Annotated in this window: 57 protein-coding genes (1 of these 57 only partly in view); 29 read left to right on the plus strand and 28 right to left on the minus strand. The window is 59.7% G+C overall.

The window, feature by feature from the left end:
* Window positions 1–82: 82 nt before the first annotated feature.
* Both ACA063_RS27350 and ACA063_RS27355 read left to right on the plus strand, forming a co-directional pair.
* Window positions 83–1,489: an adenosylmethionine--8-amino-7-oxononanoate transaminase gene (locus ACA063_RS27350; RefSeq protein ID WP_497664048.1), complete on the plus strand. Its 1,407-nt coding sequence runs from the start codon at window positions 83–85 to the stop codon at window positions 1,487–1,489.
* Window positions 1,490–1,666: 177 nt separating this feature from the next.
* Entirely contained in the window at window positions 1,667–2,386 is a 720-nt protein-coding gene (locus ACA063_RS27355; protein WP_497664049.1) for a 16S rRNA (uracil(1498)-N(3))-methyltransferase, read from the plus strand.
* Between the two features lie 114 nt (window positions 2,387–2,500).
* Here ACA063_RS27355 and trhA read toward each other — a convergent pair whose 3' ends face one another.
* Window positions 2,501–3,118, minus strand: coding sequence for a PAQR family membrane homeostasis protein TrhA (trhA, locus tag ACA063_RS27360; protein WP_497664050.1), 618 nt, complete (start codon window positions 3,116–3,118; stop codon window positions 2,501–2,503).
* 300 nt (window positions 3,119–3,418) lie between these two features.
* Between trhA and ACA063_RS27365 the strand changes: the two genes are divergently transcribed.
* The gene (locus tag ACA063_RS27365) at window positions 3,419–4,333 is read left to right on the plus strand and encodes a LysR family transcriptional regulator (RefSeq protein WP_194691044.1); all 915 of its coding nucleotides are present in this window, start codon (window positions 3,419–3,421) and stop codon (window positions 4,331–4,333) included.
* A 137-nt stretch (window positions 4,334–4,470) separates the two neighbouring features.
* Here ACA063_RS27365 and madM read toward each other — a convergent pair whose 3' ends face one another.
* The 15 genes from madM to pilG all read right to left on the minus strand — a co-directional run bounded on the left by madM (window position 4,471) and on the right by pilG (window position 22,048).
* Entirely contained in the window at window positions 4,471–5,235 is a 765-nt protein-coding gene (gene madM, locus ACA063_RS27370) for a malonate transporter subunit MadM (RefSeq protein ID WP_497664051.1), read from the minus strand.
* Between the two features lies 1 nt (window position 5,236).
* Complete coding sequence (gene madL, locus ACA063_RS27375; protein ID WP_497664052.1) at window positions 5,237–5,653, minus strand: malonate transporter subunit MadL; 417 nt, start codon at window positions 5,651–5,653, stop codon at window positions 5,237–5,239.
* Window positions 5,654–5,717: 64 nt separating this feature from the next.
* Window positions 5,718–6,629, minus strand: coding sequence for a malonate decarboxylase subunit epsilon (gene mdcH / locus ACA063_RS27380; protein WP_497664053.1), 912 nt, complete (start codon window positions 6,627–6,629; stop codon window positions 5,718–5,720).
* A complete protein-coding gene (locus tag ACA063_RS27385) occupies window positions 6,626–7,246 on the minus strand; it encodes a malonate decarboxylase holo-ACP synthase (protein WP_497664054.1) in 621 nt (206 codons plus the stop codon). Before ACA063_RS27385 ends, mdcH begins: the two co-directional genes overlap by 4 nt.
* Window positions 7,240–8,043 carry a biotin-independent malonate decarboxylase subunit gamma gene (gene mdcE, locus ACA063_RS27390; RefSeq protein ID WP_497664055.1) on the minus strand — a complete coding sequence of 268 codons (804 nt, stop codon included), beginning with the start codon at window positions 8,041–8,043 and terminating at the stop codon, window positions 7,240–7,242. Before mdcE ends, ACA063_RS27385 begins: the two co-directional genes overlap by 7 nt.
* Window positions 8,040–8,891 (minus strand): biotin-independent malonate decarboxylase subunit beta, encoded by an 852-nt coding sequence (locus ACA063_RS27395; protein WP_497664056.1) that lies wholly within the window; start codon window positions 8,889–8,891, stop codon window positions 8,040–8,042. Before ACA063_RS27395 ends, mdcE begins: the two co-directional genes overlap by 4 nt.
* The gene (locus ACA063_RS27400; protein WP_497664057.1) at window positions 8,884–9,183 is read right to left on the minus strand and encodes a malonate decarboxylase subunit delta; all 300 of its coding nucleotides are present in this window, start codon (window positions 9,181–9,183) and stop codon (window positions 8,884–8,886) included. Before ACA063_RS27400 ends, ACA063_RS27395 begins: the two co-directional genes overlap by 8 nt.
* On the minus strand, window positions 9,183–10,058 hold the full coding sequence (locus ACA063_RS27405) for a triphosphoribosyl-dephospho-CoA synthase (RefSeq protein WP_497664058.1): 876 nt from the start codon (window positions 10,056–10,058) through the stop codon (window positions 9,183–9,185). The genes ACA063_RS27400 and ACA063_RS27405 overlap by 1 nt, the downstream gene beginning before the upstream one ends.
* On the minus strand, window positions 10,058–11,728 hold the full coding sequence (gene mdcA, locus ACA063_RS27410) for a malonate decarboxylase subunit alpha (protein WP_497664059.1): 1,671 nt from the start codon (window positions 11,726–11,728) through the stop codon (window positions 10,058–10,060). Before mdcA ends, ACA063_RS27405 begins: the two co-directional genes overlap by 1 nt.
* A gap of 331 nt (window positions 11,729–12,059) precedes the next feature.
* A complete protein-coding gene (locus ACA063_RS27415; protein ID WP_497664060.1) occupies window positions 12,060–12,515 on the minus strand; it encodes a chemotaxis protein CheW in 456 nt (151 codons plus the stop codon).
* Complete coding sequence (locus ACA063_RS27420) at window positions 12,508–18,405, minus strand: Hpt domain-containing protein (protein ID WP_497664061.1); 5,898 nt, start codon at window positions 18,403–18,405, stop codon at window positions 12,508–12,510. The genes ACA063_RS27415 and ACA063_RS27420 overlap by 8 nt, the downstream gene beginning before the upstream one ends.
* Before the next feature lie 52 nt (window positions 18,406–18,457).
* Entirely contained in the window at window positions 18,458–20,518 is a 2,061-nt protein-coding gene (locus ACA063_RS27425) for a methyl-accepting chemotaxis protein (protein ID WP_497664062.1), read from the minus strand.
* 158 nt (window positions 20,519–20,676) lie between these two features.
* Window positions 20,677–21,210: a chemotaxis protein CheW gene (locus tag ACA063_RS27430; protein ID WP_497664063.1), complete on the minus strand. Its 534-nt coding sequence runs from the start codon at window positions 21,208–21,210 to the stop codon at window positions 20,677–20,679.
* A 10-nt stretch (window positions 21,211–21,220) separates the two neighbouring features.
* A complete protein-coding gene (gene pilH, locus ACA063_RS27435; RefSeq protein ID WP_162439346.1) occupies window positions 21,221–21,586 on the minus strand; it encodes a twitching motility response regulator PilH in 366 nt (121 codons plus the stop codon).
* Window positions 21,587–21,643: 57 nt separating this feature from the next.
* The gene (pilG, locus tag ACA063_RS27440) at window positions 21,644–22,048 is read right to left on the minus strand and encodes a twitching motility response regulator PilG (RefSeq protein WP_027926573.1); all 405 of its coding nucleotides are present in this window, start codon (window positions 22,046–22,048) and stop codon (window positions 21,644–21,646) included.
* Window positions 22,049–22,283: 235 nt separating this feature from the next.
* On the opposite strand from pilG, the gene gshB reads away from it, so the two are divergent.
* From gshB to ACA063_RS27475, 7 genes are all read left to right on the plus strand, one after another.
* A complete protein-coding gene (gene gshB, locus ACA063_RS27445) occupies window positions 22,284–23,237 on the plus strand; it encodes a glutathione synthase (RefSeq protein WP_162439347.1) in 954 nt (317 codons plus the stop codon).
* A gap of 77 nt (window positions 23,238–23,314) precedes the next feature.
* Window positions 23,315–24,214 carry an energy transducer TonB gene (locus ACA063_RS27450; protein ID WP_162439348.1) on the plus strand — a complete coding sequence of 300 codons (900 nt, stop codon included), beginning with the start codon at window positions 23,315–23,317 and terminating at the stop codon, window positions 24,212–24,214.
* A 219-nt stretch (window positions 24,215–24,433) separates the two neighbouring features.
* Window positions 24,434–25,006: a YqgE/AlgH family protein gene (locus tag ACA063_RS27455; protein ID WP_497664064.1), complete on the plus strand. Its 573-nt coding sequence runs from the start codon at window positions 24,434–24,436 to the stop codon at window positions 25,004–25,006.
* Window positions 25,006–25,443, plus strand: coding sequence for a Holliday junction resolvase RuvX (gene ruvX / locus ACA063_RS27460; RefSeq protein WP_090178626.1), 438 nt, complete (start codon window positions 25,006–25,008; stop codon window positions 25,441–25,443). The genes ACA063_RS27455 and ruvX overlap by 1 nt, the downstream gene beginning before the upstream one ends.
* A 98-nt stretch (window positions 25,444–25,541) precedes the next feature.
* On the plus strand, window positions 25,542–26,048 hold the full coding sequence (gene pyrR, locus ACA063_RS27465; RefSeq protein WP_194691031.1) for a bifunctional pyr operon transcriptional regulator/uracil phosphoribosyltransferase PyrR: 507 nt from the start codon (window positions 25,542–25,544) through the stop codon (window positions 26,046–26,048).
* Window positions 26,049–26,075: 27 nt separating this feature from the next.
* Window positions 26,076–27,080: an aspartate carbamoyltransferase catalytic subunit gene (locus ACA063_RS27470; RefSeq protein ID WP_150711287.1), complete on the plus strand. Its 1,005-nt coding sequence runs from the start codon at window positions 26,076–26,078 to the stop codon at window positions 27,078–27,080.
* Window positions 27,077–28,348 (plus strand): dihydroorotase, encoded by a 1,272-nt coding sequence (locus ACA063_RS27475; protein WP_497664065.1) that lies wholly within the window; start codon window positions 27,077–27,079, stop codon window positions 28,346–28,348. The genes ACA063_RS27470 and ACA063_RS27475 overlap by 4 nt, the downstream gene beginning before the upstream one ends.
* Window positions 28,349–28,440: 92 nt before the next feature.
* Here ACA063_RS27475 and ACA063_RS27480 read toward each other — a convergent pair whose 3' ends face one another.
* Window positions 28,441–28,872, minus strand: coding sequence for an NINE protein (locus ACA063_RS27480; protein ID WP_497664066.1), 432 nt, complete (start codon window positions 28,870–28,872; stop codon window positions 28,441–28,443).
* A 249-nt stretch (window positions 28,873–29,121) separates the two neighbouring features.
* Between ACA063_RS27480 and ACA063_RS27485 the strand changes: the two genes are divergently transcribed.
* Window positions 29,122–29,739 (plus strand): C40 family peptidase, encoded by a 618-nt coding sequence (locus ACA063_RS27485; protein WP_497664067.1) that lies wholly within the window; start codon window positions 29,122–29,124, stop codon window positions 29,737–29,739.
* Between the two features lie 127 nt (window positions 29,740–29,866).
* Here ACA063_RS27485 and ACA063_RS27490 read toward each other — a convergent pair whose 3' ends face one another.
* Window positions 29,867–30,901 carry a type IV pilus twitching motility protein PilT gene (locus tag ACA063_RS27490; protein ID WP_162439354.1) on the minus strand — a complete coding sequence of 345 codons (1,035 nt, stop codon included), beginning with the start codon at window positions 30,899–30,901 and terminating at the stop codon, window positions 29,867–29,869.
* 56 nt (window positions 30,902–30,957) lie between these two features.
* Here ACA063_RS27490 and ACA063_RS27495 point away from each other — a divergent pair, with 56 nt between their 5' ends.
* From ACA063_RS27495 to ACA063_RS27540, 10 genes are all read left to right on the plus strand, one after another.
* Window positions 30,958–31,665: a YggS family pyridoxal phosphate-dependent enzyme gene (locus tag ACA063_RS27495; protein ID WP_497664068.1), complete on the plus strand. Its 708-nt coding sequence runs from the start codon at window positions 30,958–30,960 to the stop codon at window positions 31,663–31,665.
* 24 nt (window positions 31,666–31,689) lie between these two features.
* Window positions 31,690–32,508, plus strand: a complete 819-nt coding sequence (gene proC, locus ACA063_RS27500) for a pyrroline-5-carboxylate reductase (RefSeq protein ID WP_497664069.1) — start codon at window positions 31,690–31,692, stop codon at window positions 32,506–32,508.
* Window positions 32,509–32,518: 10 nt separating this feature from the next.
* A complete protein-coding gene (locus tag ACA063_RS27505; RefSeq protein ID WP_497664070.1) occupies window positions 32,519–33,109 on the plus strand; it encodes a YggT family protein in 591 nt (196 codons plus the stop codon).
* A 270-nt stretch (window positions 33,110–33,379) separates the two neighbouring features.
* Window positions 33,380–34,519: a homoserine O-succinyltransferase MetX gene (metX, locus tag ACA063_RS27510; protein ID WP_497664071.1), complete on the plus strand. Its 1,140-nt coding sequence runs from the start codon at window positions 33,380–33,382 to the stop codon at window positions 34,517–34,519.
* 7 nt (window positions 34,520–34,526) lie between these two features.
* Window positions 34,527–35,147, plus strand: a complete 621-nt coding sequence (gene metW / locus ACA063_RS27515; RefSeq protein WP_045059822.1) for a methionine biosynthesis protein MetW — start codon at window positions 34,527–34,529, stop codon at window positions 35,145–35,147.
* 26 nt (window positions 35,148–35,173) lie between these two features.
* Window positions 35,174–35,608, plus strand: a complete 435-nt coding sequence (locus ACA063_RS27520; protein WP_497664072.1) for a DUF4426 domain-containing protein — start codon at window positions 35,174–35,176, stop codon at window positions 35,606–35,608.
* The gene (rdgB, locus tag ACA063_RS27525) at window positions 35,605–36,201 is read left to right on the plus strand and encodes an RdgB/HAM1 family non-canonical purine NTP pyrophosphatase (protein WP_497664073.1); all 597 of its coding nucleotides are present in this window, start codon (window positions 35,605–35,607) and stop codon (window positions 36,199–36,201) included. The genes ACA063_RS27520 and rdgB overlap by 4 nt, the downstream gene beginning before the upstream one ends.
* Window positions 36,198–37,403 carry a radical SAM family heme chaperone HemW gene (gene hemW / locus ACA063_RS27530; RefSeq protein WP_497664074.1) on the plus strand — a complete coding sequence of 402 codons (1,206 nt, stop codon included), beginning with the start codon at window positions 36,198–36,200 and terminating at the stop codon, window positions 37,401–37,403. The genes rdgB and hemW overlap by 4 nt, the downstream gene beginning before the upstream one ends.
* Before the next feature lie 22 nt (window positions 37,404–37,425).
* Window positions 37,426–37,749, plus strand: a complete 324-nt coding sequence (locus ACA063_RS27535) for a DUF3392 domain-containing protein (RefSeq protein WP_162439361.1) — start codon at window positions 37,426–37,428, stop codon at window positions 37,747–37,749.
* Window positions 37,750–37,838: 89 nt separating this feature from the next.
* Window positions 37,839–38,645 (plus strand): pentapeptide repeat-containing protein, encoded by an 807-nt coding sequence (locus ACA063_RS27540; protein WP_497664075.1) that lies wholly within the window; start codon window positions 37,839–37,841, stop codon window positions 38,643–38,645.
* 201 nt (window positions 38,646–38,846) lie between these two features.
* Here ACA063_RS27540 and trmB read toward each other — a convergent pair whose 3' ends face one another.
* From trmB to ACA063_RS27560, 4 genes are all read right to left on the minus strand, one after another.
* A complete protein-coding gene (gene trmB / locus ACA063_RS27545) occupies window positions 38,847–39,572 on the minus strand; it encodes a tRNA (guanosine(46)-N7)-methyltransferase TrmB (protein WP_497664076.1) in 726 nt (241 codons plus the stop codon).
* A gap of 9 nt (window positions 39,573–39,581) precedes the next feature.
* Complete coding sequence (locus ACA063_RS27550; RefSeq protein ID WP_162439363.1) at window positions 39,582–40,376, minus strand: thiazole synthase; 795 nt, start codon at window positions 40,374–40,376, stop codon at window positions 39,582–39,584.
* Between the two features lie 60 nt (window positions 40,377–40,436).
* Complete coding sequence (gene thiS, locus ACA063_RS27555; RefSeq protein ID WP_497664077.1) at window positions 40,437–40,637, minus strand: sulfur carrier protein ThiS; 201 nt, start codon at window positions 40,635–40,637, stop codon at window positions 40,437–40,439.
* Between the two features lie 215 nt (window positions 40,638–40,852).
* On the minus strand, window positions 40,853–41,224 hold the full coding sequence (locus tag ACA063_RS27560) for a DUF423 domain-containing protein (protein WP_162439365.1): 372 nt from the start codon (window positions 41,222–41,224) through the stop codon (window positions 40,853–40,855).
* 74 nt (window positions 41,225–41,298) lie between these two features.
* On the opposite strand from ACA063_RS27560, the gene mtgA reads away from it, so the two are divergent.
* Window positions 41,299–42,021 carry a monofunctional biosynthetic peptidoglycan transglycosylase gene (gene mtgA, locus ACA063_RS27565; protein WP_497664078.1) on the plus strand — a complete coding sequence of 241 codons (723 nt, stop codon included), beginning with the start codon at window positions 41,299–41,301 and terminating at the stop codon, window positions 42,019–42,021.
* 180 nt (window positions 42,022–42,201) lie between these two features.
* On the opposite strand, the gene rpoH is transcribed toward mtgA, so the two are convergent.
* From rpoH to ftsY, 4 genes are all read right to left on the minus strand, one after another.
* Window positions 42,202–43,056: an RNA polymerase sigma factor RpoH gene (rpoH, locus tag ACA063_RS27570; RefSeq protein ID WP_007897890.1), complete on the minus strand. Its 855-nt coding sequence runs from the start codon at window positions 43,054–43,056 to the stop codon at window positions 42,202–42,204.
* A gap of 112 nt (window positions 43,057–43,168) precedes the next feature.
* On the minus strand, window positions 43,169–44,194 hold the full coding sequence (gene ftsX, locus ACA063_RS27575) for a permease-like cell division protein FtsX (RefSeq protein ID WP_497664079.1): 1,026 nt from the start codon (window positions 44,192–44,194) through the stop codon (window positions 43,169–43,171).
* The gene (gene ftsE / locus ACA063_RS27580; RefSeq protein WP_095164552.1) at window positions 44,191–44,862 is read right to left on the minus strand and encodes a cell division ATP-binding protein FtsE; all 672 of its coding nucleotides are present in this window, start codon (window positions 44,860–44,862) and stop codon (window positions 44,191–44,193) included. Before ftsE ends, ftsX begins: the two co-directional genes overlap by 4 nt.
* Window positions 44,859–46,379, minus strand: a complete 1,521-nt coding sequence (gene ftsY / locus ACA063_RS27585; RefSeq protein WP_497664080.1) for a signal recognition particle-docking protein FtsY — start codon at window positions 46,377–46,379, stop codon at window positions 44,859–44,861. Before ftsY ends, ftsE begins: the two co-directional genes overlap by 4 nt.
* Before the next feature lie 344 nt (window positions 46,380–46,723).
* Here ftsY and ACA063_RS27590 point away from each other — a divergent pair, with 344 nt between their 5' ends.
* The 4 genes from ACA063_RS27590 to ACA063_RS27605 all read left to right on the plus strand — a co-directional run bounded on the left by ACA063_RS27590 (window position 46,724) and on the right by ACA063_RS27605 (window position 51,226).
* Window positions 46,724–48,079 (plus strand): M16 family metallopeptidase, encoded by a 1,356-nt coding sequence (locus tag ACA063_RS27590; protein ID WP_497664081.1) that lies wholly within the window; start codon window positions 46,724–46,726, stop codon window positions 48,077–48,079.
* Window positions 48,072–49,562: a M16 family metallopeptidase gene (locus tag ACA063_RS27595; RefSeq protein ID WP_497664082.1), complete on the plus strand. Its 1,491-nt coding sequence runs from the start codon at window positions 48,072–48,074 to the stop codon at window positions 49,560–49,562. Before ACA063_RS27590 ends, ACA063_RS27595 begins: the two co-directional genes overlap by 8 nt.
* Window positions 49,562–50,173: a 16S rRNA (guanine(966)-N(2))-methyltransferase RsmD gene (rsmD, locus tag ACA063_RS27600; protein WP_162439371.1), complete on the plus strand. Its 612-nt coding sequence runs from the start codon at window positions 49,562–49,564 to the stop codon at window positions 50,171–50,173. The genes ACA063_RS27595 and rsmD overlap by 1 nt, the downstream gene beginning before the upstream one ends.
* Window positions 50,174–50,236: 63 nt before the next feature.
* Window positions 50,237–51,226, plus strand: coding sequence for a hydrolase (locus ACA063_RS27605; protein WP_497664083.1), 990 nt, complete (start codon window positions 50,237–50,239; stop codon window positions 51,224–51,226).
* Window positions 51,227–51,322: 96 nt separating this feature from the next.
* Here ACA063_RS27605 and ACA063_RS27610 read toward each other — a convergent pair whose 3' ends face one another.
* Together ACA063_RS27610 and ACA063_RS27615 are read right to left on the minus strand one after the other, a co-directional pair.
* A complete protein-coding gene (locus tag ACA063_RS27610) occupies window positions 51,323–52,177 on the minus strand; it encodes a sulfurtransferase (protein WP_497664084.1) in 855 nt (284 codons plus the stop codon).
* A gap of 15 nt (window positions 52,178–52,192) precedes the next feature.
* Window positions 52,193–52,882, minus strand: a complete 690-nt coding sequence (locus ACA063_RS27615) for a TetR/AcrR family transcriptional regulator (protein WP_497664085.1) — start codon at window positions 52,880–52,882, stop codon at window positions 52,193–52,195.
* Window positions 52,883–53,031: 149 nt separating this feature from the next.
* Between ACA063_RS27615 and ACA063_RS27620 the strand changes: the two genes are divergently transcribed.
* The 3 genes from ACA063_RS27620 to ACA063_RS27630 form a co-directional block, all read left to right on the plus strand.
* Window positions 53,032–54,462, plus strand: a complete 1,431-nt coding sequence (locus tag ACA063_RS27620) for a coniferyl aldehyde dehydrogenase (protein ID WP_497664086.1) — start codon at window positions 53,032–53,034, stop codon at window positions 54,460–54,462.
* A 28-nt stretch (window positions 54,463–54,490) separates the two neighbouring features.
* On the plus strand, window positions 54,491–55,036 hold the full coding sequence (locus ACA063_RS27625; protein ID WP_497664087.1) for a twin-arginine translocation pathway signal protein: 546 nt from the start codon (window positions 54,491–54,493) through the stop codon (window positions 55,034–55,036).
* Window positions 55,037–55,205: 169 nt separating this feature from the next.
* Window positions 55,206–56,083 carry the 5' portion of a GMC family oxidoreductase gene (locus tag ACA063_RS27630; RefSeq protein ID WP_497664088.1) on the plus strand. Its footprint extends 718 nt past the window's final position, so the window shows 878 of its 1,596 coding nt (coding positions 1–878); the start codon lies at window positions 55,206–55,208; the stop codon falls past the right edge of the window.

Consider the following 56,083-nt stretch of genomic DNA (forward strand, 5'->3'; position numbering starts at 1 on the left):
GGTTGTTCCGATGCCGCGCATTGCATAGGCTTGCGCGATTGTATTTCCGCGCATGTCGCAGGAAGCCTCGAGGAGACTGAACATGGGCCTGAATAATCAGTGGATGCAGCGCGATCTAGCGGTTTTGTGGCATCCCTGCACCCAGATGAAAGACCACGAACAACTGCCGCTGATCCCGATCAAGCGCGGTGAAGGCGTGTGGCTTGAGGACTTCGAAGGTAAACGCTACCTCGACGCCGTCAGTTCCTGGTGGGTCAACGTGTTCGGCCATGCCAACCCACGGATCAATCAACGCATCAAGGATCAGGTTGATCAACTGGAGCACGTGATCCTCGCCGGTTTCAGCCATCAGCCAGTGATCGAGCTGTCCGAGCGCCTGGTGAAGATGACGCCGGAAGGCCTGACCCGATGCTTCTACGCCGATAATGGTTCGTCCTGCATCGAAGTTGCGCTGAAGATGAGCTTTCACTACTGGCTCAATCGCGGCCAGCCGAACAAGAAGCGCTTTGTCACCCTGACCAACAGCTACCACGGCGAAACCATGGCGGCGATGTCGGTGGGCGACGTGCCGCTGTTCACCGAAACCTACAAGGCGTTGTTGCTCGACACCATCAAAGTGCCAAGCCCTGATTGCTACCTGCGTCCGGAAGGCATGAGCTGGGAAGAGCACTCGCGCAACCTGTTTGTCGCCATGGAACAGACCCTCGCGGACAACCACGACACCGTCGCTGCCGTGATCGTCGAGCCTTTGATCCAGGGCGCTGGCGGCATGCGCATGTACCACCCGGTGTACCTCAAGCTGCTGCGGGAAGCCTGCGACCGTTATGGCGTGCACCTGATCCACGACGAAATCGCCGTCGGCTTTGGCCGCACAGGCACGATGTTCGCGTGTGAACAGGCCGGCATCCGTCCTGATTTCCTGTGCCTGTCCAAAGCCCTGACCGGCGGCTACCTGCCACTGGCCGCGTGCGTGACCACCGAAGACGTCTACAGTGCTTTCTACGACGACTACCCGACCCTGCGCGCGTTCCTGCATTCCCACAGCTACACCGGCAATCCCCTGGCATGCGCCGCGGCATTGGCGACGCTGGATATTTTCGAAGAAGACAACGTCATCGAAAACAACAAGGCGCTGGCGCAGCGCATGGCCTCCTCCACCGCGCATTTGGTCGATCACCCCAATGTCTCGGAAGTGCGCCAGACCGGCATGGTGCTGGCCATCGAGATGGTCAAGGACAAGGCCACCAAGGAAGCCTATCCATGGCAGGAACGTCGCGGTTTGAAGGTGTTCCAGCATGCCCTGGAGCGTGGCGCCCTGTTGCGTCCGTTGGGCAGCGTGGTGTATTTCCTGCCGCCGTATGTCATTACGCCAGAGCAGATCGACTTTCTGGCCGAAGTGGCCAGCGAAGGCATCGATATCGCAACGCGTGACAGCGTCAGCGTGTCGGTGCCGAAAGACTTCCATCCGGGTTTCCGTGATCCGGGCTGAAAATCACAGCCCCCCCTGTGGCGAGGGAGCTTGCTCCCGCTGGGCTGCGAAGCGCCCCCCTTCTCTATCTGAAAAGAAGAGGACTGCTGCGCAGTCCAGCGGGAGTAAACTCCCTCGCCACAAAAGCCAGCCACATTTGCGACTCGTTGCAACTTACAGAATCAGTAGAGAACCAGCATGAGACTGTCCCGCTTCTTTATCGACGCCCCCCTGAGCATCGGCGAGCACGAATTGCCCGAGGCCCAGGCGCACTACATAAGCCGTGTGCTGCGCATGGCCGAAGGCGATGCGTTGCAGCTGTTCGACGGCTCGGGGGATGAGTTTCGCGCTCGGCTGGTCGACGTTGGCAAGAAGCGCGTCGTGGTGCAGATCGATGAAAGTTTCCCAGGGCAGATCGAGTCGCCGCTGCAGATCCATCTCGGCCAGGGTTTGTCCCGTGGCGAGCGGATGGACTGGGCGATTCAGAAAGCCACTGAACTGGGCGTGACCGAAATCACCCCGATCTTCAGCGACCGCTGCGAAGTTCGATTGAAAGATGAACGCGCCGACAAACGCCTCATGCATTGGCGCCAGGTGGCAATCAGCGCCTGTGAGCAATGTGGGCGTTCGCGGGTGCCGGTGATTCATCCACCGCTGCTGCTGGCGGATTGGCTGAAGCAAGCCGAGGCCGAATTGAAGCTGGTGCTGCACCCGGTAGCCGAGCCGTTGGTCAGTCATGCCAAGCCTGCGACGCTGGCGTTCCTGATTGGCCCTGAAGGCGGGTTGTCGGATGCCGAGGTTGAACAGGCCAAGGGATCTGGCTTCCATGCTGCCCGACTAGGTCCGCGCGTGTTGCGAACCGAGACCGCGCCGGTTGTCGCATTAGCGGTTGCCCAACAGCTTTGGGGTGATTTCTAGGCGGCCATCGCTAGCAGGCTAGCTCCCACACTGAGTTTTGAGTGTTCACCCGTTTCATGTTCACTAGAGATCTCCTGTGGGAGCTAGCCTGCTAGCGATTGGCCTCAACGCGGTCTACAAGACATAAAAGAATATCGCCACAAAATGCAGCAAACTTCCGGCGATCACAAACAGATGCCAGATCCCGTGCGCATGCCGCAGCCGATGATCAAGCGCGAAAAAGACAATTCCCACGGTGTACAAAACCCCGCCCGTCGCCAACCAGGCAAACCCGACGCCACCCAGCGCCGCCATCAGCGGCTTGACCGCCACCAGCACGATCCAGCCCATCACCGCGTAAATCACGATAGACAGAATCCGTGCTTCGGATCGCGGCTTGATCTCTTGCAGGATGCCGATCAGCGCCAGCCCCCAGACAATCCCGAACAACGTCCAGCCCCACGGCCCGCGCAAGGTAACCAGGCAGAACGGCGTATAGCTGCCGGCAATCAACAGGTAGATCGAAAAGTGATCGACCTTCTGCATGATCGCTTTCTTGCGCCCGCGCACGCTGTGGTAAACCGTCGAGGCGCTGTACAGCACCAGCAACGTGAACCCGTAGATCGCCACACTGACAATCTTCCACGGACTGCCGTCCAGGCTGGCAATGACCAGCATCCACACCACACCCACAAACGCCGCGACCGCCCCGACCAGATGCGTCCAGGCGTTCAATTTTTCCCCGTGATACATCTATTGCTCACCTCGTCATTCGTTGCTGCACAGCGCAAGGCTCAGGCCTCAAGCGTAAAAGCGCAATGTTTCAGAACAAATCGACCTCTGCAGGATCTGCGTTGACGCCGTGCATGACTTGCATAGGGTTATGTAGGAGCTGTCGAGCGAAGCGAGGCTGCGATCTTTTGATCTTTCTTTTAAAAACCAAAAATCAAAAGATCGCAGCCTCGCTTCGCTCGACAGCTCCTACAGTTCCTACTGCTCCTACAAAAGCTCGCATGCGTGCACAATCGAGCCATTCGAATAAGAGTCCACATCATGCTGATTGACGAAGAGTTGACCCTGAAAAAACTCGAGGTGTTCCTGGCCTTCATGCGTACCGGCAACCTGGCGAGAGCCGCTGCCGAACTGCAGACCAGCAACGTCAGCGTGCACCGCGCCATTCATTCCCTCGAAAGCGCCCTGCGTTGCCCGTTGTTCAAGCACGAAGGCCGCAACCTCACGCCACTTGAGAGCGCGTATGTGCTGGAGGAGCGGGCGCAGAAACTGATTCAGGATGTCGTGGAAAGCGTGCGCCTCACCCGCGAGGCCGCCGGTTTCTCTGCCGAACGCTTCAAGTTGGGCTCACTGTATTCGCTAACGGTGAAGACCGTGCCACAGCTGATCATGGGCCTGAAAATTCGCCGCAGCGAACTCAACATCGACCTGATTCTCGGCTCCAACTTCGACCTGCTGTACAAGCTCAAGAACATGGAAGTCGATGCGATTCTCGTGTCTTTGGATGACAGCATCAATGACCCGGACTGCGAGCATATTCCGCTGTTTTCCGACGATATCTTCCTGGCCACGCCGGCCGATTCGAAGTTTGCCAACAGGGCTGAAGTCGACCTTGCCGAAGTGCGCGATGAAACCTTCATCACCCTGACCCAAGGCTTCGCCACCCACCAGGATGGCAAGCGGGTATTCGAGCAGGCGGGGTTCGAGCCAAAGGTGGCGATGCAGGTCAACGACATCTTTACCCTGTTGAGCATGGTCAGCTCCGGCGTGGGTTATGCGTTGCTGCCAGGGAGAATTGCGGCGGTGTATGAGAACCGGGTGAAGCTGATTCCGCTGCAGGAAAAGTATCGGCTGCAGCAGCACATTGGCGTGGTGTTCCTGAAGGCCAAGGAGCGGGACCCGAATTTGCTGGCGCTGTTGGCGGAGTGTCGGATGTATGCCAATCGGCAGGCTTGAAAACGCGTCGCCCCCAATCGCCAGCAGGCTGGCTCCCACAGTGGGAATGCATATCCCTGGGGGAGTGCATACCCTTTCCCCCTGTGGGAGCTAGCCTGCTAGCGATGGCGTCAGCCCAGGCAACTCAGAATCTGCAGTCAGCCCACAATCCCGCGAACTATGAAGTACAACAACGAAGGCCCCAGCAAACACCCAAGCCCGGTATGAAAAGTCGCGGTCAATGCGCCATAGGGCACCAGCCGCCGATCCGTCGCCGCCAGCCCGGCAGTCACACCGCTGACAGTGCCGGCCAACCCGCCAAATACCATCGCCGAACGCGGGTTATCCAACCCCATCCAGCGCGCCGCCATCGGCGTGCCGACCATCACCAGAATCGCCTTGATCAACCCGGTGGCAATCGACAACGCGACCACGTCCGAACTCGCACCAATCGCTGCGCCAGTCACCGGCCCGACGATGTAGGTCACCGCACCCGCGCCGATGGTGGTCATGCTCACGGCGTCCCGATAACCGAACGCCCAGGCAATACTCGCGCCGACAACGAACGGCAGAATCGTGCCCAGCAACAACGCAATCACACCAATCAGCCCGGCCTTTTTCGCTTCAGTCGCCTGCACTTCAAACGCCGTGGCAACAATGGCGAAGTCACGCAGCATCGCGCCGCCCATCAAGCCGATACCGGAAAACAAGGTCAGGTCCGCGAGGCCTTTTTGCCCACCGGTCATGGTGCCGCCCACCCAGGCCAACACCAGACCGATGACGATGGCAATGGCCGAACCGTGAATCCGTCCGAACGTCAGTCGTTTGGACAAGACCACCGACACCCACATGATCACGCCGACAAAGGCGAACGCAGTGACCAGACCGTTATGCTCAAGACCTTTTTCAACGAGATCCCACATATCAGCGTCCTCCTACAGGTGTGCCGACCGGGGTTATTTCCGCCGGCTCATCGGGCAAGGGTTCTCCCTTGTGGGTCCGGCTGATCAAGGCAATGGTGCAGCCACAAAGCACCACCGAACCGATCGCTGCCAGCACTGCCACCGGGCCACCATGCAGCGCGGTGACGACGTTCTGTTGCGCCGCCATCGCGACCACGACAGGGATGTACATGGCGCCCCAGAAGCCGACGCCCATCTCGCAATCCTTGGTCATGCCGCCGCGTTTTTGCATCCACAACCGGGCGCAGATCAACAGGATCATCGCGATCCCCACGCCGCCCACATTGGACTTCACGCCCAGCAACACGCCGAGCATGTCACCCATGATCACGCCTGCCAGCGTACAAATCGCCAGCAGCGCCACACCGTAGATAATCATTGTTGTAGTCCTCAAAGTGCATCGTCGAATGTTGTTTTTGTTGTTCGAAGCCTGAGTCGCAGATCTAGTGTTGGCGGCTTCCCTCCTCACGCAAAAGCGCCTGTAAGGTGTCGAGCCGCGCGCCGTCGAAAGCGATGACGGTGCCCTGCTCGAATACCCGACGCGCCAGTCCGGTCAGCACCGCGCCGGGCGGGAGTTCGATCTGCAGACGAACGCCACGCTCGTAGGCGCTTTGCACCGTGCCGCGCCAATCGACGACGCGGCACATGTTGAAAGCCAAGTCGTCGCGCAAGGCATCGGTGTTGATGATCGGCCGGGCGCGACTACCACTCAGGTAGCCCGACGCCGGCGTTTTCATCGGCACCTTGGCGAACGCTTCCGCCAGGGTTTTGGCCGGGCCTTCCAGCAACGGGCAGTGCGAAGGAACGCTGACTGCGAGGCGTTTGGCCAAGCCTGCGCCTTGATCTTTGGCCAGCGTCGCGACTGCCTTCATCGCGCCATCGCTGCCGGCAATGACCACCTGGTTATCGGAATTGATGTTGGCCAGGTAGACCGGTGTATCGACGCTATGAACCTGCGCCAGCAAACTTTCCACTGTGGTCAGATCAAGGCCGATGATCGCGGTCATCCCGTAGCCCTGCGGATAAGCCTGCTGCATCAGCTCACCGCGCAGGCTGACCAAGTGCAGTGCATCACTGAAGCTCAAGGCACCGGCCACCACGGCGGCTGGATAAGCACCGATGGACAGGCCGGCCACGTAATCCGCTTTCATTGCTAACTGGCGCGACGCAGCCACGCCGGCGATCAGCAGGCAAAGCTGCACAGACCTCGTCGATTGCAGTGCCTCAGCGCAATCCAGCAACAAGGCATCTTCACCCAGCGTTTCACTCGCCTCGCTCACCGTTTCCTGGGGTAAACGATGGAGCATGCCCGGCTGCTGCGCGCCTTGCCCCGGGAACACCAGCAAACTGCTCACGCTGCTTGCTCTTGTGGGTTCCAGGGATCATCGACCAGACAGGCGCCGACGGCACTTTTGAGCAGGACTTTTCGCGAAGAACTTGCCCACTCGCGCAATGCGACGGCACCTAAAGGCGTCTGCAACTGCATGTCCGCCGGGCATGCAGCAACATCGAGCAGTTTCACCAGTTCCTGCGCTTGCAACCGATGCAACGGTTGCGGCGTACGCAGGATCAAGTCCAGGTCACTCTGCGGGTGCAAGGCCTCGATCCCGCTGGCCAATTCGAACCCGGCACTGCCGCTGACACCCCAGACCCAACCGCAATCGTCGAGCATCGGTCGCAGTTGATCGAGGGCGCGTACTGCCGGCAGATCCCGTTCGATCAAGACGTGACACAGCGCTTCCGGCTTGACGCAACGCTCAATCCCGTCGACCCGCATGACCGTTGCAAAGCGCTGCTCACGCAAACGCCCACGCACCCCGACTGCGATTTCGCCCGCCGTGCACAAAGCCCGTCGAACCACCACCGGCTGCGCTGCGTTGATCGAATCGATCACCCAGGCAGGCGCGTCCTCAGGCAACTGCGCCAGGGTCATCCCCCAGAGCAGGTCATGGGCCAGGATCGCGCTCACCACTGTGCTCTCAACAGTTGGCGAACCTGGCTCGAGGCGGCACGATTGCTCGCGCCCAAACGGCTGCTGAGATCGCGACCACTGACAGCGACATCAGCAATCGCCTGGCTCAGGCATTCAGTCACGCGGGCCAGATCGGCGGCGGTGGGCTGTTCGATGTGCTCCACCGACAAGGTTTCCCAGAGCAGTCCGAGGCTGGCATAGCTGTCGATGTCATAGGCCATCGGCGGCACACTGGCGGCCAGGGCTTCAAGTTCTTCGACGCTGCGCAACGTCACGCGCGCGGCCGATGCCTTGCCCATGGCATGCACCATCACCCCCGGGTCCCGCAGTGCGATCAGTCGATTGGCCTGGTAACCGTGAGCCAGAAACGCTCCCGACATCGCCTTGCCCACCAACAATCCGATGACCGCATGGCCAGCCAATCGAGCGCGGGCGTAACTGTCCGCCGCGCCCGCCAATGCCTGGTGAATGCCGAGCGCTTCTTCGCGCCGGCCGTAGGCCTGACTGGGCACATCGACGATAGCGATCACCGCGCGTTTGTGCGGTTTGTACTGATCGGCCGCGATGATTTCATCCACAGCCTTGGCCAGACCCCACCCTTCCAGCAGGCCGACTTCACCATTGCGGGCGCGCACAAAACGGTTGTCGGGATCGGCCACAACGGCAATGAACCGCACGGTCTGATCACCCAGCACGCCATCGGCGACCTTCAGCGAGGCCGGCAAACCTTCGACCGGTTTCGCGCCGGCACTCAAGGCATCGAACCAGTGCAACCCGCGCAGGGAATACGAACTCATGAGTGCTCTCCTTGATACAGATCGCGAACCGTCGCCGGCTCGATTTGCGGTACGGCGTCCAGACGGGCCAGGCGTTGCAGATACCGTTCGGCCTGATGGCTGCGCGGTTGTGCCGGCAGCCCTTGCTTGAGCAATTCACTGACGTGTTGCTGGATCTGCTCGACGTCGTCGGCAACGTAGCGGTCTACCAGACCGCTGGCGAAACGTTGCTCGCCTCCGGTCAGGCTCCAGATGAAAGGACGATCACGGGAGTCATATTCCTCAAGCCCCGCTTCCTGTTCGATCACTTGCGGGCCGTTCAAGCCAAGCCGTGCTTCGCGCGTCACCACCAGATAGCTGCAGAGACCGGCAGCAATCGACATCCCGCCAAAGCACCCGACGCTACCCGCCACGACGCCGACAACAGGCTGGTACTGCTGTAGATCGACAATGGCCGCGTGAATATCGGCAATCGCTGCCAGACCGAGGTTGGCTTCCTGCAAACGCACGCCACCGGTTTCCAGCAGCAATACGGCACGGGTCGACGTGCCTTTGCGGTTGTCTTCGGCCGCCAATTCCAGCGCGCCGGCAATCTTGGCCCCGCCGACTTCCCCCAGGCTGCCACCCTGAAATGCGCCTTCGATGGCGGCAATGACCACCGGCAATCCGTCGATGCTGCCTTTGACGATAACCACGCCGTCATCGGCTTGTGGCACCACGCCCTGGCGCGACAACCACGGCGACATGACACGTTGAAAGGGGTCAAGCAATTCGCGAAAAGTGCCGGCATCGAGCAAGGCTTTCGCCCGTTGCCGCGCGCCGAGTTCGACGAAGCTGTGTTTGTGGGCAAGCACTGCGATGTCAGTCATGGCCGATCTCCTCAAAGCCTTGCTCCAGACGCAGGCGCACCACGCCTGGGGTCGCGCCGAAATCGTGGATATCGATGTCCATCGCCGGGGGTGTCTGACCTTCAAACATCCGTGCAAACAGGTGCTGCCAGCGTTGCTCGCTACCGTTGACCGAGGTCTGCACCTGGATCGTCAACTTGCCTGCCTGACCGGGCTCGATCAGCACTTCCAGATCGCCGGAGCCGACACAACCCACCAGCGTGCGGCCACGGGGTGGCTGACCGGCGGGGAATTCAAACGATAAGGTTTCCATCAGGACGCTCCCTGGATACTGCCGTCGCCGGACTCGATGCGGTCAAGAAACAGGCTGGCGGCGAGCAGGTCCGCGGCACCGCCGGGCGAGGCATTCAATGCGATAAGTTGTTGGTCGAGTTCATGCAGATGACGGCGACCGGCGAGGCTGGCGCTGCCACCTTTGTCCAGCACCGCCTGGGCACCAGCCTGCATGGCGTGCAAGCCCTGCTCACCGGCGCGGTACAGCACGCAGGTATCGGACAGTTGGGTCATGATCGCCAGCAACGCATCGAGGCGGGCATTCTGTTCGCCGGCGCCGGCGGCACGACTGCGTTTGAGTTGTGGCAACGCGCGGTGAATCACGGCCGGGAAACCCAGCTGCGCCTCTTCACGGGCTCCGCGTGCGCCGTATCGTAGGGCGACCTGGGCGCCATGACTCAGGGCGCGCGGCGCATAACAGTCATCAAGCAGGGCTAATCGCGCCGCTCGCAGGGCCACGCTATGCGGGGCATTGGCTTCAGGGGCCAGGGCTGTGGCCGTGACCAAAAGACCCAAGGCCCAAATCGCGCCACGATGGGTATTCACACCGGCCGTGGTGGTGAGCATGGCGTGCTCCCCTTCCCGGCCAATGCGCCCGACGGCTTCGCGCAGTTGCACATTCACTTCGCCGAACGCGATGGCCGCTCCAGCCATTTCCTTGAACGCCGGCCACAACGACAGCGCCGAGGCATGCATTAGTCCGAGGTGCAAATCGGTGTGAGCGCCATTGCCGCGACGGTCGACCAGTGCCGGTTTCGGCGACAGATCCGCTTCATCGATCAGCGCGTCCACCGCAAGATCCGCCAGCCGATCGGCCAGGGTTAAAGGTTTGGGTTGCAGGTTGAATGCGTGCATTACCAGCTCCTGAACTTGGCGGGCGGGTTGTAGAGGCCACCGGACCATTCCACCAGGTCCGCCACGCTTTTCGCCGCCAGCAATTGGCGAGTGGCATCGGTGCGGCGGATGCCGAGATCCTCGGGCAAAGCGATCAAGCCTTCGCGGCGCATACGGGCGGTGTCTTTGGGATTGTGGCGCAGCCCGATGGTGGTGACTCCGGCGACGGCGGCGATCATCGCCTGACGCTCTTCGAGCGAGCGCGCCTTGTACAAATAGGCGATGCCTTCTTCGGTCAGCAGGTGCGTGACGTCGTCGCCGTAGATCATGATCGGCGCCAACGGCATGCCGCTTTTGCGCGCGACTTCCACAGCGTCCAGGGTTTCGACAAAGGTCGGTTTTCCGCCCTCCTGGAAGGTCTCGACCATTTGCACCACAAGTTTTTTGCCGCGTTCGAGCAGGGCTTCGGGCGCGTCTTCGTGGCGCATGTCGAGCCACGCCGGTGTGCCATGGCGACGACCGCGCGGGTCGTGGCCCATGTTTGGCGCACCACCGAAGCCCGCCAGTCGCCCACGGGTCACGGTGGATGAATGACCGTCGCCATCCACTTGCAAGGTCGCGCCGATGAACAGGTCCACGGCGTACTGCCCGGCCAGTTGGCAAAACATCCGGTTGGATCGCAGGGAACCGTCGCGGCCAGTGAAGAACACGTCTGGCCGGGCGGCGATGTAGTTCTCCATCCCCAGTTCGGTGCCGAAGCAATGCACGCTTTCGACCCAGCCGCTTTCGATCGCCGGTATCAGGGTGGGATGGGGATTGAGGGTCCAGTTGCGGCAGATCTTGCCCTTCAGGCCAAGGGACTCGCCGTAGGTCGGCAGGATCAATTCGATGGCGGCGGTGTTGAAGCCGATGCCATGGTTGAGCGACTGGACATTGTGTTTTTCGTAGATCCCGCGGATTGCCATCATCGCCATCAGCACATGCACGGGCTTGATGTGGCGTGGGTCACGAGTGAAGAGAGGTTCGATGTAGAAAGGCTTGTCCGCCACCACCACGAAATCCACCCAGGACGCAGGGATGTCGACACGGGGCAGTTCGCTGACATCGTCCACCAGTTGATTGACCTGAACGATCACGATGCCGTCGCTGAACGCGGCCGGTTCGATCAGCGCCGGGGTGTCTTCGGTGCTGGGGCCGGTATAGATATTGCCGGCGCGGTCGGCCATGAAGCCAGCCGAGAGCACGACGTTGGGGATCAGGTCCACCACCAGCCGTGCATAAAGCTCGATGTAGGTGTGGATTGCGCCGATTTCCAGCAATCCGTCTTCCAGCAACTGGCTGATGCGCAGGCTTTGAGTGCCGGCAAACGAGAAGTCGAGCTTGCGGGCAATGCCGCGCTCGAACAGGTCCAGATGCTCGGAACGCCCGACGCTGGGCATGATCATGTGCAAGTCGTGCAGTTTCGCGGGATCAGCCTTGGCCAGGGAGCGGGAAAGGAAATCCGCCTGCTTCTGGTTATTGCCCTCGAGCACCACACGGTCGCCAGGCAGGATCAACGCCTCGAGCGCCGCAACGATCTTGTCGGCGGGAAGGACCACACCGTCGGCCAGATCCTTGACCAACTCCAGACGCCGCTGCTTCTCGCTGCGCCGCCGCGTCCATCGCGAGTCGGGGGATATTGTTGTTGTCATGACCACTCCACGGGTTCGCTATCGTGGAGGTCACCTTAGGAGTGTTGGGATGGAGCATCAATCAAGCGCAGTGGCGGATAGTTACGGTCAGAGTAATGATTTGAATCCATGTTGCCAGTTCAGTACCCATCGCAGGCCATCTCGCCCTCGATGAGGCCGGAATTACCAACACAGGCATTGGGATTAGATGAGCACTGTGGCGAGGGAGCTTGCTCCCGCTCGGCTGCGCAGCAGTCGTATGGACATGAGGGCCGCTACGCGACCAAGCGGGAGCAAGCTCCCTCGCCACAGGAAGTTGAGTTGCATTGGAGATTTTCGGCGGTGGCAGCAGTCACGCAAGACCGACACTTTCCAACAAGCGCTCCAACGCCAACAAATCCGGCACCTTCGCCACCTGATCCCCCACTTGTACCGCCGCCTGCTCAAGCGCGCACAACGGCACATCCACATAGCTCAGCTGACTGTCCAGCTTGCACGACCTGGGAATTCCTTGCACCAGCAGCGCGATGAACCGCAGCTCCGGCCGGCCGCCCAGTGCATTGAGAATGACGATCCGCGCACGGTCTCCGATAACGATTTTGCCGCCACACGCCGATTCGAAACAGAGCAATGGAATGTGCCGATCCCGCCACGTCACGCGCCCCAAGTACCACGGTGGTGTATCCAGATCGAAAGCACCGGGCTGATAGTCGATCAGCTCGGCGACCGCGACGTTGGGCAGGATCAGGTTGCGATCTGCCAGGGGCAGCAGCAGTCCGGTGAGGTTGCTGGTGCGGTGTTCAAGCATGGGGTTTGCTCCACAAGGCGATGCTGTCGAGCAACACCGATTCCTGATACGGCTTGCCCAGGTAGTCATTGACGCCGATCGCCATGGCACGGTCGCGGTGTTTCTGGCCGGTGCGGGAGGTGATCATGATGATGGGAAGGTGCTGTAAACGTTCGTCGGCACGCACCTGTGCGGCCACTTCGAAGCCGTCCATGCGTGGCATTTCGATGTCCAGCAGCATCAGGTCAGGCAGGTGTTCTTCGAGCAGGAGCATGGCGTCGACGCCATCCTTGGCGGTCAGCACGTTCATGCCGTGGCGTTCGAGCAGACGACTTGTCACCTTGCGCACCGTGACCGAGTCATCGACCACCAGCACCAGCAATGGCTTGTGCGGTTCGACTTCCGCATCGTCAGTGGCCTGCGGGACACGGGCCTGCATGGCGCGCAGCGGCGCCAGCAGATCAAGAATCAGCACCACCCGGCCATCACCCAGAATGGTCGCCCCCGACAAGCCTTTCACGGCCGCAAATTGCGGACCGAGACTTTTGACCACGATCTCACGAGTCCCGGCCATGGCATCGACCTGCACAGCGATGTGCCGCTCGTTGCACTGCACCAGCAACACCGGTAATGGCAGGCTCTGGCCCAACAGTTTCGGACGAGAACTGGTTTTGAGAAGCTCACCCAGGTAGCACAATTCATAGTGCTGTCCGGCGTATTTATAAGTCGGCGGATCCAGCCGGTAATGCCCTTCGAGTTCGTTGGGCAGCACGCGAACAATGCCGTCGATGGTGTTCAGCGGGATCGCGTATTGATCCTCACCGCACTGCACCATCAATGCCCGGTTGACCGACACCGTGAATGGCAGGCGGATCCGAAAATGCACGCCCTGCCCCGGCCTGGAGTCGATGCTCATACTGCCGCCCAGCTGCCGCACCTCTTCATGCACCACGTCCATGCCCACGCCACGCCCGGAAATCTGGGTGATTTTCTCCGCCGTCGAGAACCCCGGTTGCAGGATGAATTGCAGCACGTCGCGATCACTGATATCGCTGTCGGGGGCCAGCAAACCACGCTTGATCGCTTTGCGGCGCACGGCGTCCAGCGGCACGCCAGCGCCGTCGTCGCGGATGTCGAAAATGATGTCGCCACCCTCTCGCGACAGGTCCAGGGTGATCATGCCTTGAGCCGGCTTACCCGCCGCAATGCGTGCCTCGGTGGATTCCAGCCCATGGTCCACCGCGTTGCGCAGCATGTGCTCCAAGGGGGCCGCCATGCGTTCGAGCACATTGCGGTCCATCTCGCCTTCAGCGTTGCCGACGATGAATTCCACGTCCTTGCCCAACTCACTGGAGACCTGGCGGACGATGCGTTTCAACCGCGGCAACATGCGTTCGAACGGCACCATGCGCGTACGCATCAGGCCTTCCTGCAACTCGGTATTGATGCGGCCCTGCTGTTGAAGCAGGTTCTCCGCGTCCTGATTGCGCCGGTCGAGTGTTTCCTTGAGATCGAGCAAGTCGGAGGCGGACTCGAACAACGCGCGTGACAGTTGCTGCAATTGCGAATGGCGATCCATTTCCAGCGGATCGAATTCCTCGTAACCCAGGCGTTCGGCTTCGACCTGCTGCCGGCTGAGAATGCGCCCCTGGGTTTCCGTATCGAGCCGACGCAGTTGATCGCGCATCCGTTCGATGGTGGTTTCCATCTCGCTCAGGGCCACGCGGGCATCGTTGACCTGTTGCTCGATGCGGCCACGGAATATCGACGTTTCACCCGCCAGGTTGACCAGATCGTCGAGCAGTTCCGCCGAGACCTTGACCATGTCCGCGCCGATATCGGGCTGCAAGATCGGCGGCTCGGGCTTGAGCGCGGCGGGTGCGACCACCGCGATGTCGGGCACTGCCGGATGACTGAAATTCCTGATCGCATCGATCAGCCGGTCGGCCGGCGGCAAGGGTTGGCCAGCGCGGGCCGCGTCGAGCATTTGGGCCAGTCGGTCATGGCTGCTTTGCAACAGGGCGAACAATGCCGCGGTCGGTTGCAACACACCCGCGAACAAGCCCTCGTAAAGGGTTTCCAGCTCATGGGCCAGGTCGCCTATCGGTGCGATTTCCACCATCCTTGCCCCGCCCTTCAGGGTGTGCAAATCCCGTAGCAGGGTTTCCACTTCCTGACGGTTCGACGGTTCAGCCTGCCAGCGCACCAAGGCAGCGCCGGAGTTTTCGATGATGTCGAAACCTTCTTCCAGGAAGATATCGAGCAACTCCGGATCATGGCCCGGCGAATCGCTGACCGCTGTTGTTTGCGCGACCTCCGCACTGACAACGTTGTGCTGGCGGTACTCACGAATGGTCTCGATCAGCTCATCCGGGTCGTCCAATGGCGTGTGACCGTGCAGCTGCTCGAGCAACTGTGCGAGGCGATCATGGCTTTGCTCAAGCAACTGCGCCAAGACGTCGTTGTGGCTGTAACGGCGGTCTGCCAACCCTTGGTAAAGGCCTTCCAGCTCATGGGCCAGATCGCCCACCGGTTCGATGCCGGCCATACGCGCACCGCCTTCGAGGGTGTGCAGATCACGCTGCAGGGACAGCAGCGGCGCGGCGTTGTCCGGATCACTCAACCAGCGTTGCAAGGCCTGGCCGGCGCTCTCGAGAATATCGACCGCTTCCTCAAGAAAGATCGACACGATCGCATCGTCGCGCTCGGCAGGAGATTCGGTCTTCGCCAGTTCGGCGGTGGCACTGCCCAGCTCACGGATGCTCAGGGTACGGCTGCCATCGCTGCGAATCAGGCCCATTGCCGAGGGATCAAGACTCTCGTCAAGCAAGTCACGCAAGGCTCGCACCCGCTCCGGTTGCGGGCTGACTTCCTGGCCCGCCGCCAGTTCGTCGAGCATGTTGATCAACGCTTCATGGGCACTTTGTGCCTCGTGAAAAAACCGGTCGCTGACCGCCAGGCTGCTTTCTTCCACCGCGCCATACAGATCGAGCAAGGCTTCGCAGAGCTCATCCACCGGGTGCAGATCGGCCAGGTGCGCGCCTTCGCCAAGGGTGGTCAGTTCATCCAGCAGCGCAGTGAGTTCCTGGCGCTCGCCGGGGTGTTGCTGCCAGCGTTGCAACAGGCTTTCGGCATCCAGCAGGATGTCCATGCCCTGGGCGAGGAAGTTGTTGATCAGTTGCGGATCGCGCTTGATGCGCATCCGGGTATGCGGTGCGTTCAAGAGGGTTTCCAGACGCTCGGCCAACAGCGCCTGGGTTCTTTCGATCAAGGTACGCGCACCGGGAATGTCAGCCAGTGGATCGATTTTCAGCTGGCGCAATCCAAGCCGGAACAAGCCTTCGGCCTCCAGCAACAACTCGACTTCGTCCAGGTCCAGCGCTAACAGATGCGCCTTGTACTCGCGGGCCAGTTGATCCAGCGGCGCCGCCAGTTCGGCAATCGGCACAACGCCGGCCATCGAGGCGCTGCCCTTGAGGGTATGCAAGGCGCGCTGCAAGTCGTCGCTGGCCTGCAACGGCACATGCTCGGCGGCTTGTTCGAGGAATCGGTTGAGGCTGGCCAAATGGGTTTCGGCTTCGTTGCGAAAGATCTCCAACAGCAGGGGATCGAGCGCGGCGACGTCTTGTACGTCCTCGTCCAGCAGCGGCTCAACGCCCTTGGCCAAGGCATGCGCACGGGCGGCCAGCTGGTCGACATCGTTGCGTTGTCGCTGGGTGTTGCTCGCAAATTCAGCCACCAGTTCAGGCAGCAGATGCAGCACATCCTCCAGTAGCTTCTGCACCGCAGGCCCTGGTTTGACGCTGTGTTCGAGCACGCGATTGAGCAGGTTCTCCACCGCCCAGGCCAGCTCGCCCAAGACCAATGCCCGGACCATACGGCCACTGCCTTTCAAGGTGTGAAAGGCCCGGCGCAATTCACTCAGGGCCGATGTGTTCTCGGGTGCGGCGGTCCAGCGCGGCAAGTATTCGCGAAGGGTATCCAGAACTTCTTCACCTTCTTCGAGAAACACTTCACGCAATTCATCGTCCACCGGCTCTTCGTCTGCGGGCGGCGGGAGCAGACTGCCCGGGGTGTTCAGGGCAGGCGGATTCACGACGGAAACGGGACTGGCCAATACATCGGCCAGGGTCTGGACCACTTCTGGATCTTCCAGCGCCTGCTGTTCCTGGATCACCTGCGCTTCACTCGGGCTCAGCACATCTTCCAGCACCGGCACATGCCGCTCGTTGGGGAAGAAGCCAAGGGCAGCCAAGCCTTTTTGCGCAACGTCGAGAAGATGCTCCCCCGGCGCCTCGGGGTCATCACTGAGACGCTCCAGGTAGTATTCGATGCTGGTGATAACGTCGGCGAGGCTGTCCAGTTCCTGCCAGCCGGGCTGGTCCGGGTCCAGCAACAAGTGCTCGCGGATGAAGTGATTGCAGGACTCGATCAGGCTGGCCGCGCGACTCAATGGAATCATCGCCAGCGCCCCACGGACCTGTGTCAGCAAGGCCGGCAAGGGCTGCAAATGCTGACGGTCCCAGTCGGCGTCGATGTAGTCGACGATCATGTCCTTGGCCTGTTGCAGGCAGATGCGCGCCTCCCTGATGACGATCTGGTGGATCTGGGTCAGGTCGGTGGTTGGCAGGCGGCTGTCTTCCTGGCTTTCCGGCTCAACGGTGCCGACCATGCCGGACAGGTTGGCTTCGACGTAGAGCAAGGCACCGGCGACGTCCATGAGAACGGCATCGCTGGGTTCGCGCTGGCCTTGAACGAGGCTCAGTACCACCGCCAGTTGATCGATGATGACCTTGCGCGGCTGACCAAATCCCAGCACCGCCAGGGTGTCGGCGATTTGTCGCAGGGGCGACAGCAGGCTTTCGAGGTCCGAGGTGTGCTGGCGGTCGCTGCGGACGAACAGGTCCAGGCGCTCTTTCACCCGCACCAGCTCTTCGCAGAGCGCCGCCAGCACCGAGCGCATGGCATCGCGGTCGGGGCCGGCCAACCGGGCGCGTTCTTCGTCGACCATTGCACTGTCAGGCAATGCGTCGTCCAGTGAGTAGCGATCTTTCATGGTCAGCATCTGCCCGGTGGGGTGGTCGGCTTTGGCAATGTAGAACAGCAAACTCTTGAGCAACTCTGGAGGCGCTGGTTGGTTGATGCCGCGCATGCCCTGTTCGAGCAGGCGCTTGAGTTCTTTGTCCGCGTCCTTGAACAGGCTGCGCAATGCCGGACTGTTAGCGATCGCACCGCCGCGCATGCCTTCGACCAACGCCGAAGCCACTTGCCACAAAGGGCTCAACGGCGCATCGCCACAGATGCCTTCGAGGCGCGCGAAGACCTTGGCCAGGTAGCCAAGGTGAGTATCGTCCTCCTGCTCGCGCAGTAAACCGACCAGCGCCATCTGCAGCATCTGCCGCAACTTGCGTAACACGTTGGGTAATTCCGCCGGCTCCAGAAGCGCGAGTTCTTCCTCGTCCAGCGCGGGCAAGTCCGGCAGTTGCGGGCTGAACAGACTGGTTTCTGACAGCAGGCTCTCGCCACGCGCGCTACGCAAATCATTGATCAGCGGCAGCACCACCAGCGGCAGGTCCCGCCGTGCGCCTTGTACCCGATCGAGGTAGATGGGCAACTGCCCGAGGGCTTGCAACAGCAGGTGGATCGCTTCATCACGATGGCTGACGCGGTTCTGCAACAGAGCCAGGGTCAGCTGTTCCATCTCTTCGGCGAGCAACGCCGCGCCGTAGAATTCGACCATCTGCAGCACGCCATGGACCTGATGGATGCACGCCAGGCATTCACCGAGCGCAGGCGTTGTCTGCTCCTCGTCGATGGCCATGCTTTCCAGGTGAAGAGCCGCCTGCCTCAGCGTTTCGGCAATCTCACCCTTGACCCACTCGAGGGCCACATAGTCGTGCCGATCACCCATAACCACTCCGCTCACTGCCCCTCTCAAAAAAAAGCATACGCCCGTTGGCGCTTCACACTTTATCCGCTGCTTGCGACTTGGCCGCCGGCAAGGTGAAACCGGACACCGAACGCCGCAGCTGACTGGCCATTTTCGCCAGGTTGCCGATGCTCTCGGCGGTAGCAGTGGAACCTGACGAGGTCTGCGAGGTGATTTGCTGGATCACGTTCATCGTCAGGGAAATCTGTCCGGCCGAAGACGTCTGCTGCTGGGCGGCGTTGGAAATACTCTGGATCAGCGCCGCGAGGGTTTTCGAAACGCCTTCGATTTCTTCCAGGGCCACTCCGGCATCGTGCGCCAGGCGTGCTCCGCGCACCACTTCGGTGGTGGTCTGCTCCATGGAAATAACCGCTTCGTTGGTGTCGGTCTGAATCGCCCGCACCAGGGTTTCGATCTGCCGTGTCGCGGCGGATGAACGCTCGGCGAGACGCTGCACTTCATCGGCGACCACCGCAAAACCGCGCCCGGCGTCACCGGCCATCGAGGCCTGGATGGCTGCGTTCAGGGCGAGGATGTTGGTCTGGTCGGCAATGTCATCGATCAGGCTGACGATATCGCCGATTTCCTGAGAGGACTCGCCCAGGCGCTTGATGCGTTTGGCGGTGTCCTGAATTTGTTCACGGATGTTGTCCATGCCGTGGATGGTGTTGTGCACCACCTCGTTGCCCTTGTTGGCGATTTCCACCGAACGCTCGGCCACCGCCGAAGATTCCGCGGCGTTGGCTGATACTTGATCGATGGATTGCGCCATGTCATTGATGGCCGTGGACGCTTCGGAAATCTGTTGGGCCTGATGCTCCGAAGCCTGCGCCAGATGCATCGCGGTGGCCTGGGTTTCCTGCACGGCAGCAGCGACCTGGCCGGCCGTCAGGTTGATGGTGGCGACCAGGTCCCGCAGTTGGTCCACGGAATAGTTGATCGAGTCGGCGATGGAGCCGGTGAAGTCTTCCGTCACCGAGGCGGTCACCGTCAGGTCTCCGTCGGCCAGGTCTTCGATTTCATCTAGCAGGCGCATGATCGCATTCTGGTTGCGCTCGTTCTTCTCGGCCGTTTCCCGCAGCTGACGATTGGTTTCACGCACCATCACCATGCCAATCAGGATGATCGACGCCAGTGCCAGCAGCCCCAGCACGTAGCCACCAATGGTGTCGGTAGTGCGCCCGCCGGCCAGGTTCTCAAACCCGGTGGCCAGGTGCGAGGCTTCGTCGAGCAAGGTTTGCGACAGGCTGAAAATGTTGGTGGCGGACTCACGGACCTTGAACAGCTCCGGTGAGGTCTCGAGGATTTCATCGACAGAGCCCGAGACAAATTCAAACAGCTCGGAAATCTCGACCAGACGCGCTCGCGCATCGCGGTCTTCGACCTGGCTGACTTTCAGCGCCGGATTGCCCTGCAGCATGCCATTGAGCACTTGGCCGAATCGCGCCGCGTCACGACCGAAAATGTCTGCGGCTTGCTGCGAACTTTCATCGCCGGCCAGTACGGTATTCACCGCGCCCAAAATACGCTCGGCCAGCAGCGATTGACGTTGAGCCATCGCGACCTGGGCGGCCGGTGCACCGCGCTGCAGCAGAATCTCGACGACTTTTTCGTATTCGACCTGCAATTGCGGCACGGTTTCGGCCAGTGTCGCCGCAACTTGATGCAGCGACAGTACGGTCTGTTCGCTGGAGAGAATGGTGTCGGTGTTTTTCAGCAGGCGCTCCCAATCCAGCTGCACGGCGCGCATTTCCGGGCGCACGGTGGACGGCGCCGGCGGCAGTCCGGTGGAGGGATCGCCTTTTTTCAGGTAACTCCAGCGCTGGGCGAAGTCATTGCGTGCATCGCTGAGCAGCTTGAACGCGGCGGACTTGCCGGCGGCGGCTTCGGTGGCGTTTTTGGCAATGCGCTGAGACAGCACGCGCAGTTCACCGGCGTGGCCGATGTACTGTTTGTCGTACGTGGCTTGGGTGTTGAGGTAAGCAAAGTTGGCGAAGAGCAGCATGATGAAAATGATCAGCGCGATGAACAGCACGATGATCTGCGAGCGGCTGCGCGACCCTTCCATTGACCTGCCTGTTTTTGCTTTTGTCATCGGTCCTCGCCTGTTAAACCACACCCTTGAAGCCTGCAGAGGACTCTGTGGGAGCTAGCCTGCTAGCGATAGCATCAACTCGATTCTAAGTGAGACCGAGCCGCCAGCATCGCGGGAAAGTGGAATCGTCGCACCACCAGCGCCCAAAGAGTCAGTGTTTACAGCGCTACGTTCATGAAACCTTGCGACTGCACCAGCGCAAACGGGCTGAATACTTGCCAGCTCTGCTCGCGCTGAAACCGGCCTTTGATGAACGGTGCGATCGGTCCGTTGATGAAACCTGTCGGCTCCAGACTGTCCTCGGCAAAGTGCTGCAACCCGAAGACTTCATCAACCATCAACCCCGCAAACACATCGCTGTGCTCGATCACCAACACCCGTCGTTGCTTGCGCACCGCCGACAACTCATCACCGAAGAAACCGCACACATCCATGACCGGCAGCAATCGGCCGCGCAGGTTAGCGACACCCTTGACCCAAGGTTTAACCCCCGGCAACTGAGTGAGCCGCGGCTCGTGCAGGACCTCGCTGACTTCCCTCATGGGCGCGACATACCAGTGCTCGCCCAAGCGGAAGCCGATACCGCTCCAGCTGTCCTGCCGGGTTGGCTGGGACGGCAAGTCCGCCACCAGCAGCCGACAACGCTGATCGATCTGCAGCAGCAATTCGAAGGCAGTCAGTGATTCGGTCATGGCGGTCAGATCAACCGGCCAGCACGCTGTTCAGGGTTTTGATCAGGGTGTCTTCGTCGACCGGTTTGGTCAGGTAATCCTTGGCGCCCTGGCGTGTGCCCCAGACTTTGTCGGTTTCCTGATCCTTGGTAGTGATGATGATGACCGGGATGTGCCCGGTTTCCGGATCCTTGGTCAGCTGACGGGTCGCCTGGAAACCGTTGAGGCCGGGCATGACGATGTCCATCAGCACGGCGTCGGGTTTTTCCTGACGAGCCAGGGCTACGCCGTCGGCGCCGTTCTCGGCTTTCAACACTTCATGACCGTGCTTTTCCAGCATGCCGGTCAGTTTGTACATTTCGGTCGGCGAATCATCGACGATCAGAATACGTGCCATGGTTTTCCCCATTCTTGTCGACGCCAGGCCCGTTGGCCGAGCGTCACTGTGCGTGTCCTACTGCGGCAAAACGGCGGCGAAGCCCGGTACATGGGCCTGGATCGCGTTAAGCAGTTCTTCCTTGCTGAAAGGCTTGGTCAGAAACTGGTCGGAGCCGACGATGCGCCCCTTTGCCTTGTCAAACAGGCCGTCCTTCGACGACAGCATAATCACTGGCGTGGACTTGAACGCACTGTTGTTCTTGATTAAAGCGCAGGTCTGATAACCATCCAGACGCGGCATCATGATGTCGACAAAGATGATGCCAGGATGGTTGTCGGCAATCTTGGCGAGCGCATCGAAACCGTCGATGGCCGTGATGACCTCGCAGCCCACGTTTTTCAGCAACGTTTCGGCGGTGCGGCGAATCGTCTTCGAATCGTCGATCACCATGACCTTCAAGGCGCTGGAATGCTGATCCATAGTTGCTCTACCGTCGCCTTTGCGAATCAAATTGTCCGTTTCCGGTCCACCGGAGGCTCGAAACCCTTGATACTCAAGGGCCAGTACTGCTTGGCAGTCTTTTTAGCACAGTCTCCAATACCAATCTATCGGCCAGCCTGCGCAGTGGTTTTTCCTTGACCGGGAACACACTCAGCGCCACTCTGACGCCACTTTTATACGGTCCTTTGGCCCCCCAAATTTCGAGGAAAAACCCATGAGCGTTCGCGTCGGGATTGTCATGGATCCTATTGCCGGCATTTCCTATAAGAAGGATAGCTCGCTGGCCATGCTGCTGGCCGCACAGAAGCGCGGCTGGGAACTGTTCTATATGGAACAGCGCGATTTGTATCAGGCAGAAGGCGAAGCGCGGGCGCGGATGCGGCCTCTGAAAGTCTTCGCCAACCCTGAAAAGTGGTTCGAGCTGGAAGCCGAGACTGACGCGCTGCTGAGCGATCTGGATGTGATCCTGATGCGCAAGGATCCACCGTTCGACATGGAGTTCGTGTACTCCACGTACTTGCTCGAACAAGCCGAGCGCGCAGGCGTGCTGGTGGTCAACAAGCCGCAGAGCCTGCGTGACTGCAACGAAAAGCTGTTCGCCACGCTGTTCCCGCAGTGCACACCGCCGACCGTCGTCAGCCGTCGCGCCGATGTGTTGCGTGAATTCGCCGCCAAGCACGGCGATGTGATCCTCAAGCCGCTGGACGGTATGGGCGGCACCTCGATCTTCCGTCACCGCGCCGGTGATCCAAACCTCTCGGTGATCCTGGAAACCCTGACGGCACTGGGCACCCAGCAGATCATGGGCCAGGCTTACCTGCCGGCAATCAAGGATGGCGACAAGCGCATTCTGATGATCGACGGCGAGCCGGTTGATTATTGCCTGGCGCGTATCCCGGCAGCCGGCGAAACCCGTGGCAACCTGGCCGCTGGTGGTCGTGGTGAAGCCCGCCCGCTGAGTGAAAAAGACCGCTGGATCGCTGCGCAAGTCGGTCCGACCCTGCGGGAAAAAGGCCTGCTGTTCGTCGGCCTCGACGTGATCGGCGAACACCTCACCGAAATCAATGTCACCAGTCCGACCTGCATTCGCGAGATCGACAATGCATTTGGCACCGATATCGGCGGCCTGCTGATGGATGCCATCGATCAGAAGCTCAAGGCTCGTTGATATAGAACAGCCAGGAAATCACCAACATTGCGTTATCATGCGCGGCCTGTGAAAAACGCGATGTTGGTTTTCTAGTTATGACTCTTCCGTCCGATCTGCCCGCCGAGCTCGCCCACCGTGGTGTGCGCCCGGCCGATCGCCTCGGATTTACCCTGTTTCTCGCGGCGCTGATTCACCTGGCCTTGCTATTGGGCGTCGGGTTCACAATGGTCGAACCCAAGCAGATCAGCAAAACCCTGGAAATCACCCTCGCCACCTTCAAAAGCGAAAAGAAGCCTGAGAAAGCCGATTTCCTCGCGCAGGATAATCAGCAAGGCAGCGGCACCCTGGACAAGAAGGCCATCCCCAAGACCACTGAGGTCGCGCCATTCCAGGACAATAAAGTGCAGAAAGTCACGCCTCCGCCGGCCGCCCAGCCTGAAGCCCAGGAAGCGCCGCCCAAGGCTGCCGTGACAACCGTTGCACCGAAACCGAAAAAAGCCCCGACCAAAACCGAAGCCCCGAAGACAGACACCAAACCCAAGGTGGCTGCGCCGACATTCGACACTGAGCAACTGTCCAGCGACATTGCCAGCCTGGAAGCGGAACTGGCCAACGAACAACAGCTGTACGCCAAGCGGCCACGTATCCATCGCTTGAGCGCCGCCTCGACCATGCGCGACAAAGGTGCCTGGTATAAGGACGAATGGCGCAAGAAGGTCGAGCGTATCGGCAACCTCAATTACCCGGACGAAGCACGCCGAAAGCAGATCTACGGCAATTTGCGCCTGATGGTCTCGATCAACCGCGATGGCTCGCTGTATGAAGTGCTGGTGCTGGAATCCTCCGGGCAACCGTTGCTGGATCAGGCAGCCCAGCGCATCGTGCGGCTGGCAGCGCCGTTTTCGCCGTTCAGCGGAGATTTGTCGGACATCGACCGGCTGGAGATCATTCGGACGTGGAAGTTTGCACGCGGGGACAGACTGTCCAGCAATTAGAGAACGGCACGCTCTCTGTAGCAGCTGGCGAAGCCTGCGTTCGAGGACGTAGTCCTCGCAAACCCGCAAACACGGTAATTCTGAATAATCGACGTAGGCCCATTTACGACCGCTTCGCAGTCGAACGCAGGCTTCGCCAGCTGCTACAAGGGTTCGCGAGAGCATTTCCTGTGCATCCCCAGCTTGTCAGTTCGCCCCTCCAACGCCACACTAGCGCTCATGAAAAACGTCAGCCCCAGCTACCTCAAGCATCACTTCCTGATCGCCATGCCTCACATGGCCGACCCGAACTTTGCCCATACCTTGACCTACATCGTCGAGCACACGGCCAGTGGTGCCATGGGGCTGGTGGTCAACCGCCCGCAAGACCTGAATCTGGCGGAGATTCTCGAGCAATTGCGCCCAGACATCGAGCCGCCAGCGCTCTGCCGCCACGTACCGATCTTCATGGGCGGCCCGGTGCAAACCGATCGTGGATTCGTTCTGCACCCTTCAGGACAGAGCTATCAGGCGACCGTTGATCTGGAAGGCGATCTGTCCCTGTCGACCTCCCAGGACGTGCTGTTCGCCATCGCCGACGGTGTCGGCCCTGCGAAAAGTGTAATCGCCTTGGGTTACGCAGGCTGGGAAGCCGGGCAGCTTGAGGCCGAACTGGCCGACAACGCCTGGCTGACCTGCCCGTTCAATGCCGACATTCTGTTCAACACCAGCAGCGAACTGCGCCTTGAAGCAGCGGCCAGGGACCTGGGCATTAATCTCAGTTTGCTGACCAGCCAGGCGGGGCACGCCTGATGGCCCTGCGGTTGATTCTGGGTTTCGACTACGGCACCAAACAGATCGGCGTTGCGGTCGGCCAGGTGATTACCGGCCAGGCGCGCGAGCTGTGTACCCTCAAGGCGCAAAACGGTATTCCCGACTGGAATCAGGTCGAAGCCCTGATCAAGGAATGGAAGCCTGACGCTGTGGTGGTCGGCCTGCCATTGAACATGGACGGCACGCCGAGCGACATGTGCTTGCGTGCGGAGAAATTCGCCCGCCGCCTGAACGGCCGCTACAACCTGCCCTTTTATACCCACGATGAACGCCTGACGACTTTTGAAGCCAAGGGCGAACGGCGTGATCGCGGCGGACAAAAAGGCAGTTACCGCGACAACCCGGTCGACGCCATCGCCGCCGCCCTGCTGCTGCAAGGCTGGCTCGACGAAAACAGCGCCCTGTTCGAATCCTGATCTCATCCAATCCTGAAGAGCCGTTAGCCCGTCTCTCTTAGCTACAACCCGAGCCATGACATGACGCACACCCGGCTCGGGCCCAAGAAGGAGCAACCATGAGCCTGCCCAATCCCGCCGAACTGATCAGCCAGATGGCGATCCGTCTGAAGGCGCACCTGGAACACCGCGGCATCAGCGAACCACGTTACATCGGCATTCGCACGGGCGGCATCTGGGTCGCTCAGGCGCTGCTTGAAGAACTGGGCAGCGATTCGCCCCTTGGCACCCTGGATGTTTCCTTCTACCGCGATGACTTCAGCCAGAACGGCCTGCATCCGCAAGTACGACCGTCCGCGCTGCCCTTCGAGATCGAAGGCCAGGACCTGGTGCTGATCGACGACGTGCTGATGAGTGGCCGGACCATCCGCGCCGCGATGAACGAACTGTTCGACTACGGCCGTCCAGCCAGTGTGACCCTGGTTTGCCTGCTGGACCTGGACGCCGGCGAGCTGCCGATCCGCCCGAATGTGGTCGGCGCGACGTTGTCGCTGGCCGCCCACGAACGGGTGAAGCTGTCCGGCCCATCGCCGCTCGTGCTTGAACTGCAAGACCTCGCCCTTTAATTCGCCCTATTGAGAGTCCCCCTCGCGATGACGCCTCTAGACACCAAGCGCCCGCTGCAGCTCAATGATCAGGGCCAGCTGCGCCACTTCCTCTCGCTCGACGGTTTGCGCCGCGAGCTGCTGACGGAAATCCTCGACACCGCCGACTCGTTCCTTGAAGTCGGCGCCCGGGCGGTGAAGAAAGTCCCGTTGCTACGCGGCAAAACCGTCTGCAATGTGTTCTTCGAGAACTCTACCCGCACCCGCACCACCTTCGAACTGGCCGCTCAGCGGCTGTCGGCGGACGTGATCACCCTGAACGTGTCCACATCGTCGGCGAGCAAGGGCGAAACCCTGCTGGATACCCTGCGCAACCTGGAGGCCATGGCCGCCGACATGTTCGTCGTGCGTCACGGTGATTCCGGCGCGGCGCACTTCATCGCCGAGCATGTCTGCCCGCAAGTGGCGATCATCAACGGCGGCGACGGCCGTCACGCCCATCCGACCCAGGGCATGCTGGACATGCTGACGATCCGCCGACACAAGGGCGGTTTCGAAAATCTCTCGGTAGCCATCGTCGGCGACATCCTGCACTCGCGGGTGGCGCGCTCGAACATGCTGGCGCTGAAAACCCTGGGTTGCCCGGACATCCGCGTAATTGCACCGAAAACCCTGCTGCCGATCGGCGTCGAGCAATACGGCGTGAAGGTCTACACCGACATGACAGAAGGGCTCAAAGACGTCGATGTGGTGATCATGCTGCGCCTGCAGCGCGAACGCATGACCGGTGGCTTGCTGCCAAGCGAAGGTGAGTTCTACCGCTTGTTCGGCCTGACCACCGCACGTCTGGCCGGGGCCAAACCGGATTGCATCGTCATGCACCCGGGACCGATCAACCGCGGGGTGGAAATCGAGTCAGCGGTGGCCGATGGTCCGCACTCGGTGATTCTCAACCAGGTGACCTACGGGATCGCCATTCGTATGGCCGTGTTGTCGATGGCCATGAGCGGGCAGACAGCCCAGCGCCAATTCGAGCAGGAGAACGCCCAGTGAAGCTCAGCATTCTCGGCGCACGCGTGATCGATCCAGTCAGTGGTCTGGATCAAGTGACTGATATCCACGTTGAAGCCTGCAAAATCGTCGCCATTGGCGCCGCGCCTGCCGGTTTTGTCGCGGTCGACACCATTGATGCAAAAGGCCTGGTGGCCGCCCCAGGTCTGGTCGACCTGAACGTTGCCCTGCGCGAACCGGGCTATAGCCGCAAAGGTTCGATTGTCAGCGAAACCCGCGCCGCCGCAGCCGGCGGCGTGACCAGCCTGTGCTGCCCACCAAAAACCAAACCGGTACTGGACACCTCGGCAGTCGCCGAACTGATCCTCGACCGCGCTCGCGAAGCTGGCAACGCCAAAGTCTTTCCGATTGGCGCCCTGAGCAAAGGCCTTGAGGGCGAACAGCTTGCCGAGCTCGTGGCACTGCGCGATGCCGGTTGCGTCGCCTTCGGCAACGGCCTGGACAGCTTCCGCAACACCCGCACCCTGTGCCGGGCGCTGGAATACGCGGCGACATTCGACCTGACGGTGATTTTCAACTCTCAGGACCATGACCTGGCTGAAGGCGGCCTGGCTCATGAAGGTCCGACTGCCAGCTTCCTCGGCTTGCCGGGTATTCCGGAAACCGCTGAGACCGTGGCCCTGGCCCGGGACCTTCTGCTGGTCGAGCAAAGCGGCGTGCGCGCGCACTTCAGCCAGCTCACCAGCGCTCGCGGCGTGGCCCTGATCGCTCAAGCCCAGGCTCGCGGGCTGCCGGTGACTGCTGATGTGGCCTTGTACCAGTTGATCCTGACCGATGAAGCGCTGATAGATTTCAGCAGCCTCTATCACGTTCAGCCGCCGCTGCGCACACGCGCCGACCGTGATGGCCTGCGTGAAGCGGTGAAGTCGGGGGTGATTTCGGCCATTTCCAGCCATCACCAGCCCCACGAGCGAGACGCCAAACTGGCACCGTTCGGCGCCACCGAGCCGGGTATCAGCAGTGTTGAATTGCTGCTGCCGCTGGCAATGACGCTGGTTGAGGATGGTTTGCTGGATCTGCCGACGCTGCTGGCGCGCCTGAGCGCCGGGCCAGCCGAGGCATTGCGTTTGCCTGCGGGCAAGTTGGTGGTAGGCGGGGCGGCAGACATCGTGCTGTTCGACCCGGCGGCCTCGACCGTTGCGGGCGAGACCTGGCTGTCCAAGGGCGATAACTGCCCGTTCATTGGGCACAGCTTGCCGAGTGTGGTGCGTTACACCCTGGTGGATGGGCGAATCAGCCACCAGGCTTGATACCGAGGTGCCCCAATCGCTAGCAGGCTAGCTCCCACACAGGATCTGTGAACAACACAAATCCCTGTGGGAGCCAGCCTGCTGGCGATGGCTTACTGGAAAGTGCCGCGATTCTGCGCGTTACGCACCGACACCTGATCGTTCAGGGTCCAGAAGTCATACAAAACCCCCAGGAAGAACAACCCGCCCGTCACCAGGTACAGCAGCCCGCTGATCCACTTCCCCTGATACATCCGGTGCACACCGAACACGCCCAGGAACGTAAGCAGAATCCACGCCACGTTGTATTCGATTGGCCCAGCGGTGAAACGCAGGTCTGCCTCACGATCCATGGCCGGAATCAGAAACAAATCGATGAGCCAGCCGATACCCAGCAAACCGAAAGTAAAAAACCAGATCGTCCCGGTCACCGGCTTGCCGTAATAGAAGCGGTGAGCACCGGTGAAACCCAAAATCCACAGCAGGTATCCGATCACTTTGCTGTGGGTGTCTTGATGTGGAACGGGGTGTTGATAGGTGTTCATGAATGACCTCGAATCACACGATAGATAAATATTCTTTAAATCTTTGTGACTTTTTTACAGGTGGCCGACGTATGGCAAGTGATACCTTCACTCCCGCCAAAGCCTTATAACATCAGACCTCTGTCCGACAATCGCGTCAATTTGCCGCTTATTTGGTTCCGTTGCCCACAGGTTGAATCGACCAACGGGCCAAAAAAGGACAAAAAAGCTGTTATAAAGTTGCGCGTTCACCTATATGAGCCTTGCCTAATGCGTCCATTTTTCAAGACATGGCTAACCATTTGCCTGCTAATGCCACTGGCCGCCCACGCCACCAATCGTGAGCAACGTCTTCCAAACGTTAATGGTTACACCCCGAAATCCCATGTTTCTGCTCCTTCGAGCAAAAACAAGAAAACCGCCAACCGCGCACCGCAACTGACCAGCAAAAGCAGCCTGGTTCCGCCGATGGCGAGCAAGGAAAGCAGCAATGTGCTGAGCCGTGCCGTCAACGTCCTCGGTACACCTTATCGTTGGGGCGGCAGCAGCCCAAGTAAAGGGTTCGATTGCAGCGGTCTGGTGAAATACGCATTTAACGATGCCACTTTTGACCTGCCACGCACTTCAAACGCCATGGCCAGTGGACATGGCGAGAAAGTCGATCGCAAGGATCTGAAGCCGGGCGACCTGATTTTCTTCAACATCAAGAGTCGTCGGGTCAATCACGTTGCTATTTACCTCGGCAACGACCGCTTCATCCACGCACCTCGTCGTGGCAAGTCGGTGAGCATCGATACGCTGAACAAACCGTATTGGGAAAAACATTACGTAGTTGCCAAGCGGGTTCTGCCGAAAGAGAAAAGCAGTCTTCAGGTGGTTCAGCGCTGATCCGAAGGCGGGTATTTGTGGCGAGGGGATTTATCCCCGTTGGATTGCGAAGCAATCCTATTTTTTGGGTCGCTTCGCAACCCTACGGGGATAAATCCCCTCGCCACAGGTTAAACCACTCAATCGGTCAGAAGTTATCCGGCGACCGCGCCTTCTCCCGCGCATGCTCGCGACTGATCAAACCCTTGGTCACCAACTCCTTCAAGCACATGTCCAGCGTCTGCATCCCCAGATTCCCGCCGGTCTGAATCGATGAGTACATCTGCGCCACCTTGTCTTCGCGGATCAGGTTACGGATCGCCGATGTTCCCAACATGATTTCATGCGCTGCGATCCGCCCGCCACCCATCTTCTTGACCAATGTCTGCGACACCACCGCCAGCAATGATTCGGACAGCATGGACCGCACCATCGACTTCTCATCCCCCGGAAACACGTCCACCACGCGATCGATGGTTTTCGCCGCCGACGTCGTGTGCAGCGTGCCAAAGACCAGGTGACCGGTCTCGGCGGCGGTCAGCGCCAGGCGAATGGTTTCCAGGTCGCGCATTTCGCCCACCAGAATCACATCCGGGTCTTCGCGCAGTGCCGAACGCAGGGCGGTAGCGAAACTGCGGGTATCACGATGGACTTCACGCTGATTGATCAGGCATTTGCGTGATTCATGGACGAATTCGATAGGGTCTTCGATGGTGAGGATGTGGTGGTGGCGATGATTGTTCAGGTGATCGATCATTGCCGCCAGGGTCGTGGACTTGCCGGAGCCTGTCGGGCCGGTCACCAGCACCAGGCCACGGGGCGCCTCGGTGATCTTGCGAAACACCTCGCCCATGCCCAGGTCTTCCATACTCAACACCTTGGACGGAATGGTCCGGAACACGGCGCCTGCACCGCGATTCTGGTTGAAGGCATTGACCCGGAAGCGTGCGACGCCGGGTGCTTCGAAGGAAAAGTCGGTTTCCAGATGCTTCTCGAAGTCCACGCGCTGGGTGTCGTTCATGATCGCGTAGATCAGCTCCTGCACTTGCTTGTGGTCCAGCGCAGGCAAATTGATGCGCCGCACATCGCCGTCGACGCGGATCATCGGCGGCAGCCCGGCAGACAGGTGCAAGTCGGACGCGCCCTGTTTCGCGCTGAAGGCCAGCAGCTCAGTGATATCCATAGCGCTCCTCAATTCCAGTAGAATGCCGCCAAACCTCAGACCCTGGCGCCTCTTGAATGTCCACGATAGCAGACAACATCGCTCAGGTTAGTTCACGCATCCACGCTGCTGCCCAGGCCGCGCAACGCGATGAGTACAGCGTTCAGCTGCTGGCCGTGAGCAAGACCAAGCCCGCCGAAGCCCTGCGCGAAGCGTATGCCGCCGGGCTCCGCGACTTTGGCGAGAACTACTTGCAGGAAGCCTTGGGCAAACAGCTCGAATTGGCCGACCTGCCCTTGATCTGGCACTTCATCGGCCCCATTCAATCGAACAAGACTCGCGCTATCGCCGAGCACTTCGCCTGGGTGCACTCTGTGGATCGTTTGAAAATCGCACAACGCTTGTCCGAACAACGTCCTGCCGATTTGCCCCCACTCAATATCTGCATTCAGGTCAACGTCAGCGGTGAAGCCAGCAAGTCCGGCTGCACACCGGAAGACCTTCCGGCCCTGGCCAAGGCCATCAGCGAGCTGCCACGGATTACGTTGCGCGGGTTGATGGCGATTCCCGAACCAACTGAAGACCGCGCCGCCCAGGATGCAGCTTTTGCTGCCGTGCGGGACCTGAACAAAAGCCTGCAAGACAGCCTGGGCTTGCCGCTCGAAACGCTGTCCATGGGCATGAGCCATGACCTCGAGTCCGCCGTTACCATGGGCGCCACCTGGGTTCGCATCGGTACAGCCCTGTTTGGCGCTCGCGACTATAGCCAGCCACAACGTGGTTGATTCCCCTCTATATAAGGACCTGACATGAGCAAGACTCGTATTGCCTTTATCGGTGCCGGAAACATGGCCGCCAGCCTGATCGGCGGCCTGCGTGCCAAAGGTCTGGATGCCACGCAGATCCGCGCCAGCGATCCGGGCGCCGAAACCCGCGCTCGTGTGAACGCCGAGCACGGCATTGAAGTATTCGCGGACAACGCTGAAGCCATTCAAGGCGCGGACGTCGTCGTACTGGCGGTCAAACCCCAGGCGATGAAGGCCGTGTGCGAGGCTATTCGTCCGAGCCTCAAGCCCAATCAACTGGTGGTCTCGATTGCTGCCGGCATCACCTGCGCCAGCATGAACAACTGGCTTGGCGACCAACCAATCGTGCGTTGCATGCCCAACACCCCGGCGCTGTTGCGCCAGGGCGTGAGTGGTTTGTTCGCCACCGAGCAAGTCACTGCCGAGCAACGCGAGCAAGCGCAAGAACTGCTCTCTGCCGTCGGCATTGCCCTGTGGCTGAACGAAGAGCAGCAGCTGGACGCGGTAACCGCGGTGTCCGGTTCCGGCCCGGCTTACTTCTTCCTGCTGATAGAAGCCATGACCGCCGCAGGCGTGAAGCTCGGCCTGCCTGCTGAAATCGCCGCGCAACTGACCCTGCAGACTGCGTTGGGCGCTGCTCACATGGCCGTCGCCAGCGATGTCGATGCTGCTGAATTGCGTCGTCGCGTAACGTCGCCTGCGGGCACCACCGAAGCCGCCATCAAATCGTTCCAGGCCGGCGGTTTCGAAGCCCTGGTGGAAAAAGCACTTGGCGCCGCTGCGCACCGCTCGGCCGAGATGGCCGAACAATTGGGTCAATAAGGAGCCTTACATGATTGGATTGAACACTGCAGCGGTCTACGTGCTGCAAACCCTCGGCAGCCTGTACCTGCTGATCGTGCTGTTGCGCTTCGTGCTGCAGCTGGTGCGTGCGAACTTCTACAACCCGCTCTGCCAATTCGCGGTGAAGGCCACCCAGCCGCTGCTCAAGCCGCTGCGCCGGATCATCCCGAGCATGTTCGGGCTGGACATGTCTTCTCTGGTGTTGGCGATCCTGGTGCAACTGGCACTGATGGCCCTGACGCTGCTGCTGACCTACGGCACCACCGGCAACCCGCTGCAACTGGTGATCTGGTCGCTGATCGGCGTCACCGCGCTGTTCCTGAAGATTTTCTTCTTCGCCCTGATCATCAGCGTGATCCTGTCCTGGGTCGCACCTGGCAGCCATAACCCTGGCGCCGAACTGGTGAATCAGATCTGCGAGCCGGCTCTGGCGCCATTCCGCAAGATCCTGCCGAGCCTGGGTGGCCTGGATATCTCGCCGATCCTGGCATTCATGGTGCTCAAGCTGATCGACATGCTGGTGATCAACAACCTCGCCGCCATGACGATGATGCCGGAAATCCTGCGCCTGCTGATGTAACACGCAGGCTCACCGAGGCATATTCATCGCGAGCAGGCTCACTCCCACAGGGGAATGCATTCCAAAGTGGAGTCAGGCTGCTTCCACAGGGGAATGCATTCCAATGTGGAGTCAGGCTGCTTCCACAGGGGAATACATCCCAATGTGGGAGTGAGCCTGCTCGCGATGGCTGCGCCTCGGTCTGACTGAATGAAATCAGGCCCGCCCTTTGCTTGCCGCTAACCCCACCGGTCTTTAGACTTACGCCTCATTTCAACGAGAGCAGGGTCGATGCCAACTGCCTTTCCCCCCGATTCTGTTGGTCTGGTGACGCCGCAAGTGGCGCACTTCAGCGAAGCCCTGGCCCTGGCCTGTGGCCGTTCGCTCCCGGCTTATGACCTGATCTACGAAACCTATGGCACGCTGAACGCAACAGCGAGCAACGCCGTGCTGATCTGTCATGCCTTGTCTGGCCACCATCACGCTGCCGGCTTCCACAGCCCTGACGACCGCAAACCCGGTTGGTGGGACAGCTGCATCGGCCCCGGCAAGCCGATCGACACCAATAAGTTCTTCGTGGTCAGCCTCAACAACCTTGGCGGTTGCAATGGCTCTACCGGCCCGAGCAGCATCAACCCGGACACCGGCAAACCGTTCGGTGCCGATTTCCCGGTACTGACCGTGGAAGACTGGGTGCACAGCCAGGCACGCCTGGCGGACCGGATCGGCATCGGCCAATGGGCAGCCGTGATCGGTGGCAGCCTGGGCGGTATGCAGGCGATGCAATGGAGCATCACCTATCCCGATCGCATTCGGCACTGCCTGGCCATCGCCTCGGCACCCAAGCTGTCGGCGCAGAACATCGCCTTCAACGAGGTTGCCCGCCAGGCGATCCTCACCGACCCCGAGTTCCACGGCGGTTCGTTCCAGGAAGCGGGTGTCATCCCCAAGCGTGGCTTGATGCTGGCGCGCATGGTCGGACACATCACCTACCTGTCCGATGACTCCATGGGCGAAAAATTCGGCCGGGGCCTGAAGAGCGAAAAGCTCAACTACGACTTCCACAGCGTCGAGTTCCAGGTCGAAAGCTACCTGCGTTATCAGGGTGAAGAGTTCTCCGGGCGTTTCGACGCCAACACCTACCTGCTGATGACCAAGGCCCTGGACTACTTCGATCCGGCCGCGAACTTTGATGATGACCTGGCGAAAACCTTCGCCAATGCGCAGGCCAAGTTCTGCGTGATGTCATTCACCACCGACTGGCGTTTCTCCCCTGCCCGCTCGCGGGAACTGGTGGACGCACTGATGGCGGCCAAGAAAGACGTGTGCTACCTCGAGATCGACGCTCCGCAAGGCCATGACGCCTTCCTGATTCCGATCCCGCGTTACTTGCAGGCGTTCAGCAACTACATGAATCGAATCAAATTGTGAGAAAGCCATGAGAGCCGATCTGGAAATCATCCAGGAATGGATTCCCGCCGGCAGCCGCGTGCTCGACCTCGGCTGCGGTGATGGCGAATTGCTGACCTGGCTGCGCGACAACAAGCAAGTCACCGGCTATGGCCTGGAAAACGACCCGGACAACATTGCCGAGTGCGTGGCCAAAGGCATCAATGTCATCGAGCAGGACCTGGACAAGGGCCTGGGCAACTTTGCCAGCAACAGCTTCGATATCGTGGTCATGACGCAGGCGCTGCAAGCGGTGCATTACCCGGACCGGATCCTCGACGAAATGCTGCGCGTGGGTCGCCAGTGCATCATCACCTTCCCGAACTTTGGCCACTGGCGCTGCCGCTGGTACCTGGCCAGCAAGGGCCGGATGCCGGTTTCCGATTTCCTGCCGTACACCTGGTACAACACGCCAAACATCCATTTCTGCACCTTCGGTGACTTTGAAGAGCTGTGTCGCGAACGTGAAGCCAAGGTCATTGATCGACTTGCCGTGGATCAACAGCATCGCCACGGGTGGGCCAGTAAGCTATGGCCTAATCTATTAGGTGAAATCGGTATCTACCGCGTCAGCAGCCCGGGGCTGCAAGACCACAAGATCGCGGTCTGAAACACGACATTTCCAGGAGAACGAACATGGGTCGTCTAGCGCTGTTTTTACTTACTGCCTGCCTGAGCGTGACTGCCATGGCCGCCGACGTCATCAAGGGCGATCGCCAGGAAACATTTGGCGACGTGACGGTGCACTACAACACCTTCAATTCCACCTTCCTGACGCCGGACATCGCCAAAGCGGCCGAGCTGGTGCGCAGCAAGAACCAGGGTGTGATCAACGTGTCGGTGATCAAGGACGGCAAGCCGCTGATCGCCCAGGTCAACGGGACGGTCAAAGACCTCACCAGCCAAAGCGTTCCGCTGAAATTCAAGCAGATTACCGAGCAGGGTGCGGTCTACTACATCGCGCAATACCCGGTGGATCAGCAGGAAATTCGCACTTTCGAAATCAAGGTGCAGAACGGCGATAAAATCAACACCATCAATTTCAACCAAGAGCTTTTCCCCGGCGAATGATGAACTTCCCGCAACTCGTATTGGCCAGCCACAACGCCGGCAAACTCAAGGAACTCCAGGCCATGCTCGGCGAGTCGGTGCAATTGCGCTCGATTGGCGAGTTCAGCACTGTCGAGCCTGACGAAACCGGCCTGTCTTTCGTCGAGAACGCCATTCTCAAGGCCCGCAATGCCGCGCGCATCTCCGGTCTGCCGTCGCTGGCCGATGATTCGGGCCTGGCGGTGGATTTCCTTGGCGGTGCGCCAGGCATCTATTCGGCTCGTTACGCTGATGGCCAGGGCGATGCGGCGAACAACGCCAAGCTGCTCGACGCCATGAAAGACGTGCCTGACGCCGAACGCGGTGCGCAATTCGTCTGCGTGCTGGCGTTGGTGCGCCACGCCGATGATCCACTGCCGATCCTCTGCGAAGGCCTGTGGCATGGCCGTATCCTGCGCGCCGCCAGCGGTGAGCACGGGTTTGGCTATGACCCGCTGTTCTGGGTGCCATCGCGCGACTGCTCCAGCGCCGAGTTAAGCCCGAGCGAAAAGAACCTCATCAGCCACCGCGCCCGTGCAATGGATCTGCTGCGCCAGCGTCTAGGCCTGATATGACCCTTGAATCATCCGCGTCGCCGCTGATCTTCGGCGGCGCCGCACAATCGCCTCGGGCTGCACTCCCCGTGCTGCCGCCCCTGGCGCTGTACATCCACATCCCGTGGTGTGTGCGTAAATGCCCTTACTGCGACTTCAACTCCCACACGGCCAGCCCTGTGCTGCCGGAGCAGGAATACGTCGACGCACTGCTGGCCGACCTCGACCAGGACCTGCACGCCGTCTATGGCCGTGAACTGAGTTCGATCTTCTTCGGTGGCGGCACGCCGAGCCTGTTCAGCGCTGAGGCGTTGGGCCGTTTGCTCCAAGGTGTCGAGCAACGGATTCCGTTTGCCAGTGACATTGAAATCACGCTGGAAGCCAATCCCGGCACGTTCGAGCAGGACAAGTTCGTGGCGTATCGGGCTCTCGGCATCAATCGCCTGTCGATCGGCATCCAAAGCTTTCAGGAAGAAAAACTCAAGGCTCTGGGGCGGATTCACAATGGTGATGAAGCGGTACGAGCCGCTGGCATGGCGCGTCAGGCCGGGTTCGACAACTTCAACCTTGACTTGATGCACGGGCTGCCCGATCAGTCCCTGGACGATGCACTGGCCGACTTGCGTACCGCCATTGCCTTGAAACCCACGCACCTGTCCTGGTATCAGCTGACCCTGGAACCCAATACGGTGTTCTGGAACCAGCCGCCGACGCTGCCGGAAGACGACACGCTGTGGGACATCCAGGAAGCCGGTCAGGCACTGTTGGCCGAGCACGGTTACGCGCAATACGAAGTCTCGGCGTATGCGCAGCCTGGTCGTGCAGCGCGGCATAACCTCAATTACTGGAGTTTTGGCGACTTCATCGGCATCGGTGCCGGCGCCCATGGCAAGCTCAGCCATCCGGACGGACGCATCGTTCGCACCTGGAAGACCCGCTTGCCGAAGGACTACCTCAACCCCACCAAAAGCTTCAAGGCAGGGGAAAAGGCGCTGACCAATGACGAGCTGCCATTCGAATTCCTGATGAATGCCTTGCGCCTCACCGAAGGCGTGGAATCGAGGCTGTATCCGGAACGTACGGGCTTGTCCGCGGAAAGCCTTGCCGAAGGCCGGCTCGAGGCAGAACAAAGTGGCTTGTTGCAGGTCGAACCGTCACGCCTGGCGGCCACCGAGCGCGGCCAGCTCTTTCTCAATGACCTGCTGCAGAAATTTCTGACCTGATTTCAGACTTAAGGGAAAACGAATGGATTTGATACTCGACCTGCTTGCCACGGTGTCTCGCTGGAGCCGTAGCAACCTCTCGGAAATCGCCCTGGCGCTGGTGGGCTGTTTGCTGGTGTTGTTTGGTGCGGATTTCAAAGGTTGGGTTGAACAACGCCTGGGCAGCGTCGCCGGCGCCTTGCGCGTGCCGATGATGGCCTTGCTGTGCATGGTCGGCAGCGGCGCGGCGTTGATCTATGCCACGCCGTGGATCGTCAAAGGCCTCAGCCAGTTCAACAACTACAGCCTGGCACCGGTATTGGTGGTGGTGCTGGTGTTAATCGGTGTGGTCGCCGACCGGCGCTGATTTTTAAATAAACAATCAGAAGCCCTTACAGGCGAACAAAAAATAAGAAATAAAACCTCATTCCAATGACCTAAATGGAATCAGCATCAATGCGTACCCCCTTGATGATTTTTGTCATTTTCTCCGCGGTAATTATATTTGCCACAGGAAAATGGCCTTATCTATCAGCGACCATATTGCCAAATACAACATGGGGCCTATATTCCAAAAATTTTTTCGAAAATATTTTAATTGGCGCCCATGGAACAATTATCGACTTATTCTTGGTTGGTATCGTTCTATACTGGTTTGAGAAAAGATCCGAAATTCGCGAAAAAGCCGCCAAGGAAGAATCAGAAAAATTTAGCGCAATCATCAGACACAAAGAAACTCTGTCTGACTTACGGTTTTATAAGGGTAGCGATGCTGCTCATCGAACCTTGAGCACAATCAAACGTTTGATGGCGTTGAATGTTTACGACTTCGCATGCCCCGAAGCAAACTTACAACACACTAACATTAAAGATGTTCACTTTAAAAATACAAATATGCACGCAATAAATTTTTCTCATGCAACACTATCCAAAGTGACTATGACAGATTGTATTTGTGATGCAGGAATTTTTATCAACTCACGCCTACAACAAGTAACATTAGGTAAGTCGAGCTTTAACCGAGCAAAATTTAGTGGTGCTAATTTATCCGGGACTGACTTTTCAGGATGTTCAATGCAACGCGCAGACTTCACAGATGCAAATCTACGCAGCGCCATCTTTCGCGGAGTTGATTGCAAAGGGATTAACTTCACGAATGCAGACCTGCGCTCTGCGAATTTTAAGGGCGCTAAAAATCTGACGAAAGCGATGCTACAGACAGCAAAGAGCATCGACTATATACAAGTCGATGCTCTTCCATAAATTCAATAACGAGGAGGGAATCGAACCGCTCTTCCTGCCGCAAAGCGACAGTTAATGGATTAACATCAGTTACCCGATGCGCACCACCCCGAGGCAAAACCTCGTTAACAGCACCAGCTCGTTGACTTTCGATACTACCTACCAACAGCAGCGTTAGCAAATTTTTTGAGTATCGCATCACTGCATCGTAATGCAGTATTACTATGCCAATTTTTCGAACTTCAAATCCCAAACGCCATGCCCAAGGCGTTCGCCGCGGCGTTCGAACTTGGTGATCGGGCGCTCGGTCGGACGCGGGACGCATTTGCCGTCTTCTGCCAGGTTGCGATAACCCGGTGCAACGTTCATCACTTCCAGCATGTACTCCGCGTACGGTTCCCAATCGGTGGCCATGTGCAGCACACCGCCGACCTTCAACTTGCTGCGTACCAGTTCGGCGAAAGATGCCTGAACGATACGACGCTTGTGGTGACGGCTCTTGTGCCACGGGTCCGGGAAAAACAGCATCAGGCGATCGAGGCTGTTGTCCGCCACGCACTGGTTGAGTACTTCGATCGCATCGCAATCGTAGACCCGCAGGTTGGTCAGTCCCTGAGTCAGCACGCCATTGAGCAGCGCGCCGACACCCGGACGGTGAACTTCCACGCCAATAAAATCCTGTTCCGGCGAGGCGGCGGCCATTTCGAGCAGCGAATGGCCCATGCCGAAACCGATTTCCAGCGAGCGTGGTGCAGAGCGCCCGAACACTTGATCGAAGTCCACCGGGGCATCGGCCAGAGGCAGCACGAACAGCGGCGTGCCTTGCTCCAGACCTTTCTGCTGGCCTTCAGTCATGCGACCGGCGCGCATCACGAAACTCTTGATGCGGCGGTGTTGGCGCTCGTCGCCTTCTTCCGGCTGGATAGGCGTGTCGTTCGATTCAGTCATCAATGGCTCTTACTTGATCAGACCATCCAGCGGCGAAGAGGCGCTGGCATAGAGTTTTTTCGGCATGCGGCCGGCGAGGTAGGCCAGACGGCCTGCGACGATGGCGTGTTTCATGGCTTCAGCCATCATGATCGGCTGTTGGGCATGGGCGATGGCCGAGTTCATCAGCACCGCTTCACAACCCAGTTCCATGGCAATGGTGGCGTCCGAGGCGGTACCGACACCGGCATCCACCAACACGGGAATCCTGGCTTCTTCCAGAATGATCTGCAGGTTGTACGGATTGCAGATTCCCAGGCCCGTGCCGATCAGGCCAGCCAGCGGCATCACCGCAATAACGCCGATTTCCGCCAGTTGACGGGCGATGATCGGGTCATCGCTGGTGTAGACCATCACGTCGAAGCCTTCCTTTACCAGCACTTCGGCGGCCTTGAGGGTTTCGATCACGTTGGGGAACAGGGTTTTCTGGTCCGCCAGCACTTCCAGCTTCACCAGGTTGTGCCCGCCGAGCAGCTCACGGGCCAGGCGGCAAGTGCGCACAGCCTCGGTAGCGTCGAAGCAACCGGCAGTATTAGGCAGGAAGGTGTAGCGATCCGGCGAAAGGACTTCGAGCAGGTTCGGTTCACCCGGGTTCTGGCCAAGGTTGGTGCGACGCACGGCGAAGGTGACGATCTCGGCACCCGAGGCCTCGATGGCCAGACGGGTTTCTTCCATGTCGCGGTACTTGCCGGTGCCTACCAGCAAACGCGACTGGTAAGTACGACCGGCCAGGACGAAGGGCTTGTCGCTACGAACGTTGCTCATGGGAAATCCTCTGTTGGGGTGAGGTTCTTGCAGAATTCTGTGCCCTTGCGGACCCGGTGACTAGCCGCCGCCGATGGCGTGTACCACTTCGACTGAATCGCCGTCGCTCAGCGTGGTTTCAGCGTGTTGGCTACGCGGGACGATATCCAGATTGAGCTCGACCGCCACCCGGCGTCCGGTCAATTCCAGACGGGTCAGCAGGGCCGCAACGGTTTCGCCGTCGGGCAGGTCAAGGGATTCGCCGTTCAACTGAATGCGCATACCGAATGCCGCCATCATTTTTAGGGGCTGGCATTCTAGCCCGATCAGACTTGGCGACCCAAGCCATTCGTCTTGAAATGCTCCCCCCTGTTGGACCTACCGCTGACTGCGATCTTTTGATCCTGTTCTTTAAAGATCAGAAGATCGTCCGAGCGCGGCCCGGGTCTGCGGCAACTCCTACGGGACAAGTTCAGGCTCATTGGCAATGTCCCGGATCAGCTCAACCTCCAGGCAGCGAGCCCGAGGCAGAACCAGCCGACCAGGAAGGCCAGGCCACCAAACGGTGTGATGATTCCTAGCTTGCTGACGCCCGTCATGGTCAACAGGTACAGGCTGCCGGAAAACAGCAGAATGCCGATGCAGAAAGAGGCGCCCGCCCAGGTGATCAAGCGACCTGGAATTTGTGTGGCCAGCAAAGCCACGCCCAGCAACGCCAAGGTGTGCACCAGTTGATAGGTGACACCAGTGTGGAAAATCGCCAGGTACTCGGGCGTCAGCCGATTTTTCAGGCCATGGGCCGCAAACGCCCCCAGGGCGACACCGGTGAAGCCGAAAAAAGCGGCCAGCATCAGAAAGCCACGCAGCATGAAGAACTCCAGTCAGACTCGATCAACAGGGTCTGTATAATGGCCCGCTCAATGGGTTCGGCCAAGCCATCTCTATGCTGCGTTTATTTCTACGACGATTTACCAAGGCCGTACTCTGGTTCGCGGGCGGCAGCGTATTGCTGGTGCTGATCTTTCGCGTCGTGCCGCCACCCGGAACGGCTTTGATGGTCGAGCGCAAAGTCGAATCCTGGTTTGACGGCGAGCCCATCGACTTGCAGCGCACCTGGAAACCCTGGGATGAAATCTCCGATGACCTGAAAGTGGCGGTCATTGCCGGTGAAGACCAGAAATTCCCGGAACACTGGGGGTTTGATTTTGGCGCGATCCAGAAAGCCCTGGCCCACAACGAGCTTGGCGGGTCCATTCGGGGTGCCAGCACCTTGAGTCAGCAGGTGTCGAAAAATCTGTTCCTGTGGTCTGGCCGCAGCTGGTTGCGTAAAGGGCTGGAAGCCTGGTTTACCGGTTTGATCGAAGTGCTCTGGCCCAAGCAGCGGATTCTTGAGGTTTACTTGAACAGTGTCGAATGGGATGAGGGGGTGTTTGGCGCGGAAGCAGCGGCCCGGCATCACTTTGGCGTCAGCGCCAAAAGCCTCAGCCGTCAACAATCGAGCTTGCTGGCTGCCGTGTTGCCAAATCCACGGGTGTGGAGCGCAAGCCATCCAACCAACTATGTTGCACGGCGGGCGGGCTGGATTCGGCAGCAGATGAGCCAACTGGGGGGCGATAGCTACCTGGTGGGGCTGAACGATTCCCGCCGGGCGCCTTGGGCGCAGTAATTCAGACGCTGACGATCCCTGTGGGAGTGAGCCTGCTCGCGATAGCGGTCTGACTGCCACGGTTGTGGTGACTGACCTTAAGCCATCGCGAGCAGGCTCGCTCCCACAGGGGGATTGTGTCGTACAAAACAAAAACGCCCCGATCAATGATCGGGGCGTTTTTTATTGCCGGTTCGCCGGTTAGGCAGCAATCGACAACTTGAGCTTGTTCATCGCGCTTTTCTCAAGCTGACGAATACGCTCGGCCGACACGTTGTACTTCTGCGCAAGGTCGTGCAGCGTGGCTTTCTCTTCAGCCAACCAGCGCTGATAGAGGATGTCACGGCTACGGTCGTCCAGCACTTCCAGCGCTTCGTGCAGGTTGTGGTTGGAGTTGTCGCTCCAGTCGGCATCTTCTAGTTGACGAGCCGGATCGTACCGGTGGTCTTCCAGATAGTTGGCCGGCGATTGGAAAGCACTGTCGTCGTCCGCTTCCGCAGCCGGGTCGAACGCCATGTCGTGGCCGGTCAAGCGACTTTCCATCTCACGCACTTCCCGCGGCTCTACGCCAAGGCTTTCCGCCACACGGTGGACTTCCTCGTTGTTCAGCCAGGCCAGACGTTTCTTCTGGCTGCGCAGGTTGAAGAACAGCTTGCGCTGAGCCTTGGTGGTCGCCACTTTCACAATGCGCCAGTTGCGCAGGATGAACTCGTGGATTTCCGCCTTGATCCAGTGCACGGCAAAGGACACCAGGCGCACGCCCATTTCAGGGTTGAAGCGCTTCACGGCTTTCATCAAGCCGACGTTGCCTTCCTGGATCAGGTCAGCCTGAGCCAGACCGTAGCCGGAATAGCTACGGGCGATATGTACAACAAAACGCAGGTGGGCGAGCACCATCTGCCGAGCCGCCCCCAAATCCTGCTCATAATAGAGACTCTCGGCCAGTTCACGCTCCTGCTCCGGTGTCAGCAATGGAATGCTGTTCACCGTGTGCACATAGGCTTCCAGGTTCGCGCCTGGGACTAGAGCATATGCAGGTTGCAAAGAATTGGTCATACGAAAAAACCTCCGACTTACAAACTCGTGCAGTTCAGCACTGCGAAAATTGACCGGAAACCGAAGAACAAGTTCCCATAAACGCTGAAAGGTCAATACGAGCAAAATGATATTACTTTGGCGCAAGCTCCCGCAGGTGGCGTGCGACTGCAATCCATGCACCGATATACCCCAACAGCACAGCGCCAAGCAAGAGAGACAGACCGTCGGCTACTGGCACTCCCGCCAGCGCAAAATTACTGCCGTACAAACCGGCCAGTCCGACGACTGCATCGTTCAGCCAGTCCAGGCCGAACGCCAGGACGCCCCATGAAAAAATCCCCGCACCGAAGCCATACAACGCACCCATGTACAGAAAAGGTCTGCGCACATAACTGTCAGTGCCGCCGACGAGTTTAATCACTTCTATCTCTGTGCGGCGGTTTTCAATATGAAGACGAATGGTATTGCCTATCACCAAAAGTAATGCAGAAACCAGAAGCACGGTCAGGCCGAAGACAAATCGGTCACCCAGCTTGAGGATCGCCGCCAAACGCTCGACCCAGACTAGATCAAGTTGCGCCTGCTGTACCTTCGGCAACTCGGAAAGTTTTTGTCTCAATGCTTCAAGAGCGGGCTTGTCGACTTCGTTCGGCGTCACCAGAACTACGCCCGGCAAGGGATTTTCCGGTAGCTCCTTAAGCGCGTCACCCAGACCGGACTGCTGCTGGAACTCTTCCAGCGCCTGATCACGGCCAACGTATTCGGCCTCCGCGACACCGGGCATGCCCTTGATCTGTTCGCGCAGCGCCTCGCCTTCGGTCGGGCTGGCGTCGAGTTGCAGGTACAGGGAAATCTGCGCTGCACGCTGCCAGGACCCGCCAAGCCGCTCCACGTTACTTAGCAAAAGTGACAGCCCCATGGGCAAACTGAGGGCAACCGCCATCACCATGCAGGTAAAGAAGCTGCCAATCGGCTGCTTGCCCAGTCGGCGCAAGCTGTCAAGCAAGCTGGCACGGTGGCTCTCGACCCAGGCACGAAACAATGTGGCGAAATCCGGGCCATCATCATCGTCACGTTTTTTCTTCTTCTGCGGCTGCGGATCGGCGGCTTTCGGGGCCACGCGCTCGGAAACCTTGGGGCTGCGTGTCGCACTCATACGCCGGCCTCCCCGTCGCCGATCAATCGGCCACGCTGCAGTGTCAGCATGCGATGACGCATGCGGGCGATCAGTGCCAGGTCGTGACTGGCGATCAACACGCTGGTGCCCAGTCGGTTGATGTCTTCGAACACGCCCATAATTTCGGCCGCCAGACGCGGGTCGAGGTTACCGGTCGGTTCGTCCGCCAGCAGCAAGGCCGGCCGGTGAACAATGGCACGGGCGATGCCCACCCGCTGTTGTTGACCGGTGGACAGGTCACCCGGATACAGGTCGGTCTTGTCCGACAGCGCCACGCGCTCCAGAGCCGAATCCACACGTTTGACGATCTCGGCTTTGGACAGGCCAAGGATCTGCAATGGCAACGCGACGTTGTTGAACACCGTGCGATCGAACAACAACTGGTGATTCTGGAACACCACTCCAATCTGCCGCCGCAGGAATGGAATCTGCGCATTGCTGATGGTGGCCAGATCTTGCCCGGCCAGCAGCAATTTGCCCGTAGTCGGACGTTCCATGGCCAGCAACAGGCGCAACAGCGTGCTTTTACCGGCGCCGGAATGGCCGGTTACAAACAAGAATTCACCCCGACGAACTCGAAAGCTCAGCTCATGCAAGCCGACGTGACCGTTCGGGTAGCGCTTACCGACCTGTTCGAAACGAATCATGAACGCTCCCGCTCGGCAAACAATGCCTGGACAAAGGGTTCTGCTTCAAAAGTACGCAAATCGTCGATGCCTTCACCGACACCGATGTAGCGAATCGGCAAACCAAACTGCTTGGCCAGGGCAAAAATCACCCCGCCTTTTGCGGTGCCATCGAGTTTGGTCAGTGCCAGACCGGTCAATTCAACGGTCTGGTTGAACTGTTTAGCCTGGCTGATCGCGTTCTGACCCGTGCCCGCATCAAGTACCAACAGCACCTCGTGGGGCGCGTCAGCGTCGAGCTTGCTGATAACCCGGCGAACTTTTTTGAGCTCTTCCATCAGATTGTCTTTGGTATGCAGGCGACCGGCGGTATCCGCGATCAGCACGTCAATGCCGCGAGCCTTGGCGGCCTGCACGGCATCGAAGATAACCGAAGCGGAATCGGCACCGGTGTGCTGGGCGATGACCGGGATCTTGTTACGCTCACCCCAGACCTGCAATTGCTCGACCGCCGCCGCACGGAAAGTATCGCCTGCTGCGAGCATGACTTTCTTGCCTTCCAGCTGCAGCTTCTTGGCGAGCTTGCCGATGGTGGTGGTCTTGCCGGCGCCATTGACGCCAACGACCAGAATCACGAACGGCTTGTTCTGCGAGGTGATTTTCAGCGGCTGCTCGACAGGCTTCAGCATTGCAGCCAGTTCAGCCTGAAGGGATTTGTACAGCGCATCGGCATCAGCCAGTTCTTTGCGCGCAACCTTTTGCGTCAGGCGCTGGATGATCACCGAGGTGGCTTCCACGCCAACATCAGCGGTCAACAAACGGGTTTCGATGTCTTCGAGCAACTCGTCATCGATGATTTTCTTGCCCAGGAACAGGCTGGCCATCCCCTCGCCGATACTGGCGCTGGTCTTCGACAGGCCCTGCTTGAGGCGGGCGAAGAAACCGGCTTTGGTTTCTTCAGTGCGCGCAGGTTCGGCTGGGGTTTCGACCGGTACGACAGGCACTTCGACAGCAGGAACCGGAACCGGAGCAACGATCGGCGCAGGCTCAGGCGCTTGAACCACCGGAGCGGCGGGCGCAACAAAAGCAGGGATGACAGGTTCTGGAGCAACAGGCGCAGGCTCGGCCACAACCAAAACAGGCTCGACGATTGGCTCAATCACTGGCGCCTGGACAGGCTCAGGCGAAAATGCAGTTGGCGCCGGGATCGGTGGCGTTACGTGCGGCGCCACATCATCTTCGACCAGCGCCACCGGCTCTTCCGCCACTGGCAGCGTCAGCCACGGCTCGGCAGCTGGCTTCGATGGCTCAGCCACCACTTCCGGCTCAGCCTCAACCACTGGCTGAAGTACCGGCTCGGTTATCGGCAGGACAATCGGCGCGGGCTCTTCTTCTATTAAAGGCGCAGGCGTTGGCTCAGGAATGGGCTGTGGCTGTTCGACGACGGGTTCCTGCGGCTTTTTGCGCAGCCATCCGAACAGGCTTTTCTTCTCGCCAGCCGCAGCTGGGGTCTTCTTGTCGTCGTTGGAACCAAACATGGAGGACGGCTATCTCACGGTAGCGACGCGCCTAAGGGCGCCCCGGCAAATAAATATTCGATGCAGAACAGACTGCGATTGATCCAGCTTGTTCACGCGCAACATTTTGTCGAGGTGCTGATGGCACCTCAAAGGTCGACTAATACGAAGGACTGGAACGACATCGTCGGCGAAAACGCAGAGTTTAGCTGACAAACTCAAAGCTCACGCCGCAAACCCAAACAACCTGCTGACCAATCAAAGGCCTTATAGGCGTGGCCGCCAGTAAAACGGATCAGTATCCTAGCACCCTCTCGCCCGCTGACGCTAAGACCAAGCGGGCAGCCCAACAGGTTTAAAAACGAATGAATGCTCTAGCCCGCCGCGCTGCAGGCCTGCTGCTCAGCACAGTTTGTCTGCCACTTTCAGCCTTGGCTGCCGACCCGCAACCCACCCACGAATTCACCCTTGATAACGGCCTGAAGGTCGTCGTGCGCGAAGACCATCGTGCCCCCGTCGTGGTTTCCCAGGTCTGGTACAAGGTCGGCTCCAGCTACGAGACCCCAGGCCAGACCGGTTTGTCCCATGCTTTGGAACACATGATGTTCAAGGGCAGCGAAAAAGTCGGACCCGGCGAAGCGTCGCTGATCCTGCGCGACCTCGGCGCCGAAGAGAATGCCTTCACCAGCGACGACTTCACCGCGTACTACCAGGTACTGGCCCGAGACCGTCTGGGCGTGGCGTTTGAGCTCGAAGCCGACCGCATGGCCAGCCTGCGCCTGCCGGCTGACGAGTTCGCCCGCGAAATCGAGGTCATTAAAGAAGAACGCCGCCTGCGCACCGACGACAAGCCGATGTCCAAGGCGTACGAGCGCTTCAAGGCCATGGCCTATCCGGCCAGCGGTTACCACACGCCGACCATCGGCTGGATGGCTGACCTGGACCGCATGAAAGTCGAAGAACTGCGCCACTGGTATCAGTCCTGGTACGTGCCGAACAATGCCACCCTTGTGGTGGTCGGCGACGTGACCCCGGACGAGGTGAAAACCCTGGCCCAGCGCTATTTCGGCCCGATCGCCAAGCGCGACGTGCCGCCGGCTAAAATCCCGCTTGAGTTGGCCGAGCCCGGCGAACGGCAGATCACCCTGCACGTGCAGACTCAATTGCCGAGCCTGATGCTGGGCTTCAACGTCCCGAGTATCGCTACTGCCGAAGACAAACGCTCGGTAAACGCCTTGCGCCTGATTTCAGCCCTGCTCGATGGCGGCTACAGCGGACGAATCCCGACTCAGCTGGAGCGCGGCGAAGAGCTGGTGTCCGGTGGCTCGTCGAGCTACGACGCCTACACCCGTGGCGACAGCCTGTTCACCCTGTCGGCAACGCCCAACACTCAGAAAAACAAAACTATCGCCCAAGCCGAAGCCGGCTTGTGGAAACTGCTCGAACAGTTGAAAACCACCGCGCCGACTGCCGAAGAACTGGAGCGCGTGCGCGCTCAAGTCATCGCCGGCCTGGTCTACGAGCGTGACTCGATCACCAGTCAGGCCACTGCCATCGGCCAATTGGAGACCGTGGGTCTGTCCTGGAAGCTGATGGACACGGAACTCGCCGATTTGGAAAGCGTGACGCCGCAAGATATCCAGAACGCCGCCAAGTTGTACTTCACACGCGAACGTCTCAGCGTCGCCCATGTACTGCCATTGGAGACGACTCATGAGTGAGCGTAAAAAACCACGCGTAGCCCTGATCGGCTTGATCGTTGTCGCCCTGATCGGTTCCGCCGTCGTCTACCTGTTCCGGCCCGACGAGTCGACCGCCAGCGAAGCCCTCGACAAAGCCAAATCCAGCCAAAAGCTGCAATCGCTGGCCGAACTCGACGGCAAAGCCCCAAGTCATCGCACGCTCAACGTGCAAACCTGGAACACGGCGGAAGGCGCCAAGGTGATGTTCGTCGAAGCCCGTGAGCTGCCGATGTTCGACATGCGCCTGATCTTCGCCGCCGGCAGCAGCCAGGACGGCAACGCACCGGGTCTGGCGCTGTTGACCAACGCGATGCTCAACGAAGGTGTTGCGGGCAAGGATGTCGGCGCCATCGCCCAGGGCTTCGAAGGCCTGGGTGCAGATTTCGGCAACGGCGCGTTCAAGGACATGGCGCTCCTTTCGCTACGCAGCCTTAGCGCAACGGATAAGCGAGAGCCTGCGCTGAAACTGTTCTCTGAAGTCGCGGGCCAACCGACCTTTCCGGCCGACTCCTTCGCGCGCATCAAGAACCAGATGCTCGCCGGCTTCGAGTATCAGAAACAGAACCCCGGCAAACTGGCGAGCCTGGAGCTGATGAATCGCCTGTACGGCGATCACCCTTACGCGCACTCCAGCGACGGCACGGCGAAATCCATACCGGCTATCACGCTGGCGCAGCTCAAGGCGTTTCATGAGAAAGCCTATGCCGCCGGCAACGTCGTGATCGCATTGGTGGGCGACCTGTCCCGCGCTGAAGCCGAAGCCATTGCTTCGCAGGTGTCCAGCGCGCTGCCAAAAGGCCCGGCCCTGGCAAAAATCCCGCAACCGGCAGATCCGAAGGCCAGCGTTGGTCATATTGAATTCCCGTCCAAACAGACCAACCTGATGCTCGCGCAACTGGGCATCGACCGGGACGATCCGGACTACGCCGCGCTGTCCATGGGCAACCAGATCCTCGGCGGCGGTGGCTTCGGCACCCGGCTGATGAGCGAAGTGCGCGAGAAGCGCGGCCTGGCTTACGGCGTCTACTCGGGCTTCACCCCGATGCAGGCGCGCGGCCCGTTCATGATCAACCTGCAGACCCGCGCCGAGATGAGCGAAGGCACGCTGAAGCTGGTACAGGACGTGCTCGCCGACTACCTTAAAACCGGCCCTACCGAAAAAGAACTCGATGACGCCAAGCGTGAACTGGCGGGCAGTTTCCCGCTGTCCACCGCCAGCAACGCCGATATCGTCGGGCAACTGGGTGCAATGGGCTTCTACAACCTGCCGCTGAACTACCTGGATGACTTCATGCGCGAGTCGCAGAGCCTGACGGTTGAACAGGTCAAAGCTGCACTGAACAAACACTTGAGCACGGACAAACTGGTCATCGTCAGCGCTGGCCCGACCGTGCCGCAAAAGCCGTTACCGGCCCCATCTGATAAACCTGCCGAGCAACCGCTCGGGGTTCCGGAGCATTAATGGCCACTCGTGCTAAAAAACCCGTACACAACGTGCACAACGGTGTGAACCAACTTCGCATCATTGGCGGGGAATGGGGCAGCCGCAAGCTGAGCTTCCCCGATGCGCCGGGCTTGCGTCCGACGCCTGACCGGGTGCGTGAAACCCTGTTCAACTGGCTCGCGCCCTATGTCGCTGGCGCCAAAGTGTTTGATCCTTTCGCCGGCAGCGGCGCGTTGTTTCTCGAAGCGTTGTCCCGCGGCGCAGCGATGGGCCAGGCCCTGGACGCCAGCAACATCGCGGTAGCGAGCATCAAGGAACACCTGGGCACCCTGCGCTGCACGACTGGCCAGATCCAGACGGCCGATGCCTTGCGCTATCTGGAAACCCAGACCGCGGTTGAGTACGACCTGGTATTCCTGGATCCGCCGTTCAACCAGAATCTGCTGCCAACCGTCTGCACGCTGCTGGAAGAGCGTCAATGGCTGGCCAATGAAGCGTGGATCTACACCGAAAGCGAAAATGCGCCTTCTGCGCTGGGCCTGCCCGGTAACTGGCGCCTCCACCGGGAGCAAAAATCCGGGCGGGTGTACTACGCGTTGTGGCAACGTATGGCAGAGATCGCCGGTTAATCGACTGGCCTGAAAAAGGTGCGCACCTTGCTCAAGGCGCGCACCGCTGCATCGAGAACAATTGTGCCCCCTTCTTCAGAACGCTTTACCCCCGCCTTCGGTCTTGGCAATCCACATTTGCAGACTTTGTGGGGACCGCTATGGCGCAAAACCACACACATCACACGGGAGCGTGAGCGCCTGTGGCTCGAGGATGGTGACTTCCTCGACCTGGACTGGCACGGCCCGCACAGTGCCGATGCGCCGTTGGTATTGGTGCTGCACGGTCTGACCGGTTCGTCGAACTCGCCGTACGTCGCCGGCGTGCAAAAAGCGCTGGCGACCCAAGGGTGGGCGAGCGTGGCGCTGAACTGGCGAGGCTGCTCGGGCGAACCGAATCTGCTACCGCGCAGCTATCACTCCGGCGCCAGCGAAGACCTGGCCGAAGCCATCAAGCACCTGCGAGCCAAACGGCCGCTGGCTCCGTTGTACGCGGTGGGTTACTCGTTGGGCGGTAATGTCCTGCTCAAGCATCTCGGTGAGACGGGCAGTGAAAGCGGGCTGCTCGGCGCGGTGGCGGTGTCCGTGCCTTTCCGTCTGGATCAGTGCGCCGACCGTATCGGCCAGGGATTCTCAAAGGTCTATCAGGCGCACTTCATGCGCGAGATGGTCGGCTACATCAAGAATAAGCAGCGCCAGTTTCAGCATGATGGCCGGGAGGATGGTGTCGCAGCGTTAGCGGCCCTTGGCTCGCTGGATAACATGCGCACCTTCTGGGATTTCGATGGTCGGGTGACTGCGCCGCTACATGGTTTCGTTGATGCCGAGGATTACTATCGCCGTGCTTCAAGCCGATATTTCCTGAGCGAGATCCGCACACCGACGTTGATCATTCAGGCGGCCGACGACCCCTTTGTGTTCCCGCACAGCCTGCCGCAAGCGGACGAATTGTCCGCATGCACTGAATTCGAATTGCAGGCCAAAGGTGGGCATGTCGGCTTTGTGGATGGCACGGTCCGGCGGCCGGGTTACTACCTGGAACGACGCATTCCGCAGTGGTTGGCCAACCATTAAAAGATCGCAGCCTCGTTCCACTCGACAGCTCCTACAGGCGTGCACATAACCCTGTAGGAGCTGTCGAGTGAAACGAGGCTGCGATCTTTTGATCTTTCACTCGCCTTTCGCGACGCCCCGCGCAGGCTCGTTGATCCATTCGCTCCACGATCCTGCATACAACGCCCCCAACGGATATCCCGCCAGGCTCAACGCAAACAGGTTATGGCAAGCCGTCACGCCAGAACCGCAATACGCCACCAACTCCGTCGGCGAGCGATCACCGAGCTTTTCAGCAAAACGCTGTTTGAGTTGATCGGCCGGCAGGAAACGCCCGTCGCTGCCCAGGTTGTCGGTGAACGCCGCACATTGCGCGCCAGGAATATGCCCTGCGACCGGATCGATCGGCTCCACCTCACCTTTGAATCGCGGCAACGCGCGGGCATCGAGCAACGTCAGTGATGGCTGGCCGAGACGCTGTTGAAGCTCTTCGGCGGTCAGGGTCAACGAATCGTCCGGCGCTCCAGTGAAGGTACCGCGCTTGTTATTGCAGGCATCCAGGCTCAGCGGCAGACCCGCCGCGTGCCAGGCTTTTAGCCCGCCATCCAGAATGAACACACCGTCACGTTTGCCCAACCAGGCCAGCAACCACCAGGCGCGTGCCGCAAAGGCACCAGGGCCGTCGTCGTACAAAACCACGTCGCTGTCGGCATTGATGCCGAAGGATTGCAGCCGTTCGATCAGGTCTTCAGGTTCCGGCAACGGATGGCGCCCAGTCACACCTTTGACCACCATCCCACTTAAATCACGTTCCAGGTCGGCAAAATTCGACCCGGCAATATGCCCTTCGGCATAGCTGCGCTGACCGTAATCCGGGTCCTCAAGGGCAAAACGACAATCCAGAATCACCAGCCCCGGCTGCTCCTTTTTCAGGTCCAACGCTTGCGGGCTGATCAACTGAGCAATAGGCATAACGGGCTCCTGTGATTAAAGCGGTTCTGATTCCGGTTGCACTTCTTCCAGCGCCTGACCCAGCGGCACGTAAAACTCCTCATACAACGCGTTAACCGCGTCGCGCGCCTCATCCGTGACAAATCCGGCTTCAAGCACCAGCACCTGATAGACGCCACGCTTGATGGCTTGCTCGCTCAAGTGATTGGAGTTTTCCCGCGTGGTGCACAGAAAACGCACCCACGACGTGAGGATGATCCAGGCATTCAGGGTCAGGGATTCGATCTGCACCTTGTCCATGCGCAGGATGCCGGCGTCGACGAAGCCGGCGTAGATGTGCGTGCCGTAAATCAGGCAGCGCTGGGAAAAGCGCCGATAACGGGCGGCCAGTTCCGGATCGCTGTCGAGCAAGTGCTCGAGGTCGCGGTGCAGAAACCGGTAGCGCCACATCGCCGCGAGCAGTTCCTTCAGATAGAAACGCTTGTCTTCCACCGTCGAAGCACGGCCTTGGGGCGGGCGCAGGAAGCTGTCCACCAGGCTTTCATACTCGCTGAACAGCACGGCGATAATCGCCTGCTTGTTAGGGAAGTGGTAGTACAGGTTGCCCGGAGAGATCTCCATGTGGGCGGCAATGTGATTGGTGCTGATGCTGCGTTCGCCTTGCTGATTGAACAGCTCCAGGCTGTTCTGCACGATGCGCTCGCTGGTTTTTATTCGAGGGGCCATGGCTTGAGCTTAAATTCAGAGTGCGATGAGGGGCATCTTACGACCTATCCACGGCGGGATAAAACAAAGCTGCGCCAGGATGTCATTTGACTTTATAGAGCATAGACTCTAAAAAGTGTTTCAGTACAATAAAAAATCCGGAGCTGGCCATGACCGCTGACATCGCTTACCTGCAAGACCTACAGCAGCCGCTGAATGAACTTCGAACCCTGTTCGACGCTCAGCGCGCCGCCTACGCAGCCAATCCGATGCCGCCGGCAGCCCAGCGCCAGCAATGGCTCAAAGTACTGCGGGACCTGTTGAGCGACGAACGCCAGGCACTGATCGACGCCATCAGCCAGGACTTCAGCCACCGCAGCGCCGATGAAACCCTGCTCGCCGAACTCATGCCAAGCCTGCATGGCATTCACTACGCCAGCCAGCACCTCAAAGGCTGGATGAAAGCTTCACGGCGCAAAGTCGGGGTTGCCTTTCAGCCCGCATCAGCCAAAGTCGTTTATCAACCGCTGGGCGTGGTCGGTGTGATCGTGCCATGGAACTACCCGCTGTACCTGGCCATCGGGCCGCTCGTGGGGGCGCTGTCGGCAGGCAATCGGGTGATGCTCAAGCTGAGCGAATCGACACCCGCCACCGGATTACTGCTCAAGGAACTGCTGGGGCGGATCTTTCCACAGGATCTGGTGGGCGTCGTGCTGGGTGAGGCGGATGTCGGCGTGGCGTTCTCCCGACTTCCTTTTGACCACCTGTTATTCACCGGCTCCACCAGCATCGGCAAACATGTGATGCGTGCGGCGGCGGAAAACCTGACGCCCGTAACCCTGGAACTGGGCGGCAAATCCCCGGCCATCGTTTCCCACGACGTCCCGCTCAAGGACGCTGCCGAACGCATCGCTTTCGGCAAGACCCTCAATGCCGGACAAACCTGCGTGGCCCCGGACTACGTATTGGTACCGGAAGCGCGCGTCGGGGCGTTCGTCGAAGCTTATCGTCAGGCAGTACGCGGGTTCTACCCGACACTGACCGACAACCCGGACTACACCGCGATTATCAATGACCGACAGCTGGCCAGGCTCAACGGCTACATCAGCGATGCCACCAGCAAGGGTGCGCTGCTGATTCCGTTGTTCGACCAGGGTCAGGCGCGCCGCATGAGTCATAGCGTGCTGCTTAACGTCAGCGACGACATGACCGTGATGCAGGACGAGATCTTCGGTCCGTTGCTGCCGGTTGTGCCTTACACCGATCTTGATGAAGCCTTTGCCTACATCAACCAGCGGCCACGCCCACTGGCGCTTTACTACTTCGGCTACAACAAGCGCGAACAGCATCGCGTGCTCCACGAAACCCATTCCGGCGGTGTCTGCCTGAACGACACGTTGCTGCATGTCGCCCAGGACGATATGCCGTTCGGCGGAATTGGCGCTTCCGGGATGGGGCACTACCACGGCCACGAGGGCTTCCTGACCTTCAGCAAGGCCAAAGGTGTGCTGATCAAACAGCGCTTCAACGCGGCGAAGCTGATTTATCCGCCGTACGGAAAAGCCATTCAGAAACTCATCCAGAAGCTGTTTATTCGCTAACGATCATCACCGCCGGGTAATAAAAACAATGAGCCCCAGCCTTTCCGATACACCCGCCCTGTCACGACGCGGGCTGCTTAAATTCAGCTTGGGCGCCAGCGCCTTTCTGGCGACGGCTGGATTAGGCGCGAGCCTCAGCGGCTGCTCCTCAAGCACCCCCGCCAGCGGTTTTGTCATATTGCGTCGCGGTGACCTGCTGTTTTTACGGGCGCTGATCCCGGTGATGCTCGACGGCGCGGTGGCCGCCGAACACATGCCGGCCGCCGTCGATAGCACCCTCAAGAACCTGGATAACGGCCTCAATCACCTGTCGCCGGAAATGCTCAAGTTGACTCAGCAGCTGTTCGATGTGCTCGGAATGTCGGTCACTCGCGGACCGCTGACCGGGATCTGGGGAAGTTGGGAAAACGCCAGCGCGGATGACATTCGGCAGTTTCTCCATCGCTGGGAAAACAGTTCTTTAAGCCTGTTGCGCATGGGACACAGCTCGCTGCTGCAATTGGTGATGATGGCTTGGTACAGCCGGCAGGAATCCTGGGCGCATTGCGGGTATCCGGGGCCGCCTGCCGTTTGAAATCGAGGCGGCCCCATCGCGGGCAGCCCAGCTCCCACAGGATGCGAGTTGCTCTCTCATTTTGTGAACAACTCAAACCCTGCAGGAGCCGGGCTTGGTCTGGGCGGAATTCCGACGATAGCGTCAGCCGCCACACCACCCAACTTAAAATAATAACGAGAACCTGAACATGCCCGTACCCGATCCGTTCCGTGAAGGCCTGGCCCGCGGCTGGAAAACCTACAACGGCGCGCAACTGACCCAGGACCTGACCCTCGAAGCCGACGTGGCGATCATCGGCAGCGGCGCGGGCGGCGGCACCACCGCAGAAATCCTCAGCGCCGCCGGCTACAAGGTATTACTGATCGAGGAAGGCCCGCTCAAGACCAGCAGCGACTTCAAAATGCTCGAAGACCAGGCCTACACCAGCCTTTATCAGGAAGGCATCGGTCGCATGAGCAAGGACGGCGCCATCACCATCCTTCAGGGCCGCGCAGTCGGTGGCACCACGCTGATCAACTGGACATCGAGTTTCCGCACCCCTGCCCCGACGCTCGAGCATTGGGCCAAGGAGCACGACGTCAAAGGCCATAGCCCGGCCGAGATGGCGCCATGGTTCGAAAAAATGGAGCAGCGCCTGGGTGTTGCCCCGTGGATGGTGCCACCCAACGCCAACAATGACGTGATACGCAAAGGCTGCGAACAACTCGGCTACGCCTGGCATGTGATCCCGCGAAATGTGCGTGGCTGCTGGAACCTCGGTTACTGCGGCATGGGCTGTCCCACCAATGCCAAACAATCGATGTTGGTGACGACCATTCCCGCGACCCTGGAAAAAGGCGGGGAACTGCTGTATCTCGCCCGCGCCGAAAAGCTGTCGATCAAGGACGGCAAGGTCACAGGCCTGACGTGCGTCGCGATGGATGATCGCTGCGTCGCGCCAACCGGCAAAATCATCACGATCAAGGCACGGCATTACGTGTTGGCCGGCGGCGGAATCAACAGCCCCGCCCTGCTGCTGCGCTCAGACGCACCCGATCCGCACAAACGTTTGGGCAAACGCACCTT

The organism is Pseudomonas sp. LBUM1643 (assembly GCF_059716215.1).

Excerpts from the sequence above, each read along its gene's own strand:
- trhA (WP_497664050.1), bottom strand. The coding sequence starts at position 3,118 with ATGTATCACGGGGAAAAATTGAACGCCTGGACGCATCTGGTCGGGGCG.
- ACA063_RS27495 (WP_497664068.1), top strand. The coding sequence starts at position 30,958 with ATGTCCACGATAGCAGACAACATCGCTCAGGTTAGTTCACGCATCCAC.
- ACA063_RS27480 (WP_497664066.1), bottom strand. The coding sequence starts at position 28,872 with ATGAACACCTATCAACACCCCGTTCCACATCAAGACACCCACAGCAAA.
- ACA063_RS27505 (WP_497664070.1), top strand. The coding sequence starts at position 32,519 with ATGATTGGATTGAACACTGCAGCGGTCTACGTGCTGCAAACCCTCGGC.
- ACA063_RS27535 (WP_162439361.1), top strand. The coding sequence starts at position 37,426 with ATGGATTTGATACTCGACCTGCTTGCCACGGTGTCTCGCTGGAGCCGT.
- ACA063_RS27405 (WP_497664058.1), bottom strand. The coding sequence starts at position 10,058 with ATGCACGCATTCAACCTGCAACCCAAACCTTTAACCCTGGCCGATCGG.
- gshB (WP_162439347.1), top strand. The coding sequence starts at position 22,284 with ATGAGCGTTCGCGTCGGGATTGTCATGGATCCTATTGCCGGCATTTCC.
- rsmD (WP_162439371.1), top strand. The coding sequence starts at position 49,562 with ATGGCCACTCGTGCTAAAAAACCCGTACACAACGTGCACAACGGTGTG.
- ACA063_RS27450 (WP_162439348.1), top strand. The coding sequence starts at position 23,315 with ATGACTCTTCCGTCCGATCTGCCCGCCGAGCTCGCCCACCGTGGTGTG.
- ACA063_RS27350 (WP_497664048.1), top strand. The coding sequence starts at position 83 with ATGGGCCTGAATAATCAGTGGATGCAGCGCGATCTAGCGGTTTTGTGG.
- ACA063_RS27420 (WP_497664061.1), bottom strand. The coding sequence starts at position 18,405 with ATGGGTGATCGGCACGACTATGTGGCCCTCGAGTGGGTCAAGGGTGAG.
- ACA063_RS27395 (WP_497664056.1), bottom strand. The coding sequence starts at position 8,891 with ATGACTGACATCGCAGTGCTTGCCCACAAACACAGCTTCGTCGAACTC.
- metX (WP_497664071.1), top strand. The coding sequence starts at position 33,380 with ATGCCAACTGCCTTTCCCCCCGATTCTGTTGGTCTGGTGACGCCGCAA.
- ACA063_RS27470 (WP_150711287.1), top strand. The coding sequence starts at position 26,076 with ATGACGCCTCTAGACACCAAGCGCCCGCTGCAGCTCAATGATCAGGGC.
- ACA063_RS27355 (WP_497664049.1), top strand. The coding sequence starts at position 1,667 with ATGAGACTGTCCCGCTTCTTTATCGACGCCCCCCTGAGCATCGGCGAG.
- ACA063_RS27595 (WP_497664082.1), top strand. The coding sequence starts at position 48,072 with ATGAGTGAGCGTAAAAAACCACGCGTAGCCCTGATCGGCTTGATCGTT.
- rdgB (WP_497664073.1), top strand. The coding sequence starts at position 35,605 with ATGATGAACTTCCCGCAACTCGTATTGGCCAGCCACAACGCCGGCAAA.
- ACA063_RS27520 (WP_497664072.1), top strand. The coding sequence starts at position 35,174 with ATGGGTCGTCTAGCGCTGTTTTTACTTACTGCCTGCCTGAGCGTGACT.
- ACA063_RS27490 (WP_162439354.1), bottom strand. The coding sequence starts at position 30,901 with ATGGATATCACTGAGCTGCTGGCCTTCAGCGCGAAACAGGGCGCGTCC.
- metW (WP_045059822.1), top strand. The coding sequence starts at position 34,527 with ATGAGAGCCGATCTGGAAATCATCCAGGAATGGATTCCCGCCGGCAGC.
- pilH (WP_162439346.1), bottom strand. The coding sequence starts at position 21,586 with ATGGCACGTATTCTGATCGTCGATGATTCGCCGACCGAAATGTACAAA.
- proC (WP_497664069.1), top strand. The coding sequence starts at position 31,690 with ATGAGCAAGACTCGTATTGCCTTTATCGGTGCCGGAAACATGGCCGCC.
- ruvX (WP_090178626.1), top strand. The coding sequence starts at position 25,006 with ATGGCCCTGCGGTTGATTCTGGGTTTCGACTACGGCACCAAACAGATC.
- ACA063_RS27485 (WP_497664067.1), top strand. The coding sequence starts at position 29,122 with ATGCGTCCATTTTTCAAGACATGGCTAACCATTTGCCTGCTAATGCCA.
- rpoH (WP_007897890.1), bottom strand. The coding sequence starts at position 43,056 with ATGACCAATTCTTTGCAACCTGCATATGCTCTAGTCCCAGGCGCGAAC.
- ACA063_RS27625 (WP_497664087.1), top strand. The coding sequence starts at position 54,491 with ATGAGCCCCAGCCTTTCCGATACACCCGCCCTGTCACGACGCGGGCTG.
- pyrR (WP_194691031.1), top strand. The coding sequence starts at position 25,542 with ATGAGCCTGCCCAATCCCGCCGAACTGATCAGCCAGATGGCGATCCGT.
- mdcE (WP_497664055.1), bottom strand. The coding sequence starts at position 8,043 with ATGAGTTCGTATTCCCTGCGCGGGTTGCACTGGTTCGATGCCTTGAGT.
- ACA063_RS27455 (WP_497664064.1), top strand. The coding sequence starts at position 24,434 with ATGAAAAACGTCAGCCCCAGCTACCTCAAGCATCACTTCCTGATCGCC.
- mtgA (WP_497664078.1), top strand. The coding sequence starts at position 41,299 with ATGCTGCGTTTATTTCTACGACGATTTACCAAGGCCGTACTCTGGTTC.
- pilG (WP_027926573.1), bottom strand. The coding sequence starts at position 22,048 with ATGGATCAGCATTCCAGCGCCTTGAAGGTCATGGTGATCGACGATTCG.
- ACA063_RS27365 (WP_194691044.1), top strand. The coding sequence starts at position 3,419 with ATGCTGATTGACGAAGAGTTGACCCTGAAAAAACTCGAGGTGTTCCTG.
- mdcA (WP_497664059.1), bottom strand. The coding sequence starts at position 11,728 with ATGACAACAACAATATCCCCCGACTCGCGATGGACGCGGCGGCGCAGC.
- ftsE (WP_095164552.1), bottom strand. The coding sequence starts at position 44,862 with ATGATTCGTTTCGAACAGGTCGGTAAGCGCTACCCGAACGGTCACGTC.
- ACA063_RS27400 (WP_497664057.1), bottom strand. The coding sequence starts at position 9,183 with ATGGAAACCTTATCGTTTGAATTCCCCGCCGGTCAGCCACCCCGTGGC.
- ACA063_RS27430 (WP_497664063.1), bottom strand. The coding sequence starts at position 21,210 with ATGACCGAATCACTGACTGCCTTCGAATTGCTGCTGCAGATCGATCAG.
- ftsX (WP_497664079.1), bottom strand. The coding sequence starts at position 44,194 with ATGAGTGCGACACGCAGCCCCAAGGTTTCCGAGCGCGTGGCCCCGAAA.
- ACA063_RS27615 (WP_497664085.1), bottom strand. The coding sequence starts at position 52,882 with ATGGCCCCTCGAATAAAAACCAGCGAGCGCATCGTGCAGAACAGCCTG.
- ftsY (WP_497664080.1), bottom strand. The coding sequence starts at position 46,379 with ATGTTTGGTTCCAACGACGACAAGAAGACCCCAGCTGCGGCTGGCGAG.
- ACA063_RS27540 (WP_497664075.1), top strand. The coding sequence starts at position 37,839 with ATGCGTACCCCCTTGATGATTTTTGTCATTTTCTCCGCGGTAATTATA.
- ACA063_RS27425 (WP_497664062.1), bottom strand. The coding sequence starts at position 20,518 with ATGACAAAAGCAAAAACAGGCAGGTCAATGGAAGGGTCGCGCAGCCGC.
- madL (WP_497664052.1), bottom strand. The coding sequence starts at position 5,653 with ATGATTATCTACGGTGTGGCGCTGCTGGCGATTTGTACGCTGGCAGGC.
- thiS (WP_497664077.1), bottom strand. The coding sequence starts at position 40,637 with ATGCGCATTCAGTTGAACGGCGAATCCCTTGACCTGCCCGACGGCGAA.
- madM (WP_497664051.1), bottom strand. The coding sequence starts at position 5,235 with ATGTGGGATCTCGTTGAAAAAGGTCTTGAGCATAACGGTCTGGTCACT.
- ACA063_RS27415 (WP_497664060.1), bottom strand. The coding sequence starts at position 12,515 with ATGCTTGAACACCGCACCAGCAACCTCACCGGACTGCTGCTGCCCCTG.
- hemW (WP_497664074.1), top strand. The coding sequence starts at position 36,198 with ATGACCCTTGAATCATCCGCGTCGCCGCTGATCTTCGGCGGCGCCGCA.
- ACA063_RS27610 (WP_497664084.1), bottom strand. The coding sequence starts at position 52,177 with ATGCCTATTGCTCAGTTGATCAGCCCGCAAGCGTTGGACCTGAAAAAG.
- ACA063_RS27590 (WP_497664081.1), top strand. The coding sequence starts at position 46,724 with ATGAATGCTCTAGCCCGCCGCGCTGCAGGCCTGCTGCTCAGCACAGTT.
- ACA063_RS27550 (WP_162439363.1), bottom strand. The coding sequence starts at position 40,376 with ATGAGCAACGTTCGTAGCGACAAGCCCTTCGTCCTGGCCGGTCGTACT.
- trmB (WP_497664076.1), bottom strand. The coding sequence starts at position 39,572 with ATGACTGAATCGAACGACACGCCTATCCAGCCGGAAGAAGGCGACGAG.
- ACA063_RS27620 (WP_497664086.1), top strand. The coding sequence starts at position 53,032 with ATGACCGCTGACATCGCTTACCTGCAAGACCTACAGCAGCCGCTGAAT.
- ACA063_RS27560 (WP_162439365.1), bottom strand. The coding sequence starts at position 41,224 with ATGCTGCGTGGCTTTCTGATGCTGGCCGCTTTTTTCGGCTTCACCGGT.